The organism is Bradyrhizobium zhengyangense (assembly GCF_022012555.1).
GTDB lineage: Bacteria > Pseudomonadota > Alphaproteobacteria > Rhizobiales > Xanthobacteraceae > Bradyrhizobium > Bradyrhizobium zhengyangense.
Genome location: NZ_JAKLTZ010000002.1, coordinates 960,627 through 1,014,470, shown reverse-complemented (window position 1 = coordinate 1,014,470; position 53,844 = coordinate 960,627). Strand labels below are relative to the sequence as shown.

General features: G+C 64.2%; 58 protein-coding genes and 1 pseudogene (2 of these 59 running past the window's edge). 36 read left to right on the top strand and 23 right to left on the bottom strand.

Features of this window, described 5'->3' with window-relative positions; all coding sequences use genetic code 11:
* From L6639_RS10055 to L6639_RS10045, 3 genes are all read left to right on the top strand, one after another.
* A protein-coding gene (locus L6639_RS10055) for an ABC transporter permease (RefSeq protein ID WP_237861208.1) crosses the window boundary here: on the top strand, positions 1–2,205 show its 3' portion. 366 nt of this gene lie to the left of the window's left edge; the window shows 2,205 of its 2,571 coding nt (coding positions 367–2,571); the start codon falls outside the window, past its left edge; the stop codon is at positions 2,203–2,205.
* Positions 2,206–2,486: 281 nt separating this feature from the next.
* The gene (locus tag L6639_RS10050) at positions 2,487–3,278 is read left to right on the top strand and encodes a Bax inhibitor-1/YccA family protein (protein ID WP_234684314.1); all 792 of its coding nucleotides are present in this window, start codon (positions 2,487–2,489) and stop codon (positions 3,276–3,278) included.
* A 212-nt stretch (positions 3,279–3,490) separates the two neighbouring features.
* Positions 3,491–4,021 carry a GNAT family N-acetyltransferase gene (locus L6639_RS10045; protein ID WP_237861207.1) on the top strand — a complete coding sequence of 177 codons (531 nt, stop codon included), beginning with the start codon at positions 3,491–3,493 and terminating at the stop codon, positions 4,019–4,021.
* A gap of 123 nt (positions 4,022–4,144) precedes the next feature.
* On the opposite strand, the gene L6639_RS10040 is transcribed toward L6639_RS10045, so the two are convergent.
* The 3 genes from L6639_RS10040 to acnA all read right to left on the bottom strand — a co-directional run bounded on the left by L6639_RS10040 (position 4,145) and on the right by acnA (position 8,922).
* Entirely contained in the window at positions 4,145–4,516 is a 372-nt protein-coding gene (locus L6639_RS10040) for a DUF2794 domain-containing protein (protein ID WP_237861206.1), read from the bottom strand.
* Between the two features lie 582 nt (positions 4,517–5,098).
* Entirely contained in the window at positions 5,099–5,878 is a 780-nt protein-coding gene (locus L6639_RS10035; protein WP_237861318.1) for a DUF1223 domain-containing protein, read from the bottom strand.
* Positions 5,879–6,201: 323 nt separating this feature from the next.
* A complete protein-coding gene (gene acnA, locus L6639_RS10030; RefSeq protein ID WP_237861205.1) occupies positions 6,202–8,922 on the bottom strand; it encodes an aconitate hydratase AcnA in 2,721 nt (906 codons plus the stop codon).
* 240 nt (positions 8,923–9,162) lie between these two features.
* Between acnA and ccmA the strand changes: the two genes are divergently transcribed.
* The 5 genes from ccmA (at position 9,163) to L6639_RS10005 (ending at position 12,369) form a co-directional block, all read left to right on the top strand.
* A complete protein-coding gene (gene ccmA, locus L6639_RS10025; protein WP_237861204.1) occupies positions 9,163–9,765 on the top strand; it encodes a heme ABC exporter ATP-binding protein CcmA in 603 nt (200 codons plus the stop codon).
* Positions 9,766–10,042: 277 nt separating this feature from the next.
* Positions 10,043–10,711, top strand: a complete 669-nt coding sequence (gene ccmB, locus L6639_RS10020) for a heme exporter protein CcmB (RefSeq protein ID WP_237861203.1) — start codon at positions 10,043–10,045, stop codon at positions 10,709–10,711.
* Positions 10,712–10,799: 88 nt separating this feature from the next.
* Entirely contained in the window at positions 10,800–11,585 is a 786-nt protein-coding gene (locus L6639_RS10015) for a heme ABC transporter permease (RefSeq protein ID WP_237861202.1), read from the top strand.
* Entirely contained in the window at positions 11,582–11,779 is a 198-nt protein-coding gene (gene ccmD, locus L6639_RS10010; RefSeq protein ID WP_237861200.1) for a heme exporter protein CcmD, read from the top strand. The genes L6639_RS10015 and ccmD overlap by 4 nt, the downstream gene beginning before the upstream one ends.
* Positions 11,776–12,369, top strand: a complete 594-nt coding sequence (locus L6639_RS10005; protein ID WP_237861199.1) for a DsbE family thiol:disulfide interchange protein — start codon at positions 11,776–11,778, stop codon at positions 12,367–12,369. Before ccmD ends, L6639_RS10005 begins: the two co-directional genes overlap by 4 nt.
* Positions 12,370–12,411: 42 nt before the next feature.
* Here the strand turns inward: L6639_RS10005 and L6639_RS10000 are convergent, their stop codons facing one another.
* The 3 genes from L6639_RS10000 to ftsY form a co-directional block, all read right to left on the bottom strand.
* Positions 12,412–13,593: a hypothetical protein gene (locus L6639_RS10000; RefSeq protein WP_237861198.1), complete on the bottom strand. Its 1,182-nt coding sequence runs from the start codon at positions 13,591–13,593 to the stop codon at positions 12,412–12,414.
* 205 nt (positions 13,594–13,798) lie between these two features.
* Positions 13,799–14,401 carry a septation protein A gene (locus L6639_RS09995; RefSeq protein ID WP_237861197.1) on the bottom strand — a complete coding sequence of 201 codons (603 nt, stop codon included), beginning with the start codon at positions 14,399–14,401 and terminating at the stop codon, positions 13,799–13,801.
* A gap of 3 nt (positions 14,402–14,404) precedes the next feature.
* On the bottom strand, positions 14,405–15,352 hold the full coding sequence (gene ftsY, locus L6639_RS09990; protein ID WP_237861196.1) for a signal recognition particle-docking protein FtsY: 948 nt from the start codon (positions 15,350–15,352) through the stop codon (positions 14,405–14,407).
* Positions 15,353–15,412: 60 nt separating this feature from the next.
* Here ftsY and L6639_RS09985 point away from each other — a divergent pair, with 60 nt between their 5' ends.
* The gene (locus L6639_RS09985; protein ID WP_237861195.1) at positions 15,413–16,114 is read left to right on the top strand and encodes an RluA family pseudouridine synthase; all 702 of its coding nucleotides are present in this window, start codon (positions 15,413–15,415) and stop codon (positions 16,112–16,114) included.
* Between the two features lie 102 nt (positions 16,115–16,216).
* Complete coding sequence (locus L6639_RS09980; RefSeq protein ID WP_237861194.1) at positions 16,217–17,326, top strand: DUF2336 domain-containing protein; 1,110 nt, start codon at positions 16,217–16,219, stop codon at positions 17,324–17,326.
* A gap of 133 nt (positions 17,327–17,459) precedes the next feature.
* Here the strand turns inward: L6639_RS09980 and mtaB are convergent, their stop codons facing one another.
* Complete coding sequence (gene mtaB, locus L6639_RS09975; protein WP_237861192.1) at positions 17,460–18,713, bottom strand: tRNA (N(6)-L-threonylcarbamoyladenosine(37)-C(2))-methylthiotransferase MtaB; 1,254 nt, start codon at positions 18,711–18,713, stop codon at positions 17,460–17,462.
* Complete coding sequence (dapF, locus tag L6639_RS09970; RefSeq protein WP_237861191.1) at positions 18,713–19,588, bottom strand: diaminopimelate epimerase; 876 nt, start codon at positions 19,586–19,588, stop codon at positions 18,713–18,715. Before dapF ends, mtaB begins: the two co-directional genes overlap by 1 nt.
* 221 nt (positions 19,589–19,809) lie before the next feature.
* Between dapF and L6639_RS09965 the strand changes: the two genes are divergently transcribed.
* Complete coding sequence (locus L6639_RS09965) at positions 19,810–20,571, top strand: GyrI-like domain-containing protein (RefSeq protein WP_237861190.1); 762 nt, start codon at positions 19,810–19,812, stop codon at positions 20,569–20,571.
* Between the two features lie 5 nt (positions 20,572–20,576).
* On the top strand, positions 20,577–21,284 hold the full coding sequence (locus tag L6639_RS09960) for an SIMPL domain-containing protein (RefSeq protein ID WP_237861189.1): 708 nt from the start codon (positions 20,577–20,579) through the stop codon (positions 21,282–21,284).
* Positions 21,285–21,377: 93 nt separating this feature from the next.
* On the opposite strand, the gene L6639_RS09955 is transcribed toward L6639_RS09960, so the two are convergent.
* On the bottom strand, positions 21,378–22,379 hold the full coding sequence (locus L6639_RS09955; RefSeq protein WP_377803211.1) for an MBL fold metallo-hydrolase: 1,002 nt from the start codon (positions 22,377–22,379) through the stop codon (positions 21,378–21,380).
* A gap of 315 nt (positions 22,380–22,694) precedes the next feature.
* On the opposite strand from L6639_RS09955, the gene ffh reads away from it, so the two are divergent.
* From ffh to L6639_RS09920, 7 genes are all read left to right on the top strand, one after another.
* The gene (gene ffh, locus L6639_RS09950; protein ID WP_237861188.1) at positions 22,695–24,242 is read left to right on the top strand and encodes a signal recognition particle protein; all 1,548 of its coding nucleotides are present in this window, start codon (positions 22,695–22,697) and stop codon (positions 24,240–24,242) included.
* A gap of 85 nt (positions 24,243–24,327) precedes the next feature.
* Positions 24,328–24,660, top strand: coding sequence for a 30S ribosomal protein S16 (rpsP, locus tag L6639_RS09945; RefSeq protein ID WP_057740692.1), 333 nt, complete (start codon positions 24,328–24,330; stop codon positions 24,658–24,660).
* Between the two features lie 10 nt (positions 24,661–24,670).
* Positions 24,671–25,225, top strand: coding sequence for a ribosome maturation factor RimM (gene rimM / locus L6639_RS09940; protein ID WP_237861187.1), 555 nt, complete (start codon positions 24,671–24,673; stop codon positions 25,223–25,225).
* Between the two features lie 118 nt (positions 25,226–25,343).
* A complete protein-coding gene (gene trmD / locus L6639_RS09935) occupies positions 25,344–26,099 on the top strand; it encodes a tRNA (guanosine(37)-N1)-methyltransferase TrmD (RefSeq protein WP_237861186.1) in 756 nt (251 codons plus the stop codon).
* Positions 26,100–26,210: 111 nt separating this feature from the next.
* Positions 26,211–26,591 carry a 50S ribosomal protein L19 gene (gene rplS / locus L6639_RS09930; RefSeq protein ID WP_092233923.1) on the top strand — a complete coding sequence of 127 codons (381 nt, stop codon included), beginning with the start codon at positions 26,211–26,213 and terminating at the stop codon, positions 26,589–26,591.
* Between the two features lie 323 nt (positions 26,592–26,914).
* Complete coding sequence (leuC, locus tag L6639_RS09925; protein WP_237861185.1) at positions 26,915–28,321, top strand: 3-isopropylmalate dehydratase large subunit; 1,407 nt, start codon at positions 26,915–26,917, stop codon at positions 28,319–28,321.
* 92 nt (positions 28,322–28,413) lie between these two features.
* Entirely contained in the window at positions 28,414–28,623 is a 210-nt protein-coding gene (locus tag L6639_RS09920; RefSeq protein WP_237861184.1) for a hypothetical protein, read from the top strand.
* A gap of 62 nt (positions 28,624–28,685) precedes the next feature.
* Here the strand turns inward: L6639_RS09920 and L6639_RS09915 are convergent, their stop codons facing one another.
* Positions 28,686–29,195, bottom strand: a complete 510-nt coding sequence (locus L6639_RS09915; protein WP_237861183.1) for a hypothetical protein — start codon at positions 29,193–29,195, stop codon at positions 28,686–28,688.
* A gap of 160 nt (positions 29,196–29,355) precedes the next feature.
* Here L6639_RS09915 and L6639_RS09910 point away from each other — a divergent pair, with 160 nt between their 5' ends.
* On the top strand, positions 29,356–29,655 hold the full coding sequence (locus tag L6639_RS09910; RefSeq protein ID WP_237861181.1) for a DUF1330 domain-containing protein: 300 nt from the start codon (positions 29,356–29,358) through the stop codon (positions 29,653–29,655).
* A gap of 6 nt (positions 29,656–29,661) precedes the next feature.
* Here the strand turns inward: L6639_RS09910 and L6639_RS09905 are convergent, their stop codons facing one another.
* The gene (locus tag L6639_RS09905) at positions 29,662–29,922 is read right to left on the bottom strand and encodes a hypothetical protein (RefSeq protein WP_237861180.1); all 261 of its coding nucleotides are present in this window, start codon (positions 29,920–29,922) and stop codon (positions 29,662–29,664) included.
* A 151-nt stretch (positions 29,923–30,073) separates the two neighbouring features.
* On the opposite strand from L6639_RS09905, the gene L6639_RS09900 reads away from it, so the two are divergent.
* A complete protein-coding gene (locus L6639_RS09900; RefSeq protein WP_237861179.1) occupies positions 30,074–30,283 on the top strand; it encodes a hypothetical protein in 210 nt (69 codons plus the stop codon).
* A 7-nt stretch (positions 30,284–30,290) separates the two neighbouring features.
* Here the strand turns inward: L6639_RS09900 and L6639_RS09895 are convergent, their stop codons facing one another.
* Complete coding sequence (locus L6639_RS09895; RefSeq protein ID WP_237861178.1) at positions 30,291–30,572, bottom strand: hypothetical protein; 282 nt, start codon at positions 30,570–30,572, stop codon at positions 30,291–30,293.
* Between the two features lie 165 nt (positions 30,573–30,737).
* Between L6639_RS09895 and L6639_RS09890 the strand changes: the two genes are divergently transcribed.
* Entirely contained in the window at positions 30,738–31,136 is a 399-nt protein-coding gene (locus L6639_RS09890) for a metallopeptidase family protein (RefSeq protein WP_237861177.1), read from the top strand.
* A 4-nt stretch (positions 31,137–31,140) separates the two neighbouring features.
* Here the strand turns inward: L6639_RS09890 and L6639_RS09885 are convergent, their stop codons facing one another.
* The gene (locus tag L6639_RS09885; protein ID WP_237861316.1) at positions 31,141–31,944 is read right to left on the bottom strand and encodes a helix-turn-helix transcriptional regulator; all 804 of its coding nucleotides are present in this window, start codon (positions 31,942–31,944) and stop codon (positions 31,141–31,143) included.
* Between the two features lie 100 nt (positions 31,945–32,044).
* On the opposite strand from L6639_RS09885, the pseudogene L6639_RS09880 reads away from it, so the two are divergent.
* The 4 genes and pseudogenes from L6639_RS09880 to L6639_RS09865 all read left to right on the top strand — a co-directional run bounded on the left by L6639_RS09880 (position 32,045) and on the right by L6639_RS09865 (position 34,725).
* Positions 32,045–32,613 (top strand): annotated as a pseudogene (locus L6639_RS09880) (pyridoxamine 5'-phosphate oxidase family protein).
* Between the two features lie 88 nt (positions 32,614–32,701).
* Positions 32,702–33,307 (top strand): 3-isopropylmalate dehydratase small subunit, encoded by a 606-nt coding sequence (leuD, locus tag L6639_RS09875; protein WP_084808657.1) that lies wholly within the window; start codon positions 32,702–32,704, stop codon positions 33,305–33,307.
* A gap of 79 nt (positions 33,308–33,386) precedes the next feature.
* Positions 33,387–34,172 (top strand): capsular polysaccharide synthesis protein, encoded by a 786-nt coding sequence (locus L6639_RS09870; protein WP_237861176.1) that lies wholly within the window; start codon positions 33,387–33,389, stop codon positions 34,170–34,172.
* A gap of 133 nt (positions 34,173–34,305) precedes the next feature.
* Positions 34,306–34,725 carry a DUF6455 family protein gene (locus tag L6639_RS09865; RefSeq protein WP_237861175.1) on the top strand — a complete coding sequence of 140 codons (420 nt, stop codon included), beginning with the start codon at positions 34,306–34,308 and terminating at the stop codon, positions 34,723–34,725.
* Between the two features lie 111 nt (positions 34,726–34,836).
* Here the strand turns inward: L6639_RS09865 and L6639_RS09860 are convergent, their stop codons facing one another.
* Positions 34,837–35,589 (bottom strand): hypothetical protein, encoded by a 753-nt coding sequence (locus L6639_RS09860; RefSeq protein ID WP_237861174.1) that lies wholly within the window; start codon positions 35,587–35,589, stop codon positions 34,837–34,839.
* A gap of 228 nt (positions 35,590–35,817) precedes the next feature.
* Complete coding sequence (locus L6639_RS09855) at positions 35,818–36,699, bottom strand: HpcH/HpaI aldolase/citrate lyase family protein (RefSeq protein WP_237861172.1); 882 nt, start codon at positions 36,697–36,699, stop codon at positions 35,818–35,820.
* A gap of 110 nt (positions 36,700–36,809) precedes the next feature.
* Here L6639_RS09855 and L6639_RS09850 point away from each other — a divergent pair, with 110 nt between their 5' ends.
* A complete protein-coding gene (locus tag L6639_RS09850; RefSeq protein WP_237861171.1) occupies positions 36,810–37,454 on the top strand; it encodes a carbonic anhydrase in 645 nt (214 codons plus the stop codon).
* 180 nt (positions 37,455–37,634) lie between these two features.
* Here L6639_RS09850 and L6639_RS09845 read toward each other — a convergent pair whose 3' ends face one another.
* Positions 37,635–38,669, bottom strand: a complete 1,035-nt coding sequence (locus tag L6639_RS09845; RefSeq protein WP_237861170.1) for an aspartate-semialdehyde dehydrogenase — start codon at positions 38,667–38,669, stop codon at positions 37,635–37,637.
* Positions 38,670–38,785: 116 nt separating this feature from the next.
* Here L6639_RS09845 and L6639_RS09840 point away from each other — a divergent pair, with 116 nt between their 5' ends.
* Positions 38,786–39,598, top strand: a complete 813-nt coding sequence (locus tag L6639_RS09840; protein WP_237861169.1) for a hypothetical protein — start codon at positions 38,786–38,788, stop codon at positions 39,596–39,598.
* A gap of 156 nt (positions 39,599–39,754) precedes the next feature.
* On the top strand, positions 39,755–40,141 hold the full coding sequence (locus tag L6639_RS09835; RefSeq protein ID WP_237861168.1) for a hypothetical protein: 387 nt from the start codon (positions 39,755–39,757) through the stop codon (positions 40,139–40,141).
* A gap of 51 nt (positions 40,142–40,192) precedes the next feature.
* On the opposite strand, the gene L6639_RS09830 is transcribed toward L6639_RS09835, so the two are convergent.
* Positions 40,193–40,831 (bottom strand): DapH/DapD/GlmU-related protein, encoded by a 639-nt coding sequence (locus L6639_RS09830; RefSeq protein ID WP_237861167.1) that lies wholly within the window; start codon positions 40,829–40,831, stop codon positions 40,193–40,195.
* A 131-nt stretch (positions 40,832–40,962) separates the two neighbouring features.
* Positions 40,963–42,075, bottom strand: a complete 1,113-nt coding sequence (gene leuB / locus L6639_RS09825) for a 3-isopropylmalate dehydrogenase (RefSeq protein WP_237861166.1) — start codon at positions 42,073–42,075, stop codon at positions 40,963–40,965.
* A 133-nt stretch (positions 42,076–42,208) separates the two neighbouring features.
* Here leuB and L6639_RS09820 point away from each other — a divergent pair, with 133 nt between their 5' ends.
* A complete protein-coding gene (locus L6639_RS09820; RefSeq protein ID WP_237861165.1) occupies positions 42,209–43,408 on the top strand; it encodes a YbfB/YjiJ family MFS transporter in 1,200 nt (399 codons plus the stop codon).
* A 101-nt stretch (positions 43,409–43,509) separates the two neighbouring features.
* Here L6639_RS09820 and L6639_RS09815 read toward each other — a convergent pair whose 3' ends face one another.
* From L6639_RS09815 to L6639_RS09800, 4 genes are all read right to left on the bottom strand, one after another.
* Entirely contained in the window at positions 43,510–44,292 is a 783-nt protein-coding gene (locus tag L6639_RS09815) for a molybdopterin-binding protein (RefSeq protein WP_237861164.1), read from the bottom strand.
* 14 nt (positions 44,293–44,306) lie between these two features.
* Positions 44,307–44,936 (bottom strand): cytochrome b/b6 domain-containing protein, encoded by a 630-nt coding sequence (locus L6639_RS09810; protein ID WP_237861163.1) that lies wholly within the window; start codon positions 44,934–44,936, stop codon positions 44,307–44,309.
* A gap of 178 nt (positions 44,937–45,114) precedes the next feature.
* Positions 45,115–45,669, bottom strand: coding sequence for a fasciclin domain-containing protein (locus L6639_RS09805; RefSeq protein ID WP_237861162.1), 555 nt, complete (start codon positions 45,667–45,669; stop codon positions 45,115–45,117).
* Between the two features lie 291 nt (positions 45,670–45,960).
* Positions 45,961–46,722: an SDR family oxidoreductase gene (locus L6639_RS09800; RefSeq protein ID WP_237861161.1), complete on the bottom strand. Its 762-nt coding sequence runs from the start codon at positions 46,720–46,722 to the stop codon at positions 45,961–45,963.
* 95 nt (positions 46,723–46,817) lie between these two features.
* On the opposite strand from L6639_RS09800, the gene L6639_RS09795 reads away from it, so the two are divergent.
* Positions 46,818–48,347 carry a malonate--CoA ligase gene (locus L6639_RS09795; RefSeq protein WP_237861160.1) on the top strand — a complete coding sequence of 510 codons (1,530 nt, stop codon included), beginning with the start codon at positions 46,818–46,820 and terminating at the stop codon, positions 48,345–48,347.
* Positions 48,348–48,547: 200 nt separating this feature from the next.
* Here L6639_RS09795 and L6639_RS09790 read toward each other — a convergent pair whose 3' ends face one another.
* The gene (locus L6639_RS09790; RefSeq protein WP_237861159.1) at positions 48,548–49,408 is read right to left on the bottom strand and encodes a sulfite exporter TauE/SafE family protein; all 861 of its coding nucleotides are present in this window, start codon (positions 49,406–49,408) and stop codon (positions 48,548–48,550) included.
* 518 nt (positions 49,409–49,926) lie between these two features.
* On the opposite strand from L6639_RS09790, the gene sdhC reads away from it, so the two are divergent.
* The 5 genes from sdhC to L6639_RS09765 form a co-directional block, all read left to right on the top strand.
* A complete protein-coding gene (gene sdhC, locus L6639_RS09785) occupies positions 49,927–50,325 on the top strand; it encodes a succinate dehydrogenase, cytochrome b556 subunit (RefSeq protein ID WP_128949040.1) in 399 nt (132 codons plus the stop codon).
* Positions 50,322–50,726, top strand: a complete 405-nt coding sequence (gene sdhD / locus L6639_RS09780; protein ID WP_237861157.1) for a succinate dehydrogenase, hydrophobic membrane anchor protein — start codon at positions 50,322–50,324, stop codon at positions 50,724–50,726. Before sdhC ends, sdhD begins: the two co-directional genes overlap by 4 nt.
* 3 nt (positions 50,727–50,729) lie before the next feature.
* Complete coding sequence (gene sdhA, locus L6639_RS09775; protein WP_237861156.1) at positions 50,730–52,565, top strand: succinate dehydrogenase flavoprotein subunit; 1,836 nt, start codon at positions 50,730–50,732, stop codon at positions 52,563–52,565.
* Between the two features lie 42 nt (positions 52,566–52,607).
* Entirely contained in the window at positions 52,608–53,390 is a 783-nt protein-coding gene (locus L6639_RS09770) for a succinate dehydrogenase iron-sulfur subunit (RefSeq protein WP_057752396.1), read from the top strand.
* A gap of 175 nt (positions 53,391–53,565) precedes the next feature.
* Positions 53,566–53,844, top strand: partial view of a hybrid sensor histidine kinase/response regulator gene (locus L6639_RS09765; RefSeq protein ID WP_237861155.1) — the 5' portion only. It continues 1,875 nt past the right edge of the window; only the first 279 of its 2,154 coding nucleotides appear in the window; its start codon is at positions 53,566–53,568; its stop codon lies beyond the right edge, outside the window.

The window sequence follows — 53,844 nt, the reverse complement described above, 5'->3', positions numbered from 1 at the left end:
ACCTATCCGATGCTCGGCCAGTTGACGCTGGCACCGCCGCTGCCACTGAGCGATCTGCTCGCGGAGAAGGACGGCGCATTCGGCGCGGCCGCCGATCCGGCGTTGCTGGCGCGGCTGTCGCTCAAGATCGGCGACCGCGTCACCATCGGCTCGGCCACGTTCCAGATCCGCAGCGCCGTCGAGGCCGAGCCCGACAAGCTTGCCGGCGGCATCGGCTTTGGTCCGCGCTTCCTGATCAGCGAGGCCGCACTGCGTGCCACCGGGCTGATCCAGCCCGGCAGCCTGGTGCGCTGGGTCTACCGCGTGAAACTGCCTGACGCCGCCAACAGCGACCGCGCCACCGAGGCGTTCATCGCGGACGCGCGCAACGCCGCGCCGCAGGCCGGCTGGGAAGTGCGCAGCCGCTCCAACGCCTCGCCGCAGCTGGAACGCAACATCAGCCGCTTCACGCAGTTCCTGACGCTGGTCGGCCTCGCCGCGCTCTTGGTCGGCGGCGTCGGCGTCGCCAACGCCGTGAAGAGCCATATTGATCGCCGGCTCGAGGTGATCGCGGCCTTCAAGGCCGTCGGCGCAACGGGGCGTGACGTGTTCGGCATCTATCTCGCGCAAGTGATCCTGCTCGCCGCGATCGGCTCGGTGATTGGCCTCGCGCTGGGTGCAGCGATGCCGTTCGCCATCGTCGGCCTGTTCGGAAAGCTGCTGCCCCTGCCGGTGGTGCCGGCCGTGCATGAAGGCGAACTCGCGCTGTCCTTCGTCTATGGCCTTTTGACCGCGCTTGCCTTCGGCCTGTGGCCGCTCGGACGCGTGCACGACGTGCCGGTGGCCGCGCTGTTCCGCGACACCATCGCCGCCGAATGGCACCGGCCGCGCATGGGCTATCTCGTGTTCATGGGCGTCGTCGTCGCGCTGCTCGTTGCCGTCGTGATCGGACTGTCCTTCGACAAGCGCATCGCCGCGGTGTTCGTGGTCTCCTCCGTCGTCGTGTTCGCTGTGCTGCGCGGCGTCGCCGCGCTGCTGATGGCAATCGCGCGAAAACTGCCGCGCACGCGCTTCACCATGCTGCGGCTGGCGATCGCCAACATTCACCGGCCGGGCGCGCTGACGCCGTCGGTCGTGCTGTCGCTCGGCCTCGGTCTCGCGGTGCTCGTCACCATCACCCAGATCGACGGCAATCTGCGCCGGCAGTTTTTGGCCGCGCTGCCCGACCGCGCGCCGTCGTTCTACTTCATCGACATTCCGAGCACGCAGGCCGCTCCCTTCGACGACTATCTGCGCCAGATCGCCCCGGGCGCCAAGGTCGAGGACGTGCCGATGCTGCGCGGGCGCATTGTCGCCGCCCGCGGCGTCCGCGCCGAGGATCTCAAGCCCACGACGGACTCCGAATGGGTGCTGCAGAGCGACCGCGGCCTGACCTATACCGGCGAGGTGCCGAAGGGCTCCAAGATCGTCGAGGGCGAATGGTGGGGCGCGGACTATTCCGGCCCGCCGCTGGTCTCGATGGAGAAGAAGATCGCCGACGGCCTCGACCTCAAGCTCGGCGACGAGATCGTGGTCAACGTGCTCGGCCGCGACATCCCGGCGAAAATCGGCAATCTGCGCACCATCGACTGGCAAGGTCTCGGCATCAATTTCGTGCTGGTGTTCTCGCCGAACGCCTTCAAGGGCGCGCCACACACCCACATCGCGACGCTGACCGAAGCCTCAGGCGATGCGACCGGCGACGGCAAGATCATCAAGCAGGTTGCGGACGCCTACCCGATGGTGACGAGCGTACGCGTGCGCGAGGTGATGGAGACGGTCGGCGCGGTCGTGACCAACCTCGCGCTCGCGATCCGCGGCGCCAGCGCCGTGACGCTGATCTCCGCGATCCTGGTGCTGGGCGGCGCACTCGCCGCCGGCCATCGCCACCGCGTCTACGATGCGGTGATCCTGAAGACCCTTGGCGCGACGCGGTTGCGGCTGCTCGGCGCCTATGCGCTCGAATATCTGCTGATCGGGCTTGCCACCGCGGTGTTCGGCGTGATCGCCGGCAGCATCGCGGCCTGGATGATCGTGACGCGGCTGATGACATTGACCTTCGTCTGGCAGGCCGCAAGCGCGGCAGGCGTGGTGGCCGCCGCCCTCGTCGTCACCGTCGGGCTCGGTCTTGCTGGAACACTGCTGGCGTTGAACAAAAAGCCCGCCACAGTGTTGCGGAATTTGTGACAAAAAGTAGCGGCTGGCCGCGCGGGACCGGAATCACGGGATTTCGGCGGTTAACCACGTCAGCTTGTCAGGCTCACGTCAGGATTGCACCGCAAGGGCGACATTCGGCCGCGCGTGGACCGTTGCAGCGAATGTGTTAGTTTCCCACATATCGGATGGGTTCGGAGTCCCGATTGTTAGCCAAAATTAATGTCGGCGGACATCGGTATCCGAGATAGAATTGACGAACCGGCGGCATGGCAACCCCTGTGCCGGACCGGGCAACCAACGGGAATTCGACCATGTCGGACCTAGACCGCAATTACGCTTCTCCTTTCGGTAGGGCCGCCGGGCGTGTTGACGCCGCGACGGTCGACGCCGGTCTGCGCGCCTATATGCTGCGCATCTACAATTACATGAGCATCGGCCTGGCCATCACCGGCCTCGCCGCGCTCGGTGTCTACATGGCTGCCGTGACTGACGTTCCGACCCCGGAAGCCGTCCGCGTCGGCAAGCTGTTCCTGACGCCGTTCGGCTACGCGATGTTCGTGAGCCCGCTGAAATATCTGTTCATGCTGGCGCCGCTCGCCATGGTGTTCGTGATCTCGGCCGGCATCAACCGTCTGGCTCCCTCGACCGCCCAGATCCTGTTCTGGGTGTTCTCGGCGCTGATGGGCATCTCGCTGTCCTCTATCTTTCTGGTGTACACGCACACCTCGATCGTGCGGGTGTTCTTCATCACCGCGGCGACCTTCGGCGCGCTGAGCCTCTACGGCTACACCACCAAGCGTGACATGAGCGGCATGGGCTCGTTCCTGTTCATGGGCCTGATCGGCATCATCATCGCGAGCCTGGTGAACCTGTTCCTGGCCAGCACCGCGCTGCAGTTCATCGTGTCGGTGGTCGGCGTGCTGGTGTTCGCGGGCCTCACCGCCTGGGATACCCAGCGGCTGAAGAACGACTACATCTACGGCTACGCTTCGGCCGGCGGTGACATCGCAGAGCGTGCGGCGATCTCGGGCGCACTGTCGCTCTACTTGAACTTCATCAACCTGTTCACGCTGCTGCTGCAGCTCCTCGGCCAGCGCGACTAAGCGCAAGACGTCGAGGGAACGGACACGAACCCCGGCCGCAAGGCCGGGGTTTTTGTTTGCCCGTGGCCACTCCTCATCGTAGCGAGCGCAGCGAAGCAATCCACAGTCCCTCCGCGGATGCATTTCTGGATTGCTTCGCTGCGCTCGCAATGATGGGTGTGGCAGCAGCGTTGCCTCTTCCAGCCGCCGGGAGGACGCTCTAATCTTGCCCCATGTCCGCACCCGAAATCAGGCCGACGATCGAGGCCGACCTCCCCGCCATCACCGCCATCTACCAGCAGGCCGTCCGCGAGGGCACCGCGACGTTCGAGCTGGAGCCGCCTGACCTCGCCGAGATGACGCGCCGCTATCGCACGCTGGTCGACGGCGGCTATCCCTATTTCGTGGCCATCCTCGACGGTCGCGTGGCCGGCTACGCCTATGCCGGCGCCTATCGGCCGCGTCCGGCCTATCGCTTCACGGTCGAGAACTCGATCTATCTGGATCCCAGCTTCCACCGCCGCGGCATCGGCTCAAAGCTGCTGGAGCGGCTGATCAGCGAATGCGAGGCGCGCGGCTTCCGCCAGATGATCGCCGTGATCGGCGATTCCGCCAATGCCGGCTCGATCGGCGTGCACACCAGAGGCGGCTTCAAGATGATCGGCACGCATCCCAATGTCGGCCTGAAGTTTGGCCGCTGGCTGGATACGGTGATGATGCAGCGCGATCTCGGCGAGGGCGCGAAGACGGTGCCGGGGAAGTAGGTCCGGGGCGCGCGAAGTCTCTCGGTGGGCAAAGCGTAGCGTGCCCACGGTCTGTGGCGATAGAGAAGGTTCGTGGGCCGGCGCAAGAACGCCTTTGCTGACCCTACGGCAGCGATCGTGTAGTTAGACCACCGCCAGCTTCCGATCGATCACCAACAGCACGCGCTCGAGCTCGTGGCCGCGGCGCAGGATCAGGCCGGTCGCGGAGATCACGCTGTACATGCCCTGCTTGCGCGCGAGCCGCGGATCTTTCTCGATGCGGTAGATCGGCACTTCGGAGGCGCGGCGATAGACCGAGAACACCGCGCGGTCTTTCAGGAAGTCGATGGCATAGTCGCGCCACTCGCCGTCGGCGACCATGCGGCCATAGAGATTGAGAATTCGGTGCAGCTCGAGCCGGTTGAACGTCACCCGGCCGGGTTGGGCATTCGCAGCGGCAGGGCGCGCCACTGCGCGCTGCTCGCTCGGATCGGCATCCTCCGACGTCAAGCTCATGGGGCGCCTCCTCATCGCTCAGCATGATCCACGTCCGCGAAGACCGTCCCCGGAGCCGCGGATCATGACATCTGCATGATCGCGCCAACTGTTCCCCGCCGCAAGGGCCTCTTGCAAGCCCCATGCGGACCGGGGTTCACCTCGCCAACGGCCAGCGAATCATGACACACGCAACGGTGGAACTTCTCAGCGGCAAACCGTCACGGGATCGTTAGCAGGAATCACAGGATCGCCGCTTTTCCGCCCACCGCCTGCCGCCCTGCATTGCGAAAAGACTCGCGTGCGTTGACCCGGTCCTTTCGGTTCCGGATTCCTCAGCCCCCAGCCCCCCGGGGTCGAACAGGATCGGGTCTGTACGCGCGACAAGGAGGGCCAACGCGAGTTGGTCCTTTTTTGTTTGTGGTGGGATGTGTCTGCCTCCCGTCATTCCGGGGCGCGCCGCTTGGCGCGAACCCGGAATCCATCGATCCAATCATCGCGATGAGAAATGGATTCTCAGGTGCGCAATTGCACACCATAGCTCGCGCTTCGCGCGCCCCGGAATGACAACGACTAATTTTTCAGAGAGATCTGACGCGCGCTTCAGTGCAGCGACGTGTACGCCGCGCCGAGCATTGGGCCAGGCTTCTCGCGGCTGCCGTCCTGGACGTAGACCACCGCGCCGTCGACGCCATCGCGCGACGTCAAATTCTCGATCGGTACCGTCCAGCTTTCCGGATGTCCGTGCCAGTCGCCGACCTTGAGCAAATTGCGTACGACATTGTGGTAGGTGATCTGCTGCCCGCGGTTCTCACCGCGACTGATCTCGATCGGCACCGATTTCACGATCGAGCAGATCCAGACCTCGCCATGCGAGACCGTCGGCTCCTTGCTCGCCGCGACGGACACATTGATCTGCTTCCCCGCGAGCGACATCGTCACCGGCACGCTCATGACGCCGGTGCCCGCGTCGGTCTTGTCGATCGCGTTTTCGATGCCGGAGCGGTCGCTGCCGATGACGTGCGCGGCGCCGTTGACCACCACTTGCGGCGTATAGACTTCGCGGTCACCACGCATACGCGAATAGGCGCGCTGCCGCGCCGAGAAACGTGAATCCGCCAGCGTATCCTTCCAGCCGAGATAGTCCCAATAATCGATCGGCATGCTCAGCGCGATGATCGAGGGATCCTTGGCGAGATCGCCGATGACCTTGTCGGCAGGCGGGCAGGAGGAGCAGCCCTGGGAGGTGAAGAGCTCGACCACGGCGCGGGGATCGGCCTGGGCCGGACGGATGACGGCGACGATGGCGCAGATGCCGAGTGCTCCCGACCAGAATGCTCCGGACCACCGCGAAACGAAATTGGAAGCCATCATGCCAGTCATGTTGAAGGTCACACACGTCGCTCGTTGGGGGAAGATCTTATCGCCTGATGATCACCGTAGTCTTACGGGCGCGGTACATTCAACCGTCCAGCACAGGATTCTGCCGGACGGGCCCATCTGAAACATACCGCAAAACGTACGAAGGCGGCCTTGTGATAGGCCGCCTTCGTTTAACCTTCTACTCACGTCGCGGTGAGCCACCGTTCACAAATTCGCGCGCTAAAGTGCGCCGAGCGCACTTTAGTTTGTTGTCGGAGCATGATCTTTCCGGAAAACCGCTGCACACTTTGCGCTAACGCGGCCCTGCGGGTCCGGATCATGCTCTAGGCCGCGAGCTTGCGCAGCACATAGTGCAGAATGCCGCCATTCCGGTAGTAATCGAGCTCATCCAGCGTATCGATGCGGCAGAGCAGCGAAACGCGCTGCAACGAACCATTGCCGGACACGATCTCCGCGGTCAGCTTCTGGCGCGGCTTGAGATCGCCGACCAGGCCCCGCAGCGTGACCTTCTCGTCGCCCTTCAGGCCAAGCGACGACCAGGAGGTGCCTTCCTCGAAGGTCAGCGGCAACACGCCCATGCCGACCAGGTTGGAGCGATGGATGCGCTCGAAGCTCTGGCAGATCACGGCGCGAACGCCGAGCAGGCGCGTGCCCTTCGCTGCCCAGTCGCGCGAGGAGCCGTTGCCGTATTCAGCGCCGGCGAACACGACGAGCGGCACCTGCTCCTGCTGGTACTTCATCGCGGCGTCGTAGATCGACATCTGCTCGCCGTCGGGCCAGTGCTTGGTCAGACCGCCCTCAGGGATGTTTCCGTCCGCGCCCTTCAGCATGAAGTTCTTGATGCGGATGTTGGCGAAGGTGCCGCGCATCATCACTTCGTGGTTGCCGCGACGCGTGCCGTACTGGTTGAAGTCGGCCGGACGCACCTGGTGCTCGCTGAGATATTTTCCGGCGGGCGAGGTGAGCTTGATCGAACCGGCCGGCGAGATGTGGTCGGTGGTGATCTTGTCGCCGAACATGGCGAGGATGCGCGCCTCGACGATATCGGTGACCGGCTCCGGCTGCTTCTTCATGCCTTCGAAATAGGGCGGGTTCTGCACATAGGTCGACGACATGTTCCAGCGATAGGTCTCGCTCTCGACCGTCTTGATCTTGCGCCAGTTGGTGTCGCCCTTGAACACGTCGGCATACTTCTTCTTGAAGATCGACGCGGTCACGAACTTCTTCATGAAGGCGTTGATCTCCTTCGTCGTCGGCCAGATGTCCTTCAGGTACACCGGCTTGCCGTCCTTGCCTTCGCCGAGCGGCTCGACCGCGAGGTTCTTGGTGACGCTGCCGGCGAGCGCGTGGGCAACGACCAGCGGCGGCGAGGCCAGGTAGTTCGCCTGCACGTCTGGCGAGACGCGGCCTTCGAAGTTGCGGTTACCGGACAGCACCGCCGCGGCGACGATGCCGTTGTCGTTGATCGACTTCGAGATCTCCTCCGGCAGCGGACCGGAATTGCCGATGCAGGTGGTGCAGCCGAAGCCGACCAGGTTGAAGCCGACCTTGTCCAGATCCTTCTGCAGACCGGAATCGGCGAGATAGCCGGCGACGACCTGACTGCCCGGAGCCAGCGAGGTCTTCACCCACGGCTTGGCCTTGAGGCCCTTCGCAGCGGCGTTACGCGCCAAAAGGCCGGCACCGATCAGCACGCTCGGGTTCGAGGTGTTGGTGCAGGAGGTGATGGCGGCGATGACGACGTCGCCGTGACCGATCTCGTAGTCCTTGCCCTCGACGGCGAAGCGCTTGTTGGGCTCGTCGGCCTTCTTGTACTCGGTGCCGAGCGCGAGCGAGAAACCTTCGGCGACCGACGGCAGCGCGATGCGGCCTTCGGGACGCTTCGGGCCGGCCATCGACGGCACCACTTCGGCGAGGTCTAGCGTCAGCGTTTCCGTGAACACCGGATCGGCCGACTTGGCGGTACGGAACAGCCCTTGCGCCTTGGCATAGGCCTGCACCAGCGCAACGCGTGGTGCCGCACGGCCGGAGGTTTTGAGGTAGTCGATCGCAGCGGCGTCAACAGGGAAGAAGCCGCAGGTCGCGCCATATTCCGGCGCCATGTTGGCGATCGTCGCCTTGTCGGCAACGGAAAGATTGTCGAGGCCAGGGCCGAAGAACTCGACGAACTTGCCGACGACGCCGAGCTTGCGCAGCATCTGCGTGACCGTCAGCACGAGGTCGGTCGCGGTGACGCCTTCCTTCATCGCACCCTTCAGCTTGAAGCCGACGACGTTGGGCAGCAGCATCGACAGCGGCTGGCCGAGCATGCAGGCTTCCGCCTCGATGCCGCCGACGCCCCAGCCGAGCACGGCGAGACCATTGACCATGGTGGTGTGGGAGTCGGTGCCGACGAGCGAGTCAGGATAGGCGACCTCGAAGGTGCCGGTCTTCTTGCCGACCGTCATCTTCTCCTTCTTGGTCCACACCGTCTGGGAGAGATATTCGAGATTGACCTGGTGGCAGATGCCGGTGCCGGGCGGCACGACCGAGAAGTTCGAAAACGCCTTCTGGCCCCATTTCAGGAACTCGTAACGCTCCTGGTTCTGCTTGTACTCTTCGGTGACGTTCTTGGCGAAGGCCTTGTTGTCGCCGAAGAAATTCACGATCACGGAGTGGTCGATGACGAGGTCGACCGGCACCAGCGGATTGATCTTCTCGGCATCACCGCCGAGCTTCTGCATGGCGTTGCGCATGGCGGCCAGGTCGACCACGGCCGGAACGCCCGTGAAATCCTGCATCAGCACACGGGCCGGGCGGAAGGCAATCTCATGCTCCAGCGACTTCTTGCGCAGCCACTTCGAGACGGCGACGATGTCCTCTTTCTTGACCGAGCGGCCGTCCTCGTTGCGGAGCAGGTTCTCGAGCAGCACCTTCATCGAATAGGGGAGTTTCGAAATTCCCTTCAAACCATTCTTCTCGGCCGTGGGCAGGCTGTAATAGACATAGGTCTTGGCGCCGACCTTGAGGGTCTTTTTGCATTTGAAGCTGTCGAGCGAGGTCATGTAGGAAATCCCAATTGTTAGACATACCCGGCAGGGTATTTTAACACCGTCAGCGTAGCAGGCTGGATCGCTTGCAGGGGCAGGTTGAGTTGCTGCATCAAGTAGTTCCGGGCTTATAGAAGCTTTCTAACCGCGCCGCCACAGCCACAACAGTACCGAGCAAGTCGCGAGCCAAAAATTCTGATGCGCTACCCCAAGATTTCCTGAGGCCCGGCTGTGAACGGGTTGGTACCAGTCAAGATGCAGCTGGCCGGACGCGGCGTGACTTGCGTGCGCGGCGGCCGCGAGGTGTTTTCCGGGCTCGATTTCGAGGCTGTTGCCGGCGAGGCCGTGGCGGTCGTCGGCCGCAACGGATCGGGCAAGACCTCGCTGCTCAGGCTGATCGCGGGGCTGCTCATTCCGGCCGGCGGCACGATCGTACTGGACGGGGGCGACGCCGACATGACGCTGCCCGAGCAGTGTCACTATCTCGGCCATCGCGATGCCCTGAAACCGGCGCTGAGCGTGGCTGAAAATCTGTCATTCTGGGCGGAATTTCTGGGCGGCGAGCGCTGTGACGCGGCGGAAAGTCTCGCCACCGTCGGGCTCGACCATGCCACCGATCTGCCCGCGGGCTTCCTGTCGGCGGGACAGCGCCGCCGGCTGTCGCTGGCCCGGCTGCTGACGGTCCGACGGCCGGTCTGGCTGCTGGACGAGCCGACCAATGCGCTGGACGTCGCCGGACAGGACATGTTCGGCGGCCTGATGCGCGAGCATCTGGCAAGGGGCGGGATGATCGTCGCCGCCACCCATGCGCCGCTGGGGATCGACACGCGCGAGCTGCGGATCGGGGGGACGGCATGAGGTGGCGCGACCCTCAGCTTTTCGAACGGCCCGGCGCCGCTCTCTCCGTTCCCTCCCCCCTTGTGGGGTCCGAGGCGAGCGAAGCTCGCTCTCGAGGTCAGGGAGGGGGGTGTCACACGGGGACTCTCTCGGTCGATCGAAGTTTTTCTCTGCTCCCAAGCACGCCATTTCCTGGGCTACCCCTCTCCCCTACCCTCCACCACAAGGGGGGAGGGAGCGCAGTTTGCCTGCGGCGCGAGCCGGGCTCACATGACCGCCTCGCCACCGGAGGTCACCCATGACCGCCCTCGCCGCCCTGATCCGCCGGGACATCAAGATCGCCCTCCGCGTCGGCGGCGGGGCGTTGATCGGCGTGCTGTTCTTCCTGACCGTCGTCGTCCTGATGCCCTTCGCGGTGGGGCCGGACCTGGCGCTGCTGTCGCGGCTGGGACCGGCGATCCTGTGGCTCGGCGCGCTGCTGGCGAGCCTGCTGACGCTGGACCGGCTGTTCATGGCCGACCATGAGGACGGCTCGCTCGACCTGATCACGATGAGCCGGACGCCGCTGGAACTCGCCTGCGCCGCCAAGGCGCTGGCGCATTGGCTGGCCGCGGGCCTGCCGCTGATTGTCGCAACCCCGGTGCTGGGCCTGCTTCTCAACCTCGACATGGTCGCGACCGGCGCGGTGGCGCTGACGCTGCTGGCCGGCACGCCAGCCCTGACCTTCACCGGCATGATCGGCGCGGCGTTGGCGGTGACGCTGCATCGGGGCGGGCTGCTGATGGCCGTGCTGGTGCTGCCGCTGTCGATTCCCGTGCTGATCTTCGGGGTCGCGGCCTCGCAGGCCGCAATCACGGGGCCGTTGTCGTTCGGCGCGCCGTTCTCGATCCTCTGCGCGCTGTCGCTGGTCAGCCTCGTGATCGGCCCGTTCGCGGCGGCGGCGAGCCTGAAACATGGACTGGATTGAAATGAGCCGGTCGCTTGACCCCGATCAACTTTCGCTGCGCGCTTTCATGCTGATTGCGTGAGCGTCCACCTGTGATTATCAGAATACCATGTCGCTGATCGACCTCGCCAACCCCACCAGGTTCCTCGCGCTTTCGGCGCGGGTGCTGCCGTGGCTTGTGGCCGCGACCATCATCCTGCTCACGATCGGCCTCTATCAATCCGCATACGCGCCCGACGATTATCAGCAGGGCGCGACCGTGAAGATCATGTTCATCCACGTGCCCAATGCGTGGCTGTCGATGTTCGTCTGGGGCGTGATGAGCGTGGCTTCGCTCGGCACGCTGGTGTGGCGGCATCCGCTCGCCGACGTCGCGGCGAAAGCCGCAGCTCCGATCGGCGCCAGCTTCACCTTCCTTGCGCTGCTCACGGGCTCGCTGTGGGGCCGGCCGATGTGGGGCACCTATTGGGAGTGGGATGCGCGGCTGACTTCGGTGCTGATCCTGTTCCTGATGTATCTCGGCCTGATGGCGCTGTGGCGCGCGGTAGAAGATCCCTCGCGCGCAGCGCGTGCCGCCGCCGTGCTGACGCTGGTCGGCGCGCTCAATCTCCCGATCATCAAATTCTCCGTCGACTGGTGGAACACGCTGCACCAGCCGGCCTCGGTGATGCGCATGGGCGGCTCGACGCTCGACAAATCGTTCCTGATTCCGCTCCTGGTGATGGCGATCGCGTTCACGCTGCTGTTCGTGACGCTGCACATCGCGGCCATGCGCAACGAGATTTTGCGCCGGCGCGTGCGCTCCTTGCAGATGATGCAGGCGAGCCGCGTCGCGTTTTCGAGCGATGTGGGGACCGCTTCGCGCCAGGAAAGCGCGTCGAAAGGGGTGGCATGACGATATCGCTTGGCCCCTACGCGTCCTTCATCGTGACGTCCTATGCCGCCGCCGCCATCGTGGTCGCGCTCCTGATCGGTTGGGTCATCATCGACTACCGCAACCAGACGGCGCGGCTGCGCGAGCTCGAGCGTAGCGGCGTCACGCGCCGCTCGGGTCGCAGTGCTGTGGACACACCAAAGACAACGATATGAGCGATCAAACCACTTCCGCGCCGCCGCAGCGCCGCACCTTCCTGATGGTGCTGCCGCTGCTTGCCTTTATCGGACTCGCCGTGCTGTTCTGGTTTCGGCTCGGCAGCGGCGATCCCTCGCGGATTCCCTCCGCGCTGATCGGCCATCCCGCGCCGCAGACCACGCTGCCGCCACTGGAGGGATTGCAGGCCGACAATGTCCAGGTGCCGGGCTTCGACCCTTCCGCATTCAAGGGCAAGGTCAGTCTCGTCAATGTCTGGGCCTCCTGGTGCGTGCCCTGTCATGATGAGGCGCCGCTCCTGAGCGAACTTGCCAAAGACAAGCGCTTCCAGCTCGTCGGCATCAACTACAAGGATACACCCGACAACGCCCGCCGTTTCCTCGGCCGCTACGGCAATCCGTTCGGCCGCGTCGGTGCCGACGCCAATGGCCGCGCCTCGATCGAGTGGGGCGTCTATGGCGTACCGGAGACTTTTGTGGTCGGCCCTGAAGGCACCATCGTCTACAAGCTGGTCGGCCCGATCACGCCGGACAATCTCAAAGCCGTGCTGTTGCCGCAACTCGACAAGGCACTCAAAGCCGGAAGCTGACGATCTCGCCGATGAGCTCCTCCGCGGGCTGAGCTCACCAAGTCATCGCGACGATTGGTCCGTGTCGCCCGCAAGCAGGCCGGCCACGACATCCCAGCCCTTCTCGAACATATGGCCGACCTTGTGGCCGAAGGAATGGTCCGGACGCAACCGCGGCGATTCCAGAATGTGCGTCAGATGCCGGTGATCGCCAGGAATGGTACTGATCTCCGCATCGACGGCGGCCTGGACCGCCGTCATCAGCTCATCCAGGTGCTGGGCCCATTCGGATCCCCTAAGCTCGATCTCGGTCCTCAGCGCCTCCTCGATCCGGTAGATCTCACTAACAATTTCCTTGGCCCGCGTCGGGCGGCTGTTCCTGAGCGCGAAGAGCAAGAGGAGGTGCTTCTCCTCGATCTGATCGATCACCATCGATACGGCAATCGCAAAGGGAGATGCCGCGATCCGCGCCGCAGCCCGGTCGTCAGCCGGAACGGTCGCGATAGACAATAGCTCCCAAGGGGTTTCCAGACGCTTTGCGACGATCGTGAGCGCGAACGGCACGGCATCGGCATGCCTGGCCTTGAGCGCGGTCAAGAGGCCAAGGACCTTGTCGAGACTGGCGCCCTCGAGCCGCGCAATCTTCGGAGGGAGTGCCCGGCCGAAATCCTCGAGCTCCCGTTGCATGTCGAGGTAGCGCAGCATCTTCTTGAGGTCGTCGAACGTCGCATGCGAGCTGGTATAGGCCATCAGCCCGTCGCGAATGCCGGCAGCACCCTCGGCAGAACCAAGCAGGCCGTTGAGAGAGATCAGGACCTTCTTCTGGAACGCTTGGGCCAGCTGCCGCGCCTCGTGCTGCCTGTCGGCCGAGATGACATCGGTCGCGTTGGCGATGTAGTCGGCGGCCATGCTGCGCAGCAATTGCTCCGTCACAAGGCTCCAGATCGGTGCCAGCGACCCACGGGCGATCTGGCCGCTATTGGCCCGCTCCGGCGCCCTGTCCACCAGGACCGGCTCGAGCGGCTCGAAGAAGTAGCGTGAGGGATTTCCGACCCGATAATGATTCTGGCCCGTGTTGCGAAACTCGGCGCGAAGCGCCGCGATCAACGGTTCGGAATGCGGAATGTCCTCGCCGAGGAGATGTAGCCGTTCCAGTTCGGCAAGCAGGCGGCGCCGGACCTGCGGTGCGAGTTGCCGGAGGTACTGGATCAGGTGTTCAGCGGTGTGGTCCTGTTTTGCGCTCACCACCGGGCCTCCGCGTACGGGCTCAATCCGCGGATTGGATGAGGAGAAAGGCTATCGCCTGCGACCTTTCAGGCAAGGTAAAGCGCTGAACAATCTCAGCTTGCAGTTACGGAGCGGTGAAGAAACCGATCGACAGAGCGCACGAAACGCACGCCAGGGTGAATATGCCTGGTCGCGGCCGGGAACCGCAGGGCCGGAACCGGCGTCAGCCCTTCCTCACGTCCCCCGCCTCGGCCTCGCTGGTCTCCAGCGACACCGGCTCGATCCCGTAGCGCTTGGTCAGCGGCATCTGGGCGATGGCGAAGATCATGGTGATGGGCGTGACGCCGAACACCTTGAAGTTCACCCAGAAGTCCGTGCTCTGGGTGCGCCAGACGATCTCGTTCAGCACGGCCATGCCGGCAAAGAACAGCGCCCAGCGCAGGGTGAGGATGCGCCACCCTTGCGGGGTCAGGTTGAACATCTGGTCGAACATCACGGCGATGAAGGAGCGGCCGAACAACAGGCCGCCGCCGAGGATCGCGGCGAACAGGCCGTAGATGATGGTCGGCTTGACCTTGATGAAGGTCTCGTCGTGCAGCACCAGGGTCAGCGTGCCGAACACCAGCACGATCACGCCTGTGACGATCGCCATGATCGGGACGTGGCGCGTCACCACATAGGACGCTGCCATCGCCGCCACGATCGCGACCATGAAGGCGCCGGTCGCAGCGAACAGATTGAACTTCGCATTGACGAAGAAGAACACGAGCAGCGGACCGAGCTCGGTCGCAAGCTTGAACAGCGGATGCGGCTGGGTCTTGTCCATACTCTAGCTTTCGATTCCGGCAATGGCGCGGGCGAAATCGCGCGCGGTGAACGGCGCGAGATCGTCGACGCCTTCGCCGACGCCGATGAAATGCACCGGCAGTTTGAATTTCTCCGCCAGCGCCACCAGAATGCCGCCGCGCGCGGTGCCGTCGAGCTTGGTCATCACGAGACCCGTGACCCCGGCGGTGCGATGGAAGGCCTCGACCTGCGACAGCGCGTTCTGGCCGACGGTGGCATCTAGCACGAGGAGCACCGCGTGCGGCGCTGACGCGTCCACCTTGCGAATGACGCGCACGACCTTCTCGAGTTCGTTCATCAGCTCGGCCTTGTTCTGCAAGCGGCCGGCGGTATCGATCAGCAGCACGTCGATGTTCTGCTCTTTGGCAGCGGTCAGCGCGTTGAAGGCGAGGCTCGCCGAGTCCGAGCCCTGCGCGCCCGCAATGACGGGCGTCTTGGTCCGCTCGCCCCAGACCTTGAGCTGCTCGATCGCGGCGGCGCGAAACGTGTCGCCTGCGGCGAGCATCACCTTGCGGCCTTCGGAGGCAAACTTTTGCGAGAGTTTTCCGATGGTCGTGGTCTTGCCGGAGCCGTTGACGCCGACCACGAGGACGACGAACGGCTTCCTGGCCGCATCGATCTCGAGCGGCTTCGCCACCGGCGCCAGCACCTTCTCGACCTCGGTCGCGACGACGTCCTTGACCTCGTCGGCCGAAATCGCCTTGTCATAGCGACCGGTGCCGACGGCGTCCGCAATCCGTACCGCAACTGACGTGCCGAGGTCGGCGCGCAGCAACACGTCCTCGATGTCGTCGAGCATGGCGCGGTCGAGCTTGCGCTTGGTGACGAGATCGGCGACCGCGGTCCCGAGCGAGGACGAGGTGCGCTTCAGCCCGTTGGACAGGCGGCGCCACCAGCTCAGCTTGGGGGGATCTGACGTGGTATCGTTCATGGCGGGGGTGTGTTAGCCGTTCCCGCCGTTAAACGAAAGTCTTGTCCGAAAGTCCTGCAATTGCTCGATGTTCCCGAATTGACCACCGAGGAGATCCTGGGCCGCGTGCTCCACCGCGACGGCTTGATGCTGGTCATCAACAAGCCGGCCGGGCTGCCGGTGCATCGCGGCCCCAAGGGTGGCCCCAATCTGGAGGACTCCTTCGACGCCCTTCGGTTCGGCCTGCCGCGGCCGCCGGTGCTGGCCCACCGCCTGGACAAGGACACCTCCGGCTGCCTGGTGCTCGGCCGCCATCGCAAGGCGACCGCCTCCCTCGGCCTTCTCTTCAAGCACGGCAAGATCGGCAAGACTTACTGGACCGTGGTTGAGGGCGGCCCTGCCGAGGATGAAGGCACCATCGATATGCCGCTCGGCCGGCTCAATGCCGAGCGCGGCTGGTGGCAGAAGCCCGACCCCGAGGGTCAGAAGGCCGTCACCAATTGGAAGGTGATGGGCCGGGGCGACGGCTTCACGTGGCTGGCCATGGAACCGGTGACGGGCCGGACCCATCAATTGCGGGTGCATTCGTCCGCGACCGGCTGGCCGATCTTCGGCGATAACATTTACGGCAACGGCCCGCGCTTCGGCGAGCCGAAGCTGCATCTGCATTCCCGCGAGATCGTGGTGCCGATCTCCCGGAACAAGGAGCCGGTCCGCGTCGTCGCGCCAGCCCCGCCCCACATGCATGAGAAGCTCCGCGCCTGCGGCTGGAACGGGGAATAGCGGCCTCGAAGAGGCAAGGTTTACGAAACGTTCAGTGCTCGTCGCCAATGATAGCGGTTGCTTAGAACAAGCCCCCCATCCGCTCAGGACGAGCAACGCGTCATGTCCACGGCCCAGCTATCGATCATCGACGAGGTCGAATCCGCGATCCGGACCGGCTCGGCGGAAAAGGGCCTGGAGACCGCCCGGCGCGTCACCGACCTGTTTCTCTCCTCTGCCGGAAGCTTCAACGACGAGCAGATCGCGCTGTTCGATGACGTGCTCGAGCGCCTGATCGGCACCATCGAGCTGCGCGCCATCGCCGATGTGGCAGCGCGCATTGCGCTCGCCGAAATCAGCGCCCAGCTCGCGCCGATCGCGCAGGCGCCGCCCTCGGTGATCCGCCGCCTCGCCAACAATGACGAGATCCGCATCGCCGGTCCCGTGCTCCAGGAATCCGCGCGCCTCGACGACGGTGAACTGCTGAAGATCGCCTCCAGCAAAAGCGAGCCGCATCTGCTCGCGGTCGCCGGCCGCTGGTGGCTGAAGGAGATCGTCACCGACGCGTTGCTGGCGCGCCGCTATCCGAGCGTCAGCCGGCGCCTCGCCGCCAATCCAGGCGCGCGCATGTCCGGAAAGGGATTCACTGTTATCGTCGGACAGGCCGAGCTCGATCCCGAGCTCGCGGTGAGCATCGGCATCCGCGTCGACCTGCCGTCGGACCTGCGTCGGCGATTGCTGCGTTCCGCAACCGACGCCGTTCGCACACGCCTGCTGTCACGCGCACCGCCCGATCTGTTCGAGGAGATCCAGAATGCGATCGCCGCCGTCACCGTCGGCGTCGAGCGCGAGATGTCGGGCGTGCGCGATTTCGAGGGCGCCAAGCGGGCGGTCGGAAATCTCAAGGCGTCCGGCCAGCTCAACGAGGCGACGCTGCTCAACTTCGCGCGACACCCGCGCTACGAAGAGACCGTGGCCGCGCTGGCGGCGCTGTCGGGATCGACCGTCGAAGTGATCCGTCCGCTGATGCAGAGCCTGCGCGAAGACGGCCTGCTGGTGCCGTGCAAGGCAGCGCAGCTCAGCTGGGAAACAACGATCGCCGTGCTCGAAAGCCGTTTTGCGACCGGCGCGATGAAGCCGGCGGACCTGGCGAGGGCGAAGAGCAATTTTGCGCGCATGACGGCGGAGAACGCGCGGCGCACGCTGCGCTTCTGGCAGGTGCGGGCGTCGTAGGACTCGCTTTTCACCAAACTGACGGTGTCATCCCCCGCGAAAGCGGGGGATCCAGCATTCCGGAGACGGCAGTGAGCTACGGAGAAGCCGCAGCGTACTGGGTCGCCCGGTCAAGCCGGGCGACGACAGCGGATTACGTGGTCAGCCGCTCGCCATCATTGCCAGCAATCCTCAGCGATACAACGCTCCCCACACGCTCGCCCGCAATCGCCACCGGTAGATAGTGCTCCGTCCGCCCCTGCCCTTCGCTCTCGATCAGCACCTCGCGCGTTGCGCCGATCTCGGCTTGCAGCCGCTGCCGTAGTGCAGCGTCACCCGCTACCCGCAACCGCTTCGCGCGTTCCTTGATGGCGGGCCCCGCAACCTGCGGCATCTTCGCAGCCGGCGTGCCGGGGCGTGGCGAATAGGGGAAGACGTGCAGGAACGTCAGGCCGCATTCCTCGACCAGATCGAGCGAGCGCGCAAACATCTCGTCCGTCTCGGTCGGGAAGCCCGCGATGATGTCGGCGCCGAACGCGACATCCGGCCGCAAGCGGCGGACCTGATCGCAGAACGCGATCGCATCGCTGCGCAAGTGCCGCCGCTTCATGCGCTTCAAGATCATGTCGTCGCCTGACTGGAGCGACAGATGCAGATGCGGCATCAGCCTGGCATCATCGGCGATGGCATCGAGCAGATCGGCATCCGCCTCGATCGAATCGATCGAGGAGATGCGCAACCGCTTCAGCTCCGGCACGTGCCGCAAGATCTGCTTCGTCAACATGCCGAGCTTCGGCGCGCCCGGGAGATCAGCGCCATAGCTGGTGAGATCGACGCCGGTCAGCACGATCTCGGCATGACCGCGCTCGACCAGCGTACGCACCTGATCGACCACCGCGCCCATCGGCACCGAGCGCGAATTGCCGCGGCCATAGGGGATGATGCAGAAGGTGCAGCGATGGTCGCAACCGTTCTGCACCTGCACGAACACCCGTGGCAGACCGCTCGCATAGCCATCGATCAGATGCGGCGCCATGTCCTTCACGGCCATGATATCGCTGACCGCGACCTTCTCGCCGGCACCGAGATCGAAGGCGTCGCGCGCTGCACGCCACGCTTCGCTGCGCATCTTGTCGTCGTTGCCGACGACGCGGTCGACCTCGGCCATCTCGGCGAACATCGCGCTTTGCGTCTGCGCCGCGCAGCCGGTGACGACGATGCGCGCGTCCGGCCGCTCGCGTTTCAGCCTGCGAATCGACTGGCGTGCCTGCGCCACCGCCTCATTGGTGACGGCGCAGCTGTTGATGACGATGGTGTCGGAAAGCCCCGCGCCCTCCGCTTCGCGGCGGATCACCTCGGCCTCGAACGCGTTGAGGCGGCAGCCGAAGGTGACGATGTCGACGGCCATTAGCCCACCGGCGCGAACAGCGCCGGATCGAACTTGCCTTCATATTCGAAGGTCGCGGTGCCCGTCATCAACACGTGGTCGTCGCGCTCACGCCATTCGATGCCGAGCTTGCCGCCGGGCAACGCCATCTCGACCTTGCGCTCGGTGCGCTTCAGCCGCGCCGCAGCGACTGCAGTCGCACAGGCGGCCGAGCCGCACGCCCTCGTCAGGCCGGCGCCGCGCTCCCAGGTGCGCATCGTGATGTGCTCGCGATCGACGATATGGGCGAGCGTGATGTTGGCGCGATCGGGGAAGATCGGATGATTTTCCAACAGCGGGCCGAAGCGCTCGAGATCATAGGCGTTGACGTCGTCGACCCAGAAGATCGCGTGCGGATTGCCCATGCTGACCACGGACGGCGAATGCAGGATCGGATTGTCGATCGGTCCGATCTGCAATTCGATGTAGCGGGTGTCGCGAAACTCCTCCGCCAGCGGAATGTCCTGCCAGCCGAACTTCGGCGCGCCCATGTCGACGGTGTAGAGATCAGGCGCCGGGCCCTGCCAGGCATTGAGCAGGCCAGCCGCGGTCTGGAAGGTCACCGTGGTCTGCCCGCTCTTCTCGAAGATGCGACGGACTACGCAGCGCATGCCGTTGCCGCAGGCGCCAGCTTCGGAGCCGTCACTGTTGTAGATGCTGATGAAGGCCTCGGTGCCGTCGAGCCGGGGCTTCTGCAGCACCATGAGCTGATCATAGGGCACGCCGCCCTGCGCGGACGCCACCGCGCGGGCGTCATCGGGCGTGATGCGGCCCGCAGAATCGCGCATGTCGACAACGACGATCTCGTTGCCGATGCCGTTCATCTTGGCAAATGCGTGGTTGGCGAGCGCGCTCATGAAAATTCCCGAATTTCGCCCGTCTTATATGGCGATCCTTAGCCCTCTGGCCAGTGATTTGCGCTCCGCAGGGCCGGAGCGTCTGCCATGACGCATCTGTCATGGGACGAATTTGGCGCTCGCGTGTTAGAACGGCGAAAGTTCGCGCGACGGGGGATGCGCGACCGGATTTTGGCCTTCGTTGTTAAGGCCTTGATACGGAAGACCTTGGGGAGAATAGAATGATTGGGTTTCGTCGTCTTGCTCTGGCCGCGCTGATCCCGGCAGCGGCCTTGTCGCTTGGGCTATCAGGCGCCCTCGCGCAGACCCCGAGCCCGGCGCCTGCGGCCTCGGCAAGCCCCTCGCCGGCCCCGTCGGCCTCACCCTCTCCGGCCGCCAGCGCTTCGCCCGAAGCAACGCCGTCGCCGGCTGCCAGTGCCTCGCCCGCGCCAGCGGCATCGCCCTCTCCCGCAGCCAGCGCCTCACCGAGCCCTGCAACACCGCCGCCCGCTGCGGCCGCCACGCCGGCCCCGGTTCAGACCGCCGACCCCTTCGGCCTGGAGACCACGCTCGAGTCCAGGAAAGTCTTGATGGTCAAGGGCACCGCCAATTGGGACTCGGCCTTCGACACCCTGGTCGACGCCTTCAAGGCGCTGAACGCGCTGCTCGACAAGCAGGGCATCAAGCACGCCGGCAACGCGATAATCGTCTACACCTCGACTGATGACACCGGCTTCACCTTCTTCGCCGAAATCCCTGTCGACCAGGATCCGAAGAACCTGCCCAAGGACATGAGCATCGGCAAATCGCCCGAAGGCAAGGCGCTGAAATTCGTCCATCGCGGCTCCTACGACAACATGGACAACACCTATGAGGCGATCACCAATCACCTCGACGACAAGAAGCTGGAAGCCAAGGACACGTTCATCGAGGAGTACCTCACCGATCCGCTCAAGACGGCAGAGGACAAGCTCGTGATCAATGTGTTCGTACCGCTGAAGTGAGACCGATGAAAAAACCTGCCGCGCTTGTTGTTTCCCTGGCCGCAATCGTCGCTGCCACGATGCCCGCGCTCGCCGATGATTTCCCGTCCGCCATCTCGGTGAGCGGCGAGGCGACGGTCTCGGCAGCACCTGACCTTGCGCAGATCGATGCCGGCGTCGCCAACGATGCCAAGTCGGCGAAGGAAGCGTCCGATGCCAACAACGCGGCGATGGGCAAGGTGCTGCTGGCGCTGAAGGGCGCGGGAATCCCCGAGAAGGACTACCAGACCTCGCGCCTGTCGCTGCAGCCGCAATATGCGCCGAACCGCTCAACCGGCGCTAATCCCGTGGTCGGCTTCCGCGCCTCCAACCGCGTCACCGTGAAAATTCGCGACGTGACCAAGGTCGCCGGCGTCATCGACACGCTGGTCAGCGCCGGCGCGAACGACATCGGCAACATCTCGTTCGAGGTGACGCAGGCCTCCAAGCTGCTCGACGATGCGCGCGAGCAGGCGGTCGCCGATGCCCGCCGCAAGGCCGAGATCTACGCCAAGGCCACCGGCGTCACGCTGGGTGCGCCGCTCAGCGTCTCCGAAGGCGGCGCTCCGATGCCGCTGTTCAAGGGCCGCATGGCCGCAGCCCCGATGGCCGCGCCCGCCGCGGTAGCACCTGGCGAGGAAACGCTGTCGGTGACGGTGAATGTGACCTGGGCGATCAAGCCGAAAGAGCAATAAGAGAGCTTCGCAAGAGGCACACTGTCGCTACAGCAATAGTGTCGTCCCGGCGAACGCCGGGACGACGAGATCAATGTGTTGCGAGAGCGGGCGCTAAATCTCCACGACCTGCCCCGGCTTCATCGCCACGAACCGCTCCTGCGGAATATTCGCCGCATCGAGCGCTTCCACCAGCGCCTTCGCAGGCGCATCGATCGCCTCGTCGGTCAGTTGGAACGTGCCGTGATGATGCCCGAGCGCCTGCTCGGCGCCGCAATCACCCAGCGCCTTCACCGCATCTTCCGGATTCATGTGCTGGTCGCGCATGAACCAGCGCGGCTCGTAGGCGCCGATGGGAAGGATCGCGAGGCGCAGCGGCCCGTGCTTCTCGGCGACGCGACGAAAATGCCGGCCATCGCCATAGCCGGAATCGCAGACCACGTAGATTTTTCCGGCCGGCGTCTCCAGCACAAAGCTCGCCCACAGCGCCTTGTTGCGATCGAACATGCCGCGCGCGGTCCAGTGCCGTGTCGGCACCAGATGCGCCGCAACGCCGCCGCCGAGCTCGACGCGATCGTGCCAGTCGAAGGCCTCCACCTTGATGGTGGAATCGGCGCCGCGCATCGTCACGTCATTACCGAGCGGCGTGACCACGCGCGGCGCAAAATTCTTGGCAAGCCGCGATAGCGTCGCCATGTCGAGATGATCGTAATGGCCGTGCGAGACCAGCACGACATCGACCTTCGGCAGCTTCTCGAAGGCGATGCCGGGATCATTGTGCCGCTTCGGCCCGGCAAAGCCGACCGGCGAGACCCGCGAGGACCAGACCGGATCGACGAGAATGTTGAGGCCGCCGGCCTGGATCAGCCAGCTCGCATGGCCAACGAAGGAGAGCCGCACCTTGCCGCCATCGACCCGCTCCGGCGGCGTGTCGACATGAGGGCTCGGGGCCCAATCGGGCCATTTGGCCCGCTCCCGCCGACCGCTGAACTGCCAGCGCAGCACCTCGCGGAGTGGCTTTGGCGGCGCGCCGTCGGGATCGAAGAAATGCAGACCGTTGAAATGGTCGGAGACGGGGCCGTCATAGGTTTTCAGGCGGCGGCGGGTGATCGGCACGGCGGGGCTCAGGGCTGGTTGCGGCGGTAAGACATCACCGGCTATATGGGCGGGCTTGACGAAAAAGGAACCCGTCGGCGGAAAGTGCCTGATTTCAAGGCCTTGGCCTGGCAATGGCGTCCCAGCACCCTAACTTTCCTTGACTTTTGGGCGTGAGCGGCGTTTAACCCCGCCACTTTCTCGGAAAGGCTTTCTTTTCGACCCGCCGACTGGCCCCGGAGGCCAGAGGTCAACGCCCGACAGCGCGATGCGCCCTCGGGCGCAAAGGTGTTTGGAAGGTCGCCATTCTGGCGAGCAGGACAAGGGACAATTGCATTGTTCGACAATCTGTCGGAACGGCTTGGTGGCATTCTCGATCGTCTGACGGGGCGCGGTGCGCTGACCGAAAAGGACGTCGACGCCGCGATGCGCGAGGTGCGCCGCGCGCTGCTCGAGGCCGACGTTGCGCTCGAAGTCGTGCGCAGCTTCACCGAACGCGTCCGCGAGCAGGCGATCGGCGCCACCGTCGTCAAGTCGGTCACACCAGGCCAGATGGTGGTCAAGATCGTCCATGACGAGCTGATCAACACGCTCGGCGCCGAAAGCCAGACCATCGACGTCAATTCCGTGCCGCCGGTGCCGATCATGATGGTCGGCCTGCAAGGCTCCGGTAAGACCACCACCACCGCAAAGCTCGCCCGCCGCCTGGTCCAGCGCGACAAGCGCAAGGTGCTGATGGCCTCGCTCGACGTCTATCGCCCGGCGGCGATGGAGCAGCTCGCGGTGTTAGGCCGCGACCTCGACATTCCGACCCTGCCGATCGTGGCGGGACAGCAACCGCCGCAGATTGCGAAGCGCGCGCTGGAAGCCGGCAAGCTCGGCGGCTACGACATCGTGCTGCTCGACACCGCCGGCCGCACCACGCTCGACGAAGAGATGATGGCGGAAGCCGCCGCGATCAAAGCCGCTGCCAATCCGCATGAGGTGCTGCTGGTCGCGGACAGCCTCACCGGCCAGGACGCCGTGAATCTCGCGCGCGCGTTCGACCAGCGCGTCGGCCTCACCGGCATCGTTCTGACGCGCGTCGACGGCGACGGCCGCGGCGGCGCTGCGCTGTCGATGCGCGCGGTCACCGGCAAGCCGATCAAGCTGATCGGTACCGGTGAAAAGACCGACGCGCTGGAAGATTTCCATCCTGATCGTATCGCCGGCCGCATCCTCGGCATGGGTGACGTCGTGTCACTGGTCGAGCGCGCCGCCGCCAATATCGACGCCGAGAAGGCTGCGCGCACTGCCGAGCGTATGCGCAAGGGTCAGTTCGACCTCAACGACATGCGCGAGCAGCTGCTGCAGATGGCGAATATGGGCGGCATCAGCGGCCTGATGGGCATGATGCCCGGCATCGCCAAGATGAAGAACCAGATCGCGGCCGCCGGCATCGACGACAAGATCTTGAAACGCCAAGTCGCGGTGATCGATTCCATGACGCGCGACGAGCGCCGTCATCCGGATCTGCTGAAAGCGAGCCGCAAGAAGCGCATCGCTGCAGGCAGCGGCCAGAGCGTCGAGCAGGTCAACAAGCTCCTGAAGATGCACCGGAACATGGCCGACGTGATGAAGGCGATGGGCTCGGGCAAGCGCGGACCGCTCGCCGGCATCGCGCAGGCGATGGGCTTTGGCGGCGGCATGAAGATGCCGTCTCCGGAGGAGATGAAGGCGCTGCAGGAGAAGATGCAGAGTGGCGGCGGACAGGGTCTGCCCAGCCTGCCGAAGGATTTGCCGCCGGGTCTTCGCACCGGCCTGCCGAACCTGCCCGGACTGACCGGGCTGAGCGGCAAGCCGACGCTGCCGGGTCTCGGCGGTTTCCCGGGCAAGAAGAAATGAGGAATTCGTCGCGAGGGATCGCTCCGGTCTCGCGCAACGCGGAATACCAATCAACCGAACAAAACGTACTTTGAAGGAGAACTAGATGTCCGTCGTTATCCGCCTCGCCCGCGCAGGCACCAAGAAGCGTCCCGTCTATCACGTCGTCGTCGCCGATTCGCGTTTCCCCCGCGATGGCCGCTTCATCGAACGCCTCGGCTACTTCAACCCGCTGCTGCCGAAGGACAACGAGACCCGCCTGAAGCTCGACATGGACAAGGTGAAGGCCTGGCTCGCCAAGGGCGCGCAGCCGTCGGACCGCGTGTCCCGCTTCCTCGACGCCGCCGGCGTCAAGAAGCGCGAAGCGCGCAACAACCCCGAGAAGGCCGTGCCGCGCAAGGAGCGCAAGGCGCAGGCCGAAGCCGCTGCGAAGGCTTAAGGGCTAGGCCATGTCGGCGCTGATCTGCGTCGCGCGGATCGGCGCCGCGCATGGTGTGCGCGGTGCGGTCAAGCTGTGGACCTTCACTGAAGATCCCTTTGCCGTGAAGCGCTACGGTCCGCTTCTCTCCAAGGACGGCAAGCGCCAGTTCGAGCTGGCGCAGGTCCGCGAAGCGAAGGACCATCTGGTCGCGACCTTCAAGGGCGTCGCTACCCGCGATGAGGCCGAGCGCCTCAACGGCATCGAACTCTACGTCGCGCGCGACAAATTGCCCGCGACCGACGAGGACGAATATTACCACGCCGATCTGATCGGGCTCGCCGCCGTCACCACTGACGGCGATGCGCTCGGCCGCGTGCTCGCGATCCATAATTTCGGCGCCGGCGACATCATCGAGATCGCGCCGCTCAAGGGCGCGACGATGCTGCTGCCGTTCACGAACGCCGTGGTGCCAGAGGTCGATCTCAAAGGCGGCCGCGTCGTGATCGCGCTGCCGCAGGAGATCGAGGGCGACAAGGACGAAGCTCGATCCACGAGTCGTCCCCGCGAAGGCGGCGACCCATAACCACGGGCCGAATTTTTTCGCTAAGCTGGTAGCCCGAGACATCGCAAAACGAAGTGCGGTGATGATGGGTCCCGGGCTCGCGCTTTGAGCGCCCCGGGACGACGAAAGCTGAGATTTGATGACCAACCCCCCACCCTGGCGCGCGACGGTGCTGACGCTGTTTCCGGAGATGTTTCCGGGACCGCTCGGCGTGAGCCTGGCCGGCCGGGCGCTGGCCTCCGGCCTGTGGCAGATCGAGGCGCGGGATATCCGGGCCTCCGCCACCGATCGCCATCGCAGCGTCGATGACACCCCGGCCGGTGGCGGGCCGGGCATGGTGCTGCGGGCCGATGTGTTGGCCGCGGCGATCGATGCCGCCGAGATCGGCCCGGACCGGCCGAAGCTGCTCATGAGCCCGCGGGGTCGGCCATTGACCCAGGCGCGCGTGGTGGAGCTGGCCCGGAGCCCCGGCCCCCTCATCGTCTGCGGGCGGTTCGAGGGGATCGACCAGCGGGTGATCGATGCGCGCGGCCTGGAGGAGGTCTCGATCGGCGATTACGTGCTGTCCGGGGGCGAAATCGCCGCGATGGCGCTGATCGACGCCTGCGTCCGCCTGCTGCCGGGGGTGATGGGCAAGGAAGCCTCGGGAACCGAGGAGAGCTTTTCGGACGGCCTGCTCGAATACCCCCAATACACCCGCCCGCAGCTGTTCGAGGGGGTTCCGATCCCCGAGATCCTGACCTCGGGCGATCATGCCAAGGTCGCCTCCTGGCGGCGGGCGCAATCCGAGGCCCTGACGGAGGCCCGGCGACCTGATTTGTGGGCCCAAATCCCACCCAAAGCCCCGAATCGGCCCGGGCGCCAAAAAACGCCAAAAAACAAGACAGACGGGTGACAAACGCTCCGGCTTGCCTTATAGGAGCGCCCACATCCGCAATGGCTGGATAGACGAATTTCGCGCAGCCCCCGTTTCTTAAAGGCTGGGCGCGCCGATGGAGATTTACCCATGAACCTGATCAAGCAGCTCGAGCAAGAGCAATTCGACAAGCTGTCCGCCGGCAAGGACATTCCCGAATTCGGTCCCGGCGACACCGTGATCGTCAACGTGAAGGTCGTCGAAGGCGACCGCACCCGCGTGCAGGCCTATGAAGGCGTCTGCATCGGCCGTTCCGGCGGTGGCCTCAACGAGAGCTTCACCGTTCGCAAGATCTCCTACGGCGAAGGCGTCGAGCGCGTGTTCCCGGTGATGTCGCCGATGATCGACTCGATCAAGGTGGTGCGTCGCGGCAAGGTGCGTCGTGCCAAGCTCTATTACCTCCGCAATCTTCGCGGCAAGTCGGCGCGCATCGTCGAGAAGACCGAGCACGCCAAGGCCGTCAACGAGTAAGCTCCGCTTACAGTCGAGTTTCGAAGAGCGCGGGGCAAACCCCCGCGCTTTTTTGTTGCGTCAGCCGTGCGCGTCAAACTACTCGCGCTTCCAAATCGGCCTGCTATATATTCCTGGAATGTTTCCAGATCTGACCAGCTTCGTGAGCCACCAGCGCATCGTCATCGACGATCGCTCGCGGCTGCCTGGCCGGTTCTTCGGACGCTTCGCGACCTCGGCAACGTCAGAGCTTACGCGCGCAGCCTAAAAGCTGCGCTGACGATTTTGTTGCCCCGCGCGCCACCCGCGCATTTCCGCTTACACATTCTTCGGAGCTGAAGCTCATGTCCAAGCCGACCACCCTGTACGACAAGATCTGGAACGACCATCTGGTGCACGAAGCCGACGACGGCACCTGCCTGCTCTATATCGATCGTCACCTGGTGCACGAGGTGACCTCGCCGCAGGCATTCGAAGGCCTGCGCGCCACCGGCCGCAAGGTTCACGCGCCCGAGAAGACGCTCGCGGTCGTCGACCACAACGTGCCGACCACCGATCGCACCAAGCCGAATCCCGATCCTGAAAGCATCGAGCAGATCAAGGCGCTGGCCGAGAACGCCAAGGAATTCGGCATCGAGTATTACAACGAGTTCGACAAGCGCCAGGGCATCGTCCACGTCATCGGCCCCGAGCAGGGTTTTACGCTGCCCGGCACCACCATCGTCTGCGGTGACAGCCACACCTCGACGCATGGCGCGTTCGGCGCGCTCGCGCACGGCATCGGCACCTCCGAGGTCGAGCACGTTCTGGCGACGCAGACGCTGATCCAGAAGAAGGCGAAGAACATGCGCGTCACCGTCGACGGCAAATTGCCTGACGGCGTCACCGGCAAGGACATCATCCTGGCCATCATCGGCGAGATCGGCACCGCCGGTGGCACCGGCTACGTGCTGGAATATGCCGGCGATGCGATCCGAGCGCTCAGCATGGAAGGCCGCATGACGGTCTGCAACATGTCGATCGAAGGCGGCGCGCGCGCCGGCCTCGTTGCGCCCGACCAGAAGGCCTACGACTTCCTGCGCGACCGTCCGAAGTCGCCGAAGGGCGCGGCCTGGGACGCAGCGATGCGTTACTGGGAGAAGCTGCGCTCCGACGAGGGCGCGCATTTCGACCATGAGCTGCGCCTCGATGCGGCAAAACTGCCGCCGATCGTGACCTGGGGCACGAGCCCTGAGGACGTGATCTCGGTGACCGGCATCGTGCCCGATCCTGACAAGATCGCTGACGAGGCCAAGCGTCTCTCCAAGCATCGCGCGCTCAAGTACATGGGCCTGACGGCGGGAACGAAGATCACCGACATCAAGCTCGACCGCGTCTTCATCGGCTCGTGCACCAACGGCCGTATCGAAGACCTGCGCGCCGCCGCCAAGATCGCCGAAGGCAAGCAGGTCGCAGGCACCGTCAACGCCATGGTCGTGCCGGGCTCCGGCATCGTGAAGGAGCAGGCCGAAGCTGAAGGTCTCGACAAGATCTTCATCAAGGCCGGCTTCGAATGGCGCGAGCCCGGCTGCTCGATGTGCCTCGCCATGAACCCGGACAAGCTGAAGCCGGAAGAGCGCTGCGCCTCGACCTCGAACCGCAATTTCGAGGGCCGCCAGGGCTTCAAGGGCCGCACGCATCTGGTGTCGCCGGCGATGGCGGCGGCGGCGGCGATCGCGGGTCACTTCGTCGATGTCAGGGACTGGCGCTAAGCCGCTTCCTGCAATTTGAACGAACGCGGCAAATTGCTGTTAAGCCGCAGCGCCGACAGTGTCCTCGCGACGATCTCGCGAGGACACCTCTCATGGCCAACAAGCCTGAATATGTCGACCTGATCAGCGATGCGACCCGCCAGCACCGGCGGCGCGCGGCGCCGCTGCGCATCGTCGCCAAGCCCGAGGCCGAGGAGACCTCCAAGCTCAGCCGCTGGCCGCCAACGATGCTCAAGCAGTGGAAGGTCGAGACGCTGATGCGGTGGAAATCGGCGTCGTTGAAACTGAAGGATTGGCTGTGAGGCAATGGTAAGCAAAGGGCGCCCGCGAGGCGCCCTTTTCATTTCAGCCGTTGCGACTCGACTCACCAATAGCGGTACGGATAGTGCCAACGATGCCAGTGGCAGATGCGGCGCGGGCCGTAATAGGTCCAGATGATCCGGCAGCGGCGCGGATAGTGATAGGTGGGATAATAGCCGCCGTAATAATAGCGCCGGTGGAAGTGGCGATAGCCGTAATAGGGGCGATAGTAGCCACCCCAGTGGCGATGATAGCCGCCATATCCGCCAAAGCGGTGGAAGCCGCCATAGCGATAACCGCCACCGTGGAAGCCACCGAAGTGCCCTCCGCCGCCGTGGAAGCCGCCGAAATGTCCGCCACCGCCATGGAAATGTCCACCACCGCCGCCACCGCCATGGCGGACCTGGATCATCATGTCGTCGCTTGCAGCCTTCGCCGCGGGTAGCGCGGTCGGATTGATCGGCGTCATCGCGTCAGCGCGGCGCGCAATCCCTGCTGACAACATCAGAGCAGCCACAGCGGCAAGCCCGAGCAAGCGCAGCGAGCTTGTCCCGGGACGCAATATCCTCAGCATGGAATGTCTCCCTGAATCTGGACAGCGTCATTGCGGCGTAGTCGTCCCGCTGTCGCTGTTCATTTGCAGTCGCTCCCGAGATTAAACTAGAGACGGCGACGTGAACGCGCCATGAATGAACGACGCTCCGCGCAAGTCGATGCCGAGAGGAATTTGAGAGATGACCGTCTATGCGATTGCGCAGTTGAAGATGACGGACCGCGCGGCCTATGACCGCTACCAGGCGCGGTTCTTCGTTGTGTTCAGGAAATTCAATGGAAGACTGCTGGCCGCTGACGAACATCCGCGCGTGCTCGAAGGCGCGTGGCCGTATGACAAGCTTGTCATGATGTCGTTTCCCGACGAGGCTGCATTCCTCGCCTTCTCGACCTCGCCCGACTACGAAGACATCTCGCGCGATCGCAAGGCAGGCGCGCAAGCGACCGTGCTGCTGGTGAAGGGCTTTACGCCCGCAGGCTGAGCAGCGTCACCAGAACGGCCCGTAGCCCAGCACGAACGGCGCGGGCACACCGTAAGGGTAGGGACGGTAATAGACAGGCCGCGCGTAGTAGTGCGGATCAGGCCGCGGAACGTAGCGCGCAGCATCGTATCGCACGTGCCGTCGCCCATCGAACACCGCGCGGCCCGCGGAAGCGTCCGGCAGCTTCGTCACTCTCTGCGCGGCCGACACGCTCGACGCGCCCGCGGCAAGCCCGACAGCAACGGCCAATGCGACCCATCTCGTCATGACGACCTCCGCCCGCAATGTGAGAGGATCACACGGCCGCCGGCAAGTTAAAAGCGCCCAATCTGGAACGCTGGGCCTGAATCTGTTATGGATGAAAACCAGCCGTCAGCGACGTACGTATCTTCTGGTCGAGCGAATGCAGGAGACGGTCATGACACAGTTTCGAGCATTGCGAATACCTCGCCTCGCGATCGCAGCGAGCATTGCCCTTGGCGCGAGCTCGGCACTGGCCTCGCAGGGGCCTGGCGTCGAGAGCGGCACGGCAAGCCCAACGACGCAGCTCGTGATGGCGATCCTGGTCTATGGCGCGTCCGCTGCGATTGTCAGCGCCGGCCTGATCGGCGCGCTGCGCGGACACTGAGCCGGGATCAGCCGCGACGCCAGTAGCAGCTCATATGCGGCGTGATCACGGTGCCGCTGGGCCTGTGTTCCTGCACATAGGCAACGTTGCACTCGCGCACCGCGTCGGGGCCCGGGTTATAGCGCGGATAGACCTCGTCCGGGCTGTAATAGGGCGTGACGCGCAGGCGCGTCTGGGGCCGCCTGCGCGGCGGCGGAACGTCGTCAGGCGACACCGCCTGGGCCATACGGACGACAGTGCCAGCCGTCTCCGCCCGGGCGCTCACGCCAGATAGCGAAAACAACCCCATGCACAGTAGAACCAGTCCCGCTGTTCCTGCCCGCATTTCACACCACCCGGCTCAGTCAACCCCTTGAAGCGCCGTACGCTCCTCGTTTTCGCGCGCGACGTCAACTCTCCGCGCGATCCTATAAAGCCGGATGCATCGCTGCGAAACCCACGCTAAGACAAGCCCATGTGGACGGACCTGAAAGCGCCCTCGCTGGCCGAGATGGAAGTGACGGCGCACGACATTTTCGAGCGCCTGCCGGCGGAGTTTCGCGGGCTGTGCGAGGGCCTGATCATCCGCGTCGACGACTTCCCCACCGAGAACGTGCTCGACGAGATGGAATGCGAGAGCGAATTCGACCTGCTCGGCCTATTCCAGGGCGTCGGCCTGCCGCAACAGAGCCTTGGCGACGTGGCCCGGCTGCCCAACATGGTCTGGCTCTACCGCCGCCCGATCCTGGACTACTGGGCCGAGCACGACGAGAGCCTCGGCCATATCCTCCGCCACGTCCTGATTCACGAGATCGGCCACCATTTCGGCCTCTCGGACGATGACATGGAAGCGATCGAGGCGCAGGCCGAATAGGAAATCATCGATCGGATAGGGATGGCGCCGGCAGAAGCATCGTCAGCCGATAGTCGGGCCAACCCGCGAGCGACAGCGACACCTGCTGATAATGCAGCAGTCCCATGGTCGGATGATTGAACGCGCGTTCGCCGCCTTCGCGTGCCAAGACGCCCTGCGTTTCCCAGCAGCGCTGGAAGTCGGGGCTTGCCAGTCTCAGTTCCTCCACCAGCCGGCGAACTTCCGGATCGTCGGAGTAGGCTGTCGCGGCGGCACGGAACTCGGCGACGACGCGCTGCGCACGTGAACTCCAGTCGAGGATCAGGCTTCGCGCCTCTGGCCTGACGAAGATGTAGCGCAGCAGGTTTTTCTCGCCGTCATCGTCGAGCCATCCTGCAAACAACCGCGATGCTTTCGCATTCCAACGGCGCGCGCTCCATGTGCGATCGAGGATGTAGGCGGGACCATCGATCGCATCGACGCAGGCCAGGATCTCCTCGGGTGGATCGTCTCTGTGGCCCGGCCGCTCGGGATCGCGCTTACCCGCGACTTCAAACAGATAACCGCGCTCGGCAAGCGACAGGCGCAATCCGCGGGCGAGGCGCGCGAGGGCCGAGGCAGAGACCGACACATCGCGCCCCTGCTCGATCCAGGTGTACCAGGTGACGCTCAATCCGCAGAGCTGGGCGACCTCCTCACGCCGGAGGCCGGGCGTGCGCCGCCGTGGTCCGGCGGCGAGGCCGAATTCCGCCGGAGACTGACGCTCCCGGAGCGCCCGCAAGAACGCGCTGAGCGAGAGAGCAGGGGCGATCGGGTCTGGTCGTTTCATGGTGGTTTTTATACCAGCATATCTTGTGTTCTTAAACCGGTACCCTGGGTGTGTTAGCCTTTTTGCCTCGGCCCTCTCGCCGAGCAAGGACGGCACCGACATGGGCAAGCAATTCGCTGCGATCGAACCCGAGCACAGGGCTTTCATCGAGCGGCAGAAGATCTTCTTCGTCGCGAGCGCCCCGCCGAAGGGACGCATCAACGTGTCTCCCAAGGGCCTGGCGTCGTTCCTTGTGCTCGGCGAGAACGACGTCGCCTATCTCGACTGCACCGGCAGCGGCAGCGAGACCCGCGCGCACCTGATCGCTTCCGACGACAAGCGGTTGACCATCTGTTCTGCGCTTTCGACGGCCCTCCGATGATCCTGCGGCTGTACGGCGAGGGGCGGTCGCTCATGCGTGGCTCGCCTGAATACGCCGAGCTCGCCCCTCGGTTCGAGGACATGACCGGAGCGCGCCAGATCGTGCGCCTCTCGGTCGAGCTCGTGCAGAGCTCATGCGGTATGGGCGTGCCCCTGTTCGACTACAAGCAAGAGCGTGGCAGCCTCATCCGCTACTGGACGGCGCAGGGCGTCAACAATTTGCGAAAATATTGGGGCCTGAAGAACATGAAGAGCATCGACGGCCTGCCGACCGGCTTTGCGCCTGACAGCATGGCTCCGCCAAGCTGACAGACCAAGATTGCCGAATCCGGCCTAGGATTTGTATTCCAACCGGGCTAAACAGCCCTCCCCTGACTGCAAACCGGGAAGCCTAGAGATGGACAAGTTCACCACGCTGGAAGGCGTCGCGGCGCCGCTGAAGATCATCAATGTCGACACCGACATGATCATTCCGAAGCAGTACCTGAAGACCATCAAGCGCACCGGCCTTGGCAAGGGGCTCTTCTCCGAGCAGCGCTACAAGGACGACGGCAGCGAGAACCCGGATTTCGTCCTCAACCAGCCCGCCTATCGCAATACGAAGGTGCTGGTTGCCGGCGACAATTTCGGCTGCGGCTCGAGCCGCGAGCATGCGCCCTGGGCGCTGCTCGATTTCGGCATCCGCTGCGTGATCTCGACCTCGTTCGGCGACATCTTCTACAACAACTGCTTCAAGAACGGCATTCTGCCGATCCGCGTCTCCCAGGAAGACCTCGACAAGCTGTTCGACGACGCTGAGCGCGGCGCCAACGCGACGCTGACGATCGACCTGCCGAACCAGGAGATCCGCGGGCCCGATGGCGGCAAGGTCAAGTTCGAGATCGACCCGTTCCGCAAGCACTGCCTGATCAACGGCCTCGACGACATCGGTCTGACGATGGAGAAGAAGTCCTCGATCGACACCTATGAAGAGAAGCTCAAGCGCGAACGCGCCTGGGCCTGAACTCAAGTTTCATTTGAAGCCCCGGTGCGACAAGCGCCGGGGCTTTTTCTTTGCCTCTGATATCCCGTATAGCTGCGCCATGCTTCCCGAGATCGTCACCTTCTGGCATGGCCCGATGGACACGCTACGCCAGACCTGCCTGCGCTCGCAGCTGGCGGCCGGCCACAAGGTCACGGTCTATAGCTTCGACACCATTCCGGGTCTTCCGGCTGGCATCGAGAACGCGGACGCCGAAGCGATCCTGCCGCACGCCTTCTCCGAACGCTTGCGGCCGCCGCAGCCGGACGGCAGCTGGCGCGACTGGACCACGCTCCAGTTCAGCGACTTCTTCCGCATGAAGCTGATGGCGAAGAATCTCGGCCTCTGGCTCGACGCCGACGTGCTGCTGCTCAAACCCGTCGAGATCGATCCGGCAAAGCCTTATTTTGCCTGGGAGCGATCCCGCCGGCTCGGCAACTCCGTTCTCTATCTGCCGCAGGACCATCAGATCGTTCGCGCCTTCGAGGGTCTGATGGAGCAGGAGGAACTGACCCCGGAATGGCTGTCGCTGAGCCACCGCTTGAGCTTTGCGATCAAGCGCCTGAGCGGCGGCTCGCAGCGTCTGTCCGACCTTCGCATCGCCATCTTCGGGCCGCCGGCCTTGACCATCCTCGCCAAGCGTTCAGGTGATCTTCAAAAGGCGTTGCCGAAGAAATCGTTCTATGCGGTGCATTCCGAGCCAAGGCTGTTCTTCGATCCCTCGAGCTATCTCGGCATCATCACCGACCCCCAAGTGATCGGCCTCCACATCTCCGGCAAGGGGCGCTCCTTGCAGCCGCCGATTCCCGGCAGCCTGTTCGCCTGGGCGGTAGAGCGGTTTCGCTGAGGTCTCTCATCCCGTGTCCCGGACGCGCCGCACCGCGTCCGGGACACGGGAGTTGAATTTGATCCAGCGCAACGTGCTCCTGCATCATTGTGCCTAATGTCGCTCCAGTTCCGACGTTCGAATGGAGCTTTCCATGAGCACCGCAAGCAGACCTTATCCCATCGTTCAGGATCTCATCGAGTCCTTCGCGAGCTGGCTGAAGCATCGCCGCGAGATGGCCGAGATGCGGCAGCTCGATCGCTCCGAGTTCGACCGGATCGCAAACGATCTCAGGATCGCGCCTGATGATCTCGAAGAGCTGGTCCGCCACGGCAAGCATGCCGCCGACGAACTGCCCAAGATGCTGGAGCAGCTCGGCATCGACGCGGAGGCACTCGGACGCGCACAGCCGCTGCTGCTGCGCGACATGGAGCGGGTCTGCTCGCTCTGCGGTCACAAGGGCCAGTGCGACCGCGATCTCGCCGACGGCACCGCGGCCGAAAACTATCACGGCTATTGCGGCAACGCCGCGACGCTGGAATCGCTCGATCGCACCGAGGTCGCGTCGCGCTGACGCGCGATGAGATTGGGTCCAATCGTCATCGCGCTTTAGCTTTTTGCTTGAGCATGATCTTTTCGGAAAACCGCTTCACACTTTTCCGGATCATGCTCTAGCGCCCAGCGCTCAGAATCCGACCTTCTCGTTCATGTAGAACGTGTTGAGAATGGTGACCCTGTCACGATCGGTATGGATCTGTGGACGGCCGTGCCAGCTCATCCTGGTCAGGGTGTGATAGGCCTTCAGGACCACGAAGGCATAGCCGACATTGGGCAGGAACGGGATCGTCTTCACGGGCTCGAGGCAGTAGGAGCCGACGTGAAACAGTCCCTTGAGGGATGCCTGGTAGAGCGTCGTTCCCAGCGCTTCCTGACTGTCGTCGGCCGGACAATAGAGCTGCATCGTCACGACCTTCTTGCGCGTGTCCGGATGCGGCTTGATCTGATAGCCGTCCCTGTCGACATACACGACCGGCTTTGCGACCAGCGTCAGATCCTCAGGCTTAGCCACCTTGTCGCCACGGGCGCGAATCTCGAGCCCGTCATGCAGCCGGTTCCGTATCGCCTGCTCGACGGGCTTCGACGTCAGCATGGCCGAGACGGCAGCCCAGGCAGGGCGCAGCGACGGCTCGATCTTGTCGACATTTTCGCCGTAGAGACGCAGCGCCATCCGTGTCCCCGTACCGGTGATCGGATCGTAGCCCTGGGTCGGCACGCTCCGGATCATGTCCCGGTAGAAATCCGCGGGGAAGAAATCGCGGAAGACGATGTGGGGAAACGGAGACGCGGAATGATCAGCGGCCTCGATGCTGCGCACCGCATGGGCGGTAAGTTCGTCGACGAGATTGGCCGGAGCAGCCACTTCAGCAAGAGCCGTCATGAGGATACCTCACACCAGGTTGGACCCAGTATTTTCAAGTGTTTCCGGGATTACCTTGCGACGTGGACCTTATGCAAGTCAACGGCAGCGACCGCGGCGGATATTCGCGCGGTCGTGATCAGAAACCGGCCCAGCCGTGCCTCAAGCAAATCGATCCATTGCGGCGTTTAAAGCCTCAAAACGACCCCTGTTCCGCACTGGCCAGATTCCCCAAGCAGACCGGCCTCCTCAGCCCTTGCTCATCGCGGCGATCGCGTCCGCGATCTCGATGGTGCGGCGCGCCATGTCGGCGTGCAGGCGTTCCACCATCGCGCCGTCGAGACGGATCGCGCCGCGCGAGACGTTTTCCGGCAGCTCGAACGCTGCGATGATCTTTCGCGCGCGCGCGATGTCTTCTTCAGGCGGCGTGAAGATCGCGTTGCAGGCTTCGATCTGCGAAGGGTGGATCAGCGTCTTGCCGTCGAAGCCGAGATCGCGCCCTTGCGCGCATTCGGTGGCGAAGCCATCAGGATTGGCGATGTCGCTATAGGGGCCGTCAAGGATCTCGAGGCCCGCGGCGCGCGTTGCCAGGATGCAGTGCGTGATCATCGGGATCATCGCGGCGCGGCCCGGCATCATCTTGACCCGCGTCTCACGCGAGATGTCGTTGGGACCGAACACGAAGCCCGCAAGACGGCACGATGGATCGCGACCGGCCTCGGCCAGCTCCTCGGCGTGCAACACCGCGCGCGCGGTCTCGATCATCGCCCAGACCTTCACGGACGGCGCGGCGCCGAGATGGGCGAGATCGCGGCCGATGGCCTGGAGATCCTCGATGCTTGAAACTTTTGGAACCAGGATTCCGTCAGGCGAGGCCTTGGCGGCCATCGCAACGTCGTCGGCCCACCATTGGGAGTCGAGGCCGTTGGTCCGGATCAGGATCTCGCGCTTACCGAACCCTTTTGCAGCGATCGCGGCGGCGATGCCATCACGCGCCACCGCCTTGGCGTCCGGGGCGACGGAATCTTCGAGATCGAGGATCAGGCCATCGGCGGCGAGATTTCTTGCCTTTTCAAGGGCGCGAGGGTTGGAGCCGGGCATGAACAGATGGCTGCGGCGCGGGCGGGTCATGCGACTTCCTTCCTGACGGCTCGGACTGGTTCTAGGTGGAGGCGATACCATCTGGCCTGCCTATTCGAAAGGCTTGTTCGCCCTACCGGTATATGATTAGGCATAGGGCCATGATCACATTCCCGAAGTCCTTGCTGGACGGCTACAACGCCTTCGCCACCAACCGGTTGCCGGCCGAGCAGAACCGCTATCGCGAACTGTCGGTGAAGGGACAGTCGCCCGAAGTGATGGTGATCGGCTGTTGCGACAGCCGCGTCTCGCCCGAGGCGATCTTCGATGTCGGCCCGGGCGAGTTGTTCGTCGTTCGCAACATCGCCAATCTGGTGCCGACCTATCAGCCCGACGCCAACGCGCATGGCGTCTCGGCCGCGCTGGAATATGCCGTCACGGTGCTGAAGGTGAAGCACATCGTCATCCTCGGCCACGCGCAATGCGGCGGCATCCGCGCCTTCGTCGACAAGATCGAGCCGCTCACGCCGGGCGACTTCATCGGCAAATGGATGCAGATGTTCATCAAGCCGGGCGAAGTGGTCGAGCAGCGCGACCACGAGACCATGGCGCAGTTCGTCGAACGCATCGAGAAGGCCGCGGTGTTCCGCAGCCTCGAAAACCTGATGACCTTCCCGTTCGTGCGCAAGGCCGTCGAGAGCGGCCAGATGCATCTGCACGGCGCCTATTTCGGCGTCGCCGAGGGAACGCTGTTCGTGCTGGACAAGGCGAGCAAGGCATTCAAGAGCGCACGGAGCGTGGTGTAATCGCCGCTCTCGTAGGGTGGGCAAAGCGAAGCGTGCCCACCACCTGTCGCAATCGGAAAAGATCGTGGGCACGGCGCTGCGCGCCTTTGCCCACCCTACGAGACCGAATTCGGTGACGTAGGGCGGATTAGCGAAGCGTAATCCGCCGCGTTTCGTTCCGCGATGACAGAAGCAGCGGAGTTACGCCGCCTGCTTCTTCGCGCTGATCAGCTTGCGGTTGATCAGCACTTCCGCGATCTGGATCGCGTTCAGCGCGGCGCCTTTGCGCAAATTGTCCGACACGCACCACAGCACGAGACCGTTCTCCACCGTCGCGTCCTCACGGATGCGGCTGATATAGGTGGCGTCCTCGCCGGCCGCTTCGTAAGGGGTCGCGTAGCCGCCGGGCTCCTGCTTGTCGATGACGAGACAGCCGGGCGCCACCCGCAGGATGTTGCGCGCTTCATCGGCGCTGATCGGATTCTCGAACTCGATGTTGACGGCCTCGGAGTGGCCGACGAAGACGGGCACGCGCACGCAGGTGGCGGAGAGCTTGATCTTGGGATCAAGAATCTTCTTGGTCTCCGCCATCATCTTCCACTCTTCCTTGGTGTAGCCGTCCTCCATGAAGACGTCGATGTGGGGGATGACGTTGAAGGCGATGCGCTTGGGGAACTTGTTCGCGATCAGCTCGCTGTTGGTGTAGACGGCCTTGGTCTGCGAGAACAATTCGTCCATCGCGTCCTTGCCGGCGCCCGACACCGATTGGTAGGTCGAGACCACGACGCGCTTGATGGTGGCCTTGTCGTGCAGCGGCTTCAGCGCGACCACGAGCTGCGCGGTCGAGCAGTTCGGGTTGGCGATGATGTTCTTCTTCTTGAAGCCTTCGGTCGCGGCGGCATTCACCTCGGGCACGATCAGCGGCACGTCCGGATCCATGCGCCAGGCCGAGGAATTGTCGATCACGACAGCGCCGGCTGCGCCGATCTTCGGCGACCATTCCTTCGACACCGAACCGCCCGCCGACATCAGGCAGATATCGACATCGGAGAAGTCGTAGTGCTCGAGCGCTTTGACCTTCAGGGTACGGTCGCCATAGGAGACCTCGACGCCGACGCTGCGGCGTGACGCCAACGCCACGACCTCGTCCGCCGGGAATTTGCGCTCATCCAGGATGTTGAGCATTTCCCGTCCGACATTGCCGGTCGCGCCGACGACTGCGACTTTGTAACCCATCGTTCACTCTCCGATGAAAAAGCCCATTCCTGAAGCTGACGCTTAAACAGGAAGAGCAGCGCTTCTATGCGAGAACCGGCCTCAAGACAACGTTGGACCATGCCTTAGGGACGTGGATGCAGTCGCCTGAGGCCGGCACGGCCGCAAACCCCACCCAGATCCATCTGGCGCTCGCCAATTTCGCCGACGAGGTGGTCGGCACGCTGGCGCGCCTGTTGGCCTATGTGGGGGTGCTGGCTTTGTTTGCCATCCTCGCGCTTGCCGGGCTCGGCCAGCTGCCTGATTTGCGCAGCGACGAGCCGACCGCAAAGCCCAGCTGGGCTATGGCTGACCGTTCGCATCCGGCCTTCGCGCTCAGCCGGATCGATTCATCTGAGAAAACAGCCTCTTACACGATTCTAAGGCACCCCGAAGGCGGCCGCCGCGACGTCATGCGCTGGGCTGGCGACGCCGACAAGCCCGCCGACAGACCTTGGGCCGAGCTCGAGATCTACCGGGAAGGCAACGAATTCGACGTGACGCGTCCGGCAGCCTCAGGCCTCGCCGCCCGGATGGGCCTGGATGCGGCCACCACGTTGGAGCAGGCCGGCCTGATCGACACCAAATTCGGCCCCGTCGCCCTGTTCCGGCCATCGGGCACGGCGGATGGGTCGCCGGCCTGCCTCGGCTACCTCAAGCGCAACGAGGAGCCGGCGCTGCAGATCTCCGGCTTCTCCTGCCAGGGCGACACCCTGCCGGCCCGGCGCGCCGCAATCGCCTGTACCCTGAACCGGCTGACGCTCCTGACCTCAGGCAACGAGCCGAAGCTGGCGGAGATGTTCGCCCATGCGGAGCTGAAGCGCCGCTCCTGTGAGCCCCAGGGGTCGTCTCAAGGCTCGGCCGACTGGCTGCTGGGCGCGGCGAATGCGCAATTGCGCGGCGCGCTCTGATCCGCATCAAGCTCAAGTGGCTGGTATCCATGCAACTTTTGCCGGCGCGCCCGATTATTCCAGCGCGGTGTGACTGAATAGACCTAGTTGCAGTGCCCCCGGCCGGGCTAGTATGGGATGAAATCGACTGGCGGCTTGCCGCCTGAAGGGGACGTGATGAGCTTCAATTTTTCTGCCGCGAACAAATTGGCGACCTTGCTTGCGGCGAGCGCCGTGATGGCCGTGGCCTTCGCGGCACCGGCGTCGGCCGACACCAAGACCAAGCAGCGCTTTGACGATCGCGGCCGGCACTATTACGGCCCGAGCGGCCCCAATGCGGTCTACCAGCAGGGCCGCACCCGTATCTACGTGAGCAAGCGCTCATGGCTCGACGGTGGCACCGAGGTCAATCCGGGCGATCGCAAGTTCAGCGATTACGCCTTCCCGCCGGCCGTCGGCTATCCCTCTTTCGCCCGCGAAAACCTCAACCGCCCGATCGACCGCCAGCCGCTGGCGACCCCGGCCGATGTCGGCGGCTATCCGCAGAATTTCCCGCTGTACTGAGCGGACGCAGCGACCGAATCAAAAGGCCGGGCTCATGCCCGGCCTTTTTGTTTACGCATTGGCCGCCGGGTCATAGCGCCGGCAAAACTCCTCGATCGCCTCGGAGCGAAAATCGGCGAGGCGCGCGAAGATGAGTTCGTCCGGCCAGTCCCACCAGGCGATGCGGCGCAGGCTTGCCGCAACGGCGTCATCGAAGCGCTTGCGGATGGGTCGCGCGGGGACGCCGCCGACGATGGTATAGGGCGCGACATCGCGGCTGACGACGGCGCCAGCGCCGATCACCGCACCGTCGCCGACGGTGACACCGGGCAGCAGGATCGCGGCGTGGCCGATCCAGACATCATTGCCGACGATGACGCGGTCGCCGCGGCGATCGGCGAAGAAGTCGCGGTCACGGCTCGCGCTCGCCTCGTAATATTCGGGGACATAGGTGAAGCGATGCTGTGATGGCCGGCCCATCGGATGATTGGGCGCGCCGATCCGCACGGAGTTTGCGATCGCGGTAAACTTGCCGATGACGGCGTCGGCGACATCGCAGGATTCGCCGAGATAGGAGTAATCGCCGAGCGCGGCATATTCGATGCGCGTGCCGGCGAGAATCTCGCAGCGCCGCCCGATCTGCGCCTCGCGCTGGCGCACCGTTTCATGGATGAAGGTTTCCGCGATCTTGGGGCGGGCTGAGGCATCCATGGGGTGGCTCCGAGAACAGGTGCCTGGGGTGGGCAAAGGCGCGTCGCGCCGTGCCCACCATCTCTCTCTGATCACAACCGATGGTGGGCACGCTTGCGCTTTGCCCACCCTACGAGAGCTGCGTCTGCCGCTTACGCGTGCAGCTTCTGCAGTTCCTTCAAAATCGCTTCGCCCATCTGTGTGGTCGAGGCAGCGGTGGTGCCTTCTGACTTGATGTCGGCGGTACGAAGACCGCTGGCGAGCACGGCCGCGATTGCCTGGTCGACCTTGTCGGCGAGCGCGCCCATATCGAAGGAATAGCGCAGCGCCATGCCGAAGGACGAGATCATCGCGATCGGGTTGGCGAGGCCCTTGCCGGCAATGTCAGGCGCCGAGCCGTGCACGGGCTCGTACAACGCCTTGCGCTTCTTGCTCTTGACGTCGACCTCGCCGAGCGAGGCCGAGGGCAGCATGCCGAGCGAGCCGGTCAGCATCGCCGCGATATCGGACAGCATGTCGCCGAACAGATTGTCCGTGACTATGACGTCGAACTGCTTCGGCGCCTTCACCAGCATCATGCCGCCGGAATCGGCGAGCTGGTGCTCGAGCGTGACGTCGGGATATTCGCGCTTGTGGACCGCGGTCATGACCTCGTTCCAGAGCACGCCCGACTTCATGACGTTGCGCTTCTCCATCGACGTCACCTTGTTCTTGCGCTTCCGCGCAAGCTCGAAGGCGACGCGGCCGATGCGCTCGATCTCATAGGTGTCGTAGACCTGGGTATCGATGGCGCGCTTCTGGCCGTTGCCAAGATCGGTGATGGTCTTGGGCTCGCCGAAATAGACGCCGCCGGTGAGCTCGCGCACGATGACGATGTCGAGGCCCTCGACCGCCTCGCGCTTCAGGCTCGAAGCGTCCGCCAGCGCCGGATAGCAGACGGCGGGGCGGAGATTGGCGAACAAAGCCAGATCCTTGCGCAGGCGCAGCAGGCCGGCTTCGGGGCGCACCTCGTAAGGCACCGCGTCCCATTTCGGGCCGCCGACCGCGCCGAAGATGATGGCGTCGGCTTCCATCGCCTTGGCCATGTCGCCCTCGGAGATCGACACCTTGTGGGCGTCATAGGCGGAGCCGCCGACAAGGCCCGTATCGGTCTCGAATTTGGCGATTCCCGCGCTATTGAGCCAATCGATCAGCCGCTTCACCTCGCCCATCACCTCGGGGCCGATACCGTCGCCGGGGAGCAGCAGCAATTTGTGGGTCGCCATATCCGTTTCCTCTGAGATCGAAATTCGGCCGGAGTGCTAGAGCGGCGTTGCGCGCTTGGCAAGACACCATTGCCGCGTCGCGGCTGTGCAAGCCGGGCAGGGCCTGCCACACTGCGGATCGCCGGAGTACCCCTTGCTCGCACCTGACCGCCCACCCGTCGCACATCCCGCGCGGCTGATCCTGACCCTGTCGCTGGCCGCAACCGTCGGGCTCGGCATCGGCCGCTTTGCCTATGCGCTGGTGCTGCCCGACATGCGCGAGGACCTCGGCTGGTCCTACTCGGCGGCCGGGTTCATGAACACCATCAACGCCGTCGGCTACCTCATCGGCGCGCTCTTGGCGTCGCGGCTGATCCAGCGTGTCGGCTGGTCAGCTGCAATCCGCGGTGGAACCGTAGCCTGCGTCGCCGCGCTCGCGACTTGTGCGCTGACGGGGAATTTCATCGCGCTGAGCCTCGCCCGCCTCGTGCTGGGCCTGGGGGCTGCGGCCGGCTTCGTCGCCGGTGGCGCGCTGGCGGCGACCATCGCGCAGTCGCGCCCGGAGCGGGCCAATTTCCTGCTGAGCTTGTTTTATGCCGGGCCCGGCATCGGCATTCTCGCCTCCGGGCTGATCGCGCCATTCACGCTGCAGCATTTCGGTCCGGGCTCATGGTGGATCGTATGGTGGGCGATGACGCTGCTCTCGATCGCGATGACCGTGCCGCTGTTCATGGTCCGGATCGAGAGCGGCGCGCGCTTTTCGGAAGGCAGCCACGGCGCCTTCGCTGTGCTTCCCGTGCTCATCTATCTCGCCGCCTACTTCCTGTTCGGCGCCGGCTACATCGCCTACATGACCTTCATGATCGCCTATGTCCGCGACGGCGGCGGCGGGGCCGCGGCGCAGGCGGCATTCTGGGGCCTGATCGGCATGAGTGCCTTCGTCACGCCATGGGCCTGGCGCCGCGTGCTCGCGCTCGATCGCGGCGGTCTCGCCACCGCCATCATCCTCGGAACCAACGCGCTGGGGGCTGCCTTGCCGATCCTCGGGCATTCGCCCGCCTGGCTTGGAATCTCGGCCGTGGTGTTCGGCGTCGCCTTCTTCGCTGTCGTCGGCTCGACCACCGCCTTCGTGCGCTTCAACTATCCGCCGGAGATGTGGCCGACCGCAATCGCGGCAATGACGATATCGTTCGGCGTCGGCCAGACGCTCGGGCCCATCGTGGTCGGCGCCATCACCGATGCGCTGGGGAGCTTGAGTTACGCGCTCAATGTGTCGGCGGCGCTGCTGGCGTTGGGCGCGGTGCTGGCATTGCTGCAGCGGAAGGTGAGGCCGGCCAAGGCACCGGTGCCGTAGGGTGGGCAAAGCGAAGCGTGCCCACGCATTTTTCGCGATCGAGAGAGATGGCGGGCACGGCGCTGCGCGCCTTTGCCCACCCTACAGCAGCGGAGCAAGCCTCAGCTTCCGCTAAACGAATTGTACCCCTGGTCTTCCCAGTACCCGCCCTTGTAGTCGTTGGTGACTTCCATCGAGACCACGTATTTCGGGTTCTTGAAGCCGAGCTTTGTCGGCACGCGGATCTTCATCGGAAAACCGTAGGCGCGCGGCAAAATCTCGTTGGCATATTTGAACGTCATCTGCGTCTGCGGATGCAGCGCGGTGCGCATGTCCAGGGGCGAGTTGTAGCCATCCTTGTCGGCGCACTGGAACCAGACATATTTGGCGCGCGTGTCGGCACCGACAAGTTTCAGGAAATCGCGCAAGGGCGTGCCGGTCCAGCTGCCGATCGCGCTCCAGCCTTCGACGCAAATGTGACGGGTGATTTGCGTGAACTGCGGCAGCTTGTAGAGCTCATCCAATGTCCACGACTTCTTGTTATCAACGAGGCCGCGCACCTCGAGCTTCCAATCCGCCGCCGAGACATCGGGCGCGTCGTCGAGATCGTAATAGGCGTTGAAGGGGAACGGCTTTGTAATCGCGCTCTCGGGGAAGGTCGGCGCCAGCGCATCAGGATTGAAGATGAAATCCTGCACGGCGTCGTTGAACTTCGAGACCTTCGCGAGCAGCGCATCGGCGGATGAGGAATCGACCACGTCGCAGCCGGTGAGCAGCGTCAGCGCACCGATGCTGGCGCCACCCGCGATGAAGCGGCGGCGGGTGAGATCGGGCATCACCTTGAGGGAGTCCTTGATCAGCAGCCGCTTGTCGACGCCGGGGATCAGGAATGAACGCTTGGCCATGGTGGATCTCCTAATCAGCGACCGATGATCATCGCGCGCAGGCTCTTCGGCACCAAGAGCGCAAGCAGCACGTGAATGACGAGGAAGGCGCAGATCGCCGCCATGCAGAAGAAATGGACGTAGCGCGCGGTCGGATAATCGCCGAACAGCTTGACCAGGTAGTACAGCTGCACCGGCTTCCACATCGACAGGCCCGAGAGCACGATCAGCACGCCGACGACGATGATGCCGGCATAGAGCACGCGCTGCACGTAATTGTAGACGGTGAGATCGTCATGGGCGAGCTTGAACGTCAGCGCCGCCCTGACGTCGTGGAGCACGCCTGACGGCGTGATCGGCAGCAATTTTTTGCGGAAGCGGCCGGACGCGAAGCCGGTGATGAGATAGGCGAGACCGTTCACCATCAGCAGCCACATCGCCGCAAAGTGCCAGAGCAGCGCGCCGCCGAGCCAGCCGCCCAGCGTGATGTCGTGGGAGAAACGGAAGTCGAACAGCGGCGAGGCGTTGTAGATCTGCCAGCCCGACATGATCATCAGGATCATGGCGAACGCGTTGGTCCAGTGCATGACCCGGACCCAGGCCGGCTGGATCGCCTTGGCGGGCTTGGCGCTGATCTCCTCGTCGGTCACTGAAAGGCTCGACATGGTGGTTCCGTCCTGAACGTCGTGTGTCAGCGATTATACGCCGGTCCGGCCGCTTTCGTTACACCAGGCGGCCATCGAATCGATGCCTGCCGGCTATGGTGGTCACAATAAAGCGAGCCGGGGCTCCCCGGCTCGCTGTTTCGCCGCATCCTCCGGGGATGAAACGGGGTATCAGGTGTTACGTCGCCGGCATCAGCACGGTGTCGACCACATGGATCACGCCGTTCGACTGGTTGACGTTGGAGATTGTCACCATCGAGGTGCCGCCCTTGGCGTCGACGATCCAGACCTTGCCGTCCTGCTTCTTGACGGTGAGTTCCTCGCCTTCGGCCGTCTTCAGCTTCTTGCCATCGGTGAGGTCGGAGGCCTCGAGCTTGCCGGGCACGACATGGTAGGTGAGGATCTTGGTCAGGGTCGCCTTGTTCTCGGGCTTGACCAGATTGTCGACGGTGCCAGCGGGCAGCTTGCCGAAGGCGGCATTGGTCGGCGCGAACACCGTGAACGGGCCCTTTCCTTCCAGGGTCGGCACCAGGCCGGCCGCCTTCACTGCCGCCACCAGCGTGGTGTGATCCTTCGAATTGACGGCGTTCTGGACGATGTTCTTCGAGGGGAACATCGCGGCGCCGCCGACCATGACGGTCTTTTCCTCGGCACGGGCGGGTGCGATGACGGTCGCGGTGATAGCCAGGGCGCTGAAGGCAGCAGCGGTGATATAGGCAATGCGCTTCGACATGGAGAAACTCCCGATTTCGATGATGACCGGCGATGGCCGGCCTTTGCGTTGGGGCAACAACGGCGTCCGCGACAGTTTGACGTGAAGCAGCAGCGCGTCGTTGGCCGAACTACGGGAGGGTTCGCTTGGGGGTTTCGAGGAATAATTTATTGTGATGGGTGAAACTATGGGGCGGCGTGTTCGTGTGGGGGGTGAAGATGTAGCCCGGATGGAGCGAAGCATAATCCGGGGCTGTCGCATACGGGTCGACTTGTCCCGGATTGCGCTTCGCTCCATCCGGGCTACGAACGACTAATCCCTGTTGTTCGGCGTCTGGATGAACCCGCGATTATGCGTCGGGCTGATCAGGAGCTCGTTGATGCACACGCGCGGCGGCATCGAGGCGATGAACGCGATGGTGCGGCCGAGATCTTCGGACTGCAGCATCTTGGCCTGCTCTTCCTCGCTCGGCACCACCGGACGCAGCTTCAGGATTGGGGTCGCGACCTCGCCCGGCATCAGGCAGCAGGCGCGCAGGCCGTTGACGCATTCGTCCATGTTGAAGGAATGGGTCAGCGCCAGCACCGCATGCTTGGTCGTGGTGTAGGCCGGGCCCGGCATCTTCGAGACGTGACGGCCGGCCCAGGACGAGACGTTGATGATCGAGCCGTCCTGCTGCTTGCGCATCGTCGGCAGCACCGCGCGCATGCAATAGAGCACGCCATTGAGATTGACCTGGACCAGCTTGTCCCAGCCGTCCAGTTCCATGTCTTTCCAGCTGCGCTTGGGGACATTGATGCCGGCATTGTTCACGAGCAGGTCGATGCGGCCGTGCTTCGCGACGATCTGATCGGCCGCCTTCTGGGCCTCGGCGGCGTTAGACACGTCCAGCGCGATGGCTTCAGCCACCCCGCCCGCCTTGGTGATCTTCGCAACCACGGTATCCAGGGCGTCTTTGCGCCTGCCCGAAACCACCACCGTCCAGCCGTCGGCAGCCAACGCCTCGGCGCCGGCCTCCCCGATCCCGCTGCCGCCGCCGGTGACCCAGGCCACGCGTTTCCCATTTTTGGTCATGCAAACTGTCTCCGTTGCTTCTTCGGGGCGGTTTTTGCTAATCCAGCCCTCGGTTTTGACCGGCCTTGTCAGTCTTGCGGTCGAGGAAATCTTGCATGAACCACGCAGCCAACGCCAACCTGTTTTCCCGCCTGTTTGACGGCCTCGACGATCCCAAGCGCCTCGCGATCGAGACACAGGACGGCGACCGGATCAGCTATGGCGACCTGATCGCGCGGGCCGGCCAAATGGCGAATGTGCTGGTGGCGCGCGGCGTGAAGCCCGGCGACCGTGTCGCGGTGCAGGTCGATAAGTCGGTCGCCAATATCGTGCTGTATCTCGGCACTGTCAGAGCCGGCGCGGTCTATCTGCCGCTGAACACCGCCTACACGCTCAACGAGCTCGACTACTTCATCGGCGATGCCGAGCCGTCGCTGGTGGTCTGCGATCCCTCCAAGGCCGAAGGGCTGGCCCCGATTGCCGCCAAGGTGAAGGCCAAGGTCGAGACGCTCGGAGCTGACGGCAAGGGCTCGCTGACGGACGCGGCCGCCAAGGCCAGCGACGAATTCGCGACGATCTCGCGGGCCAACGACGACCTCGCCGCGATCCTCTACACCTCGGGCACGACAGGCCGCTCCAAGGGCGCGATGCTCAGCCACGACAATCTCGCGTCGAACTCGCTCTCGCTCGTCGACTATTGGCGCTTCACCGACAAGGACGTGCTGATCCACGCGCTGCCGATCTATCACACCCATGGCCTGTTCGTGGCGACCAACGTGACGCTGTTTGCGCGGGCGTCGATGATCTTCCTGCCCAAGCTCGATCCTGATCTCATCATCAAGCTGATGGCCCGCTCAACTGTTCTGATGGGCGTGCCGACCTTTTACACGCGCTTGCTGCAGAATCCTTCCCTCTCGAAGGAGACGACCAAGCACATGCGCCTGTTCATCTCGGGCTCGGCGCCGCTTCTGGCCGAAACCCACCGCGAATGGTCGGCGCGCACCGGCCATGCCGTGCTCGAGCGTTACGGCATGACCGAAACCAACATGAACACGTCGAATCCCTATGACGGCGAGCGCATCCCCGGCGCGGTCGGCTTCCCGCTGCCCGGTGTCTCCGTGCGCGTGACCGAGCCCGAGACCGGCAAGGAGTTGCCGCGTGAGGAAATCGGCATGATCGAGGTCAGGGGCCCGAACGTTTTCAAAGGCTACTGGCGTATGCCGGAGAAAACCAAGTCGGAGTTCCGCCCCGACGGCTTCTTCATCACCGGCGACCTCGGCAAGATCGACGACAAGGGCTACGTCCACATTCTCGGACGGGGCAAGGATCTCGTCATATCAGGCGGCTTCAACGTCTACCCCAAGGAAATCGAGACCGAGATCGACGCCATGCCCGGCGTGATCGAATCCGCCGTGATCGGCGTGCCGCATGCCGATTTCGGCGAGGGCGTGACGGCGGTGCTGGTTTGCAACAAGGGCGCCGATGTGACCGAAGCCACCGTGCTGAAGGCGCTCGACGGACGGCTAGCCAAATTCAAGATGCCCAAGCGGGTGTTCGTCGTCGACGAGCTGCCGCGGAATACGATGGGCAAGGTGCAGAAGAACGTGCTGCGGGATAACTACAAGGATATTTACGCGAAGAAGTGAGGAGGCGCTCTCCGGACCACTGCGATGTTGTTCCGATAATGAGAGCTCGCCACTACCCAACGCACTGTCATGCCCCGCGAAGGCGGGGCATCCAGTACGCAGCGGCCCCTCGACTCAATTACTACTGTCTCTGGAATACTGGATTCCCCGCCTTCGCGGGGAATGACACCGAGGGTGTGGTAAGCGCTTCGGCCGAACGGCTATTGGCCACCCACCAGACTCATTACAAACCTGCTGCCGACGATAAACAGATAGCACCCGAACGCGACTTCCAGCGTGCGCTTCGACATCGCATGCGCGGCGCGCACGCCGAGCGGCGCCGTCACGAGGCTCATCGGCATCACCAGCACGGCGCCGATCAGCGAGACGTAGCCGAGCGCAAAGGGGATCTGCAGGGCAGCAACGCTGGGATACGTCGCAGCGGCCGGCCATCCCGCAGAGACGTAGCCGAGCGCGCCGGGGATCGAGATCAGCACGGCGAGCGCCGACGAGGTCGCGACCGCCTGATGGATCGGGCGGCCGTAGAACGTCATCAAGAGATTCGAGAACAGGCCGCCGCCGATACCCATCAGGGTCGACAGGATTCCGACGCAGAAACCGTAGACGCGCATCAACGGTCCCTTCGGCAAATCATCGCCGAGCTTCCAGGTCTCGCGTCCGAAGATAAGGCGCGCTGAAGCGGAATAGGCGACGGCGACGAACACGATCTTGAACAAGCGCTCCGGCGCGTAGCGCGCGACGACGCTTCCCGCGACGACGCCGATGACGATCGGCAGCCACCACACGCGCAGGATCGACATGTCGACCGCGCCGCGTTTGTAATGCGCCTGGAACGAGCGGATCGATGTCGGGATGATCACCGCGAGCGAGGTGCCGACGCAGAGCGGCATGCGCACGTCGAGCGGCACGCCGGCGATGCGGAAGCATTCGTAGAACACCGGCACGAGAATCGCGCCGCCGCCGATGCCGAACACGCCGGCGAGAAAGCCGGAGAGCGCGCCGACTGCAATCAGCAGCAGCGCGAGCTCGACGAGCTCCTTGATATCAAGACCTGCGATCATCAGGACCTGCCCCGCAGCTTGTCGCAACTTGTTCGATCCCCACGACGAGGCGAGCTGCGCGCGAAGCTGTAGGCGATCCGGTTTGTGCGGTCGACACGCTGCGCCGGCCGTCTTGGGTGGATTGCAGACGGCGCATATCCGCCGCCTCGTGGAAAATCGATGCGTCTCGCGGAAATAGGCGGTGGCACGCGAGCTTGTCCACGCGCTCTACGCGCCATGAACTGACTGGTTCGAACCATGACCGCCAGTCAGCGGCTTAGAGCCGTTCCAATAGCAATTTCAATGCGCCTCGACCGTCACCGCAAAAGATGAATTAATGTTCTTTTCTTCGTCGGTGCACCATCGTTCTGGTATACCAAGCCACTGATTGGCTTGTTGCATCAACGTCGTAGAGCTGAATGCCGGTTCGATTTATGGCGATTTGGTGATTGCGCAGGCGAAATCGACTCCGTAAATAGAGCCGACCTTTCGCGATCCCCGCGCGCGCCCCGCTGGGCCGCCATAAACATCAAAAGCCCATGACCGCACGGATCGAACGACCGCTTTCACCACACATGCAAATCTACCGCTGGACGTTGACGATGGCGCTGTCCATCGTTCATCGCGCCACTGGTATCGCTCTCTATGTCGGAACGCTGCTGCTGGTTTGGTGGCTGGTTGCGGCGGCCTCGGGCCCTGCCGCCTACGCCAATGTGCAGGCCTTCACCGGCAGCATCATCGGCCGGCTGATCGTGTTCGGCTACACCTGGGCGCTGATGCACCATATGCTCAGCGGCATCCGGCACTTCGTGTGGGATCTCGGCTACGGCTTCAAGGCCAATGAGCGCGAAGCGCTGACCTGGGGCGCCGCGATCGGCGGCATCGCGCTGACGGTGCTGATCTGGATCATCGCCTACGCGATCGGAGGTGGACGATGAGCGTGTCAGATACGCCGAAGCGCAGCATGCGCACCCCGCTCGGACGCGTCCGCAATCTCGGTGCCGCGCATTCCGGCACGTCCGATTTCTGGCGCCAGCGCATCACCGCCGTCGCCATGACGCTGCTGATGATCCCTGTCATCGTGATCATCATGATGCTGCTCGGCCGCAACCAGGCCGGCGCCGCGCAGATCCTCGGCTCGCTGCCGATCGCCGTGATCCTGCTGCTCTTCATCTTCGCCAGCGCCTGGCACATGAAGATCGGCATGCAGGTCGTGATCGAGGACTACGTTCATAACGAGAAGCTGAAGCTCGTCTCGATCATGCTCAACAATTTCTTCTCGATCGCCGTGGCGCTCGCCTCGACCTACGCGATCCTCAAACTGTCATCCGGAGTGTAACCCATGGCCACAGAGACGAATGGCAAGGGCAACGGCGCTCCCGGCACCAACGGCAAAGCCTATCCGATCGAAGACCACACCTATGACGTCGTCGTGGTCGGCGCCGGCGGCGCGGGCCTGCGCGCCGTGGTCGGCTGCAGCGAGGCCGGCCTGAAGACGGCCTGTATCACCAAGGTGTTCCCGACCCGCTCGCACACGGTTGCGGCGCAGGGCGGCATCTCGGCTTCGCTCGGCAACATGCACAAGGACGACTGGCGCTGGCACATGTACGACACCGTGAAGGGGTCGGACTGGCTCGGCGACCAGGACGCGATCGAATACATGGTGCGCAACGCGCCAGACGCGGTCTACGAGCTCGAGCATTGGGGCGTTCCGTTCTCGCGCACGGAAGACGGCAAGATCTACCAGCGCCCGTTCGGCGGCATGACCATGGACTACGGCAAGGGCCAGGCGCAGCGCACCTGCGCCGCCGCCGACCGTACCGGCCACGCCATGCTGCACACGATGTATGGCCAGTCGCTGCGCCATGCGGCCGAGTTCTTCATCGAGTTCTTCGCCATCGATTTGATCATGGACGACCAGGGCACCTGCCGCGGCGTCATCGCGCTCAAGCTCGACGACGGCACACTGCATCGCTTCCGCGCCCAGACCGTGATCCTCGCCACCGGTGGCTACGGCCGCGCCTATGCCTCCTGCACCTCGGCGCACACCTGCACCGGTGACGGCGGCGGCATGGTGCTGCGCGCCGGCCTGCCGATGCAGGACATGGAGTTCGTGCAGTTCCACCCGACCGGCATCTACGGCTCGGGCTGTCTCGTCACCGAGGGCGCCCGCGGCGAAGGCGGCTATCTCGTCAACTCCGAAGGCGAGCGCTTCATGGAGCGCTACGCGCCGTCGGCAAAGGATCTCGCTTCGCGCGACGTCGTCTCGCGCGCGATGACCATCGAGATCCGCGAAGGGCGCGGCGTCGGCAAGAAGAAGGACCACATCTTCCTTCATCTCGACCATCTCGATCCCGCCGTGCTCGCCGAGCGCCTGCCGGGCATCTCCGAATCCGCAAAGATCTTCGCCAATGTCGACGTGACGCGCGAGCCGATCCCGATCGTGCCGACCGTGCACTACAACATGGGCGGCATCCCCACGAACTATCATGGCGAAGTACTGACCAAGCGGGATGGCGACGACAACGCCGTCATCCCCGGCCTGATGGCGATCGGCGAAGCAGCCTGCGTCTCCGTGCACGGCGCCAACCGCCTCGGCTCGAACTCGCTGATCGACCTCGTCGTGTTCGGCCGCGCCGCGGCGCTGCGTCTGGCCGAAAAGCTGACGCCGAACGCCAAGCAGCCCGAGCTGCCGGCGAACTCGGCCGATCTCGCGCTCGGCCGCCTCGACCATTATCGCTACGCCTCCGGCGGCACGCCGACCGCAAAGCTGCGCGAAGGTATGCAGCACGTGATGCAGAACAACTGCGCCGTGTTCCGCACCGGCGAAGTGCTGAGCGAAGGCCAGAACCTGATCGAGAAGGTCCACAGCGGCATCACCGACATCGCCGTGTCCGACCGCTCGCTGGTGTGGAATTCGGATCTCGTCGAGACCCTGGAATTCGACAATCTGATCTCGCAGGCGGTGGTGACGATGAACTCGGCCGCGAACCGCACCGAGAGCCGCGGCGCGCATGCCCGCGAGGACTTCTCCGCGCGCGACGACCAGAACTGGATGAAGCACACGCTGGCCTGGCTCGACAACAAGGGCAAGGTCAAGATCGAGTACCGCCCGGTTCACGACTACACCATGACCAACGACGTGCAGTACATCCCGCCCAAAGCTCGCGTTTACTAAACGGCGCGCGTGTACTGAGCGAACAGCGAAAGCTTTATCGAAATGGTTGAATTCGCACTTCCGAAGAACTCCAAGATCACTGGCGGCAAGACCTGGCCGAAGCCCGCCGGCGCGACCGAAACGCGCGAGTTTCGCGTCTATCGCTGGAATCCCGACGACGGCAAGAATCCGAGCGTCGACACCTATTATGTCGACGTCAATGATTGCGGTCCGATGGTGCTGGACGGCCTGATCTGGATCAAGAACCACATCGACCCGTCGCTGACCTTCCGCCGCTCCTGCCGCGAGGGCGTCTGCGGCTCCTGCGCCATGAACATCGACGGCCAGAACACGCTGGCCTGCACCCGCTCCATGCACGACGTGAAGGACGGCGCGGTGAAGATCAATCCGCTGCCGCACCAGCCCGTGGTGAAGGACCTGGTCCCGGACCTGACCAATTTCTACGCGCAATACGCTTCCGTCGAGCCGTGGCTGAAGACGACCTCGCCGACGCCGCAGAAGGAATGGCGCCAGAGCCACGAGGACCGCGAGAAGCTCGACGGCCTCTACGAGTGCATCCTGTGCGCCTGCTGCTCGACCTCCTGCCCGAGCTATTGGTGGAACAGCGACCGCTATCTCGGCCCCGCCGCCCTGCTCCAGGCCAACCGCTGGGTGTCCGATTCGCGCGACGAGGCCACCGGCGAGCGGCTCGACAATCTCGAGGACCCGTTCCGCCTGTACCGCTGCCACACCATCATGAACTGCGCCAAGGCCTGTCCGAAGGGCCTGAACCCGGCCGAGGCCATCGCCGAGCTCAAGCTCAAGATGGTCGAGCGCCAGATCTAGCGCCTTTTTGATGCGACGACCCCGGCCCGAGCAGCCGGGGTACGATTTTGCGCAAAATTGACTCATCCCGCGGGACGGGCGAGTCAATGAACTACAACCTCCGGTTCCGCCAGAAGCCGCTTCCTTCCGCCCGTGAGATTCAAGTAAGCTCTCTGGTCGGGGGACCGGAGCGACCGTGCAGGGCGCACAACGCAACTCGCTGAGACTGCTGCAGTGGATGATGGCGGCATCCCTGGCGCTGCCCATTGCGCTGTTCGCCATCGCTTCCGCGATTTCCTACAATTCGACACTTGATATCGCCGATCGCGAGATCGAGCGGACGCTCGATGTCGCACATGAGCACGCGCTCAAGGTATTCGAGACCATCGACCGGAGCCTGGCCGAGCTGAACGAGGTCGTGCGCGACCTGCCGGACGACGCGATCCGGTCGCGGGAAGGCGCGCTGCACAAGCGC

Excerpts from the sequence above, each read along its gene's own strand:
- L6639_RS10015 (WP_237861202.1), top strand. The coding sequence starts at position 10,800 with ATGTCGCTGATCGACCTCGCCAACCCCACCAGGTTCCTCGCGCTTTCG.
- L6639_RS09910 (WP_237861181.1), top strand. The coding sequence starts at position 29,356 with ATGACCGTCTATGCGATTGCGCAGTTGAAGATGACGGACCGCGCGGCC.
- mtaB (WP_237861192.1), bottom strand. The coding sequence starts at position 18,713 with ATGGCCGTCGACATCGTCACCTTCGGCTGCCGCCTCAACGCGTTCGAG.
- L6639_RS09960 (WP_237861189.1), top strand. The coding sequence starts at position 20,577 with ATGAAAAAACCTGCCGCGCTTGTTGTTTCCCTGGCCGCAATCGTCGCT.
- L6639_RS09835 (WP_237861168.1), top strand. The coding sequence starts at position 39,755 with ATGAGCTTCAATTTTTCTGCCGCGAACAAATTGGCGACCTTGCTTGCG.
- L6639_RS09770 (WP_057752396.1), top strand. The coding sequence starts at position 52,608 with ATGGTTGAATTCGCACTTCCGAAGAACTCCAAGATCACTGGCGGCAAG.
- L6639_RS09855 (WP_237861172.1), bottom strand. The coding sequence starts at position 36,699 with ATGACCCGCCCGCGCCGCAGCCATCTGTTCATGCCCGGCTCCAACCCT.
- L6639_RS09895 (WP_237861178.1), bottom strand. The coding sequence starts at position 30,572 with ATGGGGTTGTTTTCGCTATCTGGCGTGAGCGCCCGGGCGGAGACGGCT.
- L6639_RS09790 (WP_237861159.1), bottom strand. The coding sequence starts at position 49,408 with ATGATCGCAGGTCTTGATATCAAGGAGCTCGTCGAGCTCGCGCTGCTG.
- L6639_RS10005 (WP_237861199.1), top strand. The coding sequence starts at position 11,776 with ATGAGCGATCAAACCACTTCCGCGCCGCCGCAGCGCCGCACCTTCCTG.
- L6639_RS09995 (WP_237861197.1), bottom strand. The coding sequence starts at position 14,401 with ATGGACAAGACCCAGCCGCATCCGCTGTTCAAGCTTGCGACCGAGCTC.
- L6639_RS09900 (WP_237861179.1), top strand. The coding sequence starts at position 30,074 with ATGACACAGTTTCGAGCATTGCGAATACCTCGCCTCGCGATCGCAGCG.
- leuC (WP_237861185.1), top strand. The coding sequence starts at position 26,915 with ATGTCCAAGCCGACCACCCTGTACGACAAGATCTGGAACGACCATCTG.
- L6639_RS09865 (WP_237861175.1), top strand. The coding sequence starts at position 34,306 with ATGAGCACCGCAAGCAGACCTTATCCCATCGTTCAGGATCTCATCGAG.
- ccmA (WP_237861204.1), top strand. The coding sequence starts at position 9,163 with ATGCAGCTGGCCGGACGCGGCGTGACTTGCGTGCGCGGCGGCCGCGAG.
- L6639_RS09800 (WP_237861161.1), bottom strand. The coding sequence starts at position 46,722 with ATGACCAAAAATGGGAAACGCGTGGCCTGGGTCACCGGCGGCGGCAGC.
- L6639_RS09980 (WP_237861194.1), top strand. The coding sequence starts at position 16,217 with ATGTCCACGGCCCAGCTATCGATCATCGACGAGGTCGAATCCGCGATC.
- L6639_RS10050 (WP_234684314.1), top strand. The coding sequence starts at position 2,487 with ATGTCGGACCTAGACCGCAATTACGCTTCTCCTTTCGGTAGGGCCGCC.
- L6639_RS10040 (WP_237861206.1), bottom strand. The coding sequence starts at position 4,516 with ATGAGCTTGACGTCGGAGGATGCCGATCCGAGCGAGCAGCGCGCAGTG.
- L6639_RS09915 (WP_237861183.1), bottom strand. The coding sequence starts at position 29,195 with ATGCTGAGGATATTGCGTCCCGGGACAAGCTCGCTGCGCTTGCTCGGG.
- sdhC (WP_128949040.1), top strand. The coding sequence starts at position 49,927 with ATGACCGCACGGATCGAACGACCGCTTTCACCACACATGCAAATCTAC.
- acnA (WP_237861205.1), bottom strand. The coding sequence starts at position 8,922 with ATGACCTCGCTCGACAGCTTCAAATGCAAAAAGACCCTCAAGGTCGGC.
- L6639_RS09795 (WP_237861160.1), top strand. The coding sequence starts at position 46,818 with ATGAACCACGCAGCCAACGCCAACCTGTTTTCCCGCCTGTTTGACGGC.
- L6639_RS09830 (WP_237861167.1), bottom strand. The coding sequence starts at position 40,831 with ATGGATGCCTCAGCCCGCCCCAAGATCGCGGAAACCTTCATCCATGAA.
- L6639_RS09840 (WP_237861169.1), top strand. The coding sequence starts at position 38,786 with ATGCAGTCGCCTGAGGCCGGCACGGCCGCAAACCCCACCCAGATCCAT.
- rimM (WP_237861187.1), top strand. The coding sequence starts at position 24,671 with ATGTCGGCGCTGATCTGCGTCGCGCGGATCGGCGCCGCGCATGGTGTG.
- L6639_RS10035 (WP_237861318.1), bottom strand. The coding sequence starts at position 5,878 with ATGACTGGCATGATGGCTTCCAATTTCGTTTCGCGGTGGTCCGGAGCA.
- L6639_RS09805 (WP_237861162.1), bottom strand. The coding sequence starts at position 45,669 with ATGTCGAAGCGCATTGCCTATATCACCGCTGCTGCCTTCAGCGCCCTG.
- ccmD (WP_237861200.1), top strand. The coding sequence starts at position 11,582 with ATGACGATATCGCTTGGCCCCTACGCGTCCTTCATCGTGACGTCCTAT.
- sdhA (WP_237861156.1), top strand. The coding sequence starts at position 50,730 with ATGGCCACAGAGACGAATGGCAAGGGCAACGGCGCTCCCGGCACCAAC.
- L6639_RS09845 (WP_237861170.1), bottom strand. The coding sequence starts at position 38,669 with ATGGGTTACAAAGTCGCAGTCGTCGGCGCGACCGGCAATGTCGGACGG.
- dapF (WP_237861191.1), bottom strand. The coding sequence starts at position 19,588 with ATGAGCGCGCTCGCCAACCACGCATTTGCCAAGATGAACGGCATCGGC.
- rplS (WP_092233923.1), top strand. The coding sequence starts at position 26,211 with ATGAACCTGATCAAGCAGCTCGAGCAAGAGCAATTCGACAAGCTGTCC.
- trmD (WP_237861186.1), top strand. The coding sequence starts at position 25,344 with ATGACCAACCCCCCACCCTGGCGCGCGACGGTGCTGACGCTGTTTCCG.
- rpsP (WP_057740692.1), top strand. The coding sequence starts at position 24,328 with ATGTCCGTCGTTATCCGCCTCGCCCGCGCAGGCACCAAGAAGCGTCCC.
- L6639_RS09860 (WP_237861174.1), bottom strand. The coding sequence starts at position 35,589 with ATGACGGCTCTTGCTGAAGTGGCTGCTCCGGCCAATCTCGTCGACGAA.
- L6639_RS09850 (WP_237861171.1), top strand. The coding sequence starts at position 36,810 with ATGATCACATTCCCGAAGTCCTTGCTGGACGGCTACAACGCCTTCGCC.
- ftsY (WP_237861196.1), bottom strand. The coding sequence starts at position 15,352 with ATGAACGATACCACGTCAGATCCCCCCAAGCTGAGCTGGTGGCGCCGC.
- leuB (WP_237861166.1), bottom strand. The coding sequence starts at position 42,075 with ATGGCGACCCACAAATTGCTGCTGCTCCCCGGCGACGGTATCGGCCCC.
- ccmB (WP_237861203.1), top strand. The coding sequence starts at position 10,043 with ATGACCGCCCTCGCCGCCCTGATCCGCCGGGACATCAAGATCGCCCTC.
- L6639_RS09965 (WP_237861190.1), top strand. The coding sequence starts at position 19,810 with ATGATTGGGTTTCGTCGTCTTGCTCTGGCCGCGCTGATCCCGGCAGCG.
- leuD (WP_084808657.1), top strand. The coding sequence starts at position 32,702 with ATGGACAAGTTCACCACGCTGGAAGGCGTCGCGGCGCCGCTGAAGATC.
- L6639_RS09905 (WP_237861180.1), bottom strand. The coding sequence starts at position 29,922 with ATGACGAGATGGGTCGCATTGGCCGTTGCTGTCGGGCTTGCCGCGGGC.
- L6639_RS09870 (WP_237861176.1), top strand. The coding sequence starts at position 33,387 with ATGCTTCCCGAGATCGTCACCTTCTGGCATGGCCCGATGGACACGCTA.
- L6639_RS10045 (WP_237861207.1), top strand. The coding sequence starts at position 3,491 with ATGTCCGCACCCGAAATCAGGCCGACGATCGAGGCCGACCTCCCCGCC.
- L6639_RS09815 (WP_237861164.1), bottom strand. The coding sequence starts at position 44,292 with ATGGCCAAGCGTTCATTCCTGATCCCCGGCGTCGACAAGCGGCTGCTG.
- L6639_RS09885 (WP_237861316.1), bottom strand. The coding sequence starts at position 31,944 with ATGAAACGACCAGACCCGATCGCCCCTGCTCTCTCGCTCAGCGCGTTC.
- L6639_RS09810 (WP_237861163.1), bottom strand. The coding sequence starts at position 44,936 with ATGTCGAGCCTTTCAGTGACCGACGAGGAGATCAGCGCCAAGCCCGCC.
- sdhD (WP_237861157.1), top strand. The coding sequence starts at position 50,322 with ATGAGCGTGTCAGATACGCCGAAGCGCAGCATGCGCACCCCGCTCGGA.
- L6639_RS09920 (WP_237861184.1), top strand. The coding sequence starts at position 28,414 with ATGGCCAACAAGCCTGAATATGTCGACCTGATCAGCGATGCGACCCGC.
- L6639_RS09890 (WP_237861177.1), top strand. The coding sequence starts at position 30,738 with ATGTGGACGGACCTGAAAGCGCCCTCGCTGGCCGAGATGGAAGTGACG.